General features: G+C 70.7%; 32 protein-coding genes and 2 pseudogenes. 18 read left to right on the top strand and 16 right to left on the bottom strand.

Going from position 1 to position 44,784, the window contains the following annotated elements:
- Window positions 1-258: 258 nt before the first annotated feature.
- The 3 genes and pseudogenes from AB0D14_RS39585 to AB0D14_RS39575 form a co-directional block, all read right to left on the bottom strand.
- Window positions 259-480 (bottom strand): annotated as a pseudogene (locus tag AB0D14_RS39585) (transcriptional regulator); the annotation flags it as partial.
- Between the two features lie 587 nt (window positions 481-1,067).
- Entirely contained in the window at window positions 1,068-1,688 is a 621-nt protein-coding gene (locus AB0D14_RS39580) for an alpha/beta hydrolase (RefSeq protein ID WP_362788713.1), read from the bottom strand.
- A gap of 328 nt (window positions 1,689-2,016) precedes the next feature.
- On the bottom strand, window positions 2,017-2,418 hold the full coding sequence (locus AB0D14_RS39575; RefSeq protein WP_362788710.1) for a helix-turn-helix domain-containing protein: 402 nt from the start codon (window positions 2,416-2,418) through the stop codon (window positions 2,017-2,019).
- Window positions 2,419-2,545: 127 nt separating this feature from the next.
- Between AB0D14_RS39575 and AB0D14_RS39570 the strand changes: the two genes are divergently transcribed.
- Together AB0D14_RS39570 and AB0D14_RS39565 are read left to right on the top strand one after the other, a co-directional pair.
- A complete protein-coding gene (locus AB0D14_RS39570; RefSeq protein ID WP_362788707.1) occupies window positions 2,546-3,403 on the top strand; it encodes an SDR family oxidoreductase in 858 nt (285 codons plus the stop codon).
- A gap of 75 nt (window positions 3,404-3,478) precedes the next feature.
- On the top strand, window positions 3,479-3,916 hold the full coding sequence (locus tag AB0D14_RS39565; protein WP_362788705.1) for a hypothetical protein: 438 nt from the start codon (window positions 3,479-3,481) through the stop codon (window positions 3,914-3,916).
- Window positions 3,917-4,329: 413 nt separating this feature from the next.
- Here AB0D14_RS39565 and AB0D14_RS39560 read toward each other — a convergent pair whose 3' ends face one another.
- Window positions 4,330-7,029 carry an alpha-L-rhamnosidase C-terminal domain-containing protein gene (locus AB0D14_RS39560; RefSeq protein WP_362788702.1) on the bottom strand — a complete coding sequence of 900 codons (2,700 nt, stop codon included), beginning with the start codon at window positions 7,027-7,029 and terminating at the stop codon, window positions 4,330-4,332.
- 625 nt (window positions 7,030-7,654) lie between these two features.
- On the opposite strand from AB0D14_RS39560, the gene AB0D14_RS39555 reads away from it, so the two are divergent.
- Window positions 7,655-7,927 carry a hypothetical protein gene (locus AB0D14_RS39555; RefSeq protein ID WP_362788699.1) on the top strand — a complete coding sequence of 91 codons (273 nt, stop codon included), beginning with the start codon at window positions 7,655-7,657 and terminating at the stop codon, window positions 7,925-7,927.
- A 166-nt stretch (window positions 7,928-8,093) separates the two neighbouring features.
- The gene (locus tag AB0D14_RS39550; RefSeq protein ID WP_362788696.1) at window positions 8,094-8,657 is read left to right on the top strand and encodes a patatin-like phospholipase family protein; all 564 of its coding nucleotides are present in this window, start codon (window positions 8,094-8,096) and stop codon (window positions 8,655-8,657) included.
- 183 nt (window positions 8,658-8,840) lie between these two features.
- Here AB0D14_RS39550 and AB0D14_RS39545 read toward each other — a convergent pair whose 3' ends face one another.
- The 4 genes from AB0D14_RS39545 to AB0D14_RS39530 are packed head-to-tail and all read right to left on the bottom strand — an operon-like array spanning window position 8,841 to window position 13,631.
- On the bottom strand, window positions 8,841-9,872 hold the full coding sequence (locus AB0D14_RS39545; protein ID WP_362788693.1) for an XdhC family protein: 1,032 nt from the start codon (window positions 9,870-9,872) through the stop codon (window positions 8,841-8,843).
- Complete coding sequence (locus AB0D14_RS39540; protein ID WP_362788690.1) at window positions 9,869-12,250, bottom strand: aerobic carbon-monoxide dehydrogenase large subunit; 2,382 nt, start codon at window positions 12,248-12,250, stop codon at window positions 9,869-9,871. The genes AB0D14_RS39545 and AB0D14_RS39540 overlap by 4 nt, the downstream gene beginning before the upstream one ends.
- Window positions 12,247-12,741 carry a (2Fe-2S)-binding protein gene (locus AB0D14_RS39535; protein ID WP_362788687.1) on the bottom strand — a complete coding sequence of 165 codons (495 nt, stop codon included), beginning with the start codon at window positions 12,739-12,741 and terminating at the stop codon, window positions 12,247-12,249. The genes AB0D14_RS39540 and AB0D14_RS39535 overlap by 4 nt, the downstream gene beginning before the upstream one ends.
- Window positions 12,742-12,746: 5 nt before the next feature.
- Entirely contained in the window at window positions 12,747-13,631 is an 885-nt protein-coding gene (locus AB0D14_RS39530) for a xanthine dehydrogenase family protein subunit M (RefSeq protein WP_362788684.1), read from the bottom strand.
- 248 nt (window positions 13,632-13,879) lie between these two features.
- On the opposite strand from AB0D14_RS39530, the gene AB0D14_RS39525 reads away from it, so the two are divergent.
- The 4 genes from AB0D14_RS39525 to AB0D14_RS39510 all read left to right on the top strand — a co-directional run bounded on the left by AB0D14_RS39525 (window position 13,880) and on the right by AB0D14_RS39510 (window position 17,481).
- The gene (locus AB0D14_RS39525; protein ID WP_362788681.1) at window positions 13,880-14,845 is read left to right on the top strand and encodes a LysR family transcriptional regulator; all 966 of its coding nucleotides are present in this window, start codon (window positions 13,880-13,882) and stop codon (window positions 14,843-14,845) included.
- A gap of 101 nt (window positions 14,846-14,946) precedes the next feature.
- Window positions 14,947-15,861, top strand: coding sequence for an SRPBCC family protein (locus AB0D14_RS39520; RefSeq protein WP_362788678.1), 915 nt, complete (start codon window positions 14,947-14,949; stop codon window positions 15,859-15,861).
- A 110-nt stretch (window positions 15,862-15,971) separates the two neighbouring features.
- The gene (locus AB0D14_RS39515) at window positions 15,972-16,505 is read left to right on the top strand and encodes a GNAT family N-acetyltransferase (RefSeq protein ID WP_362788676.1); all 534 of its coding nucleotides are present in this window, start codon (window positions 15,972-15,974) and stop codon (window positions 16,503-16,505) included.
- Window positions 16,506-16,830: 325 nt separating this feature from the next.
- Entirely contained in the window at window positions 16,831-17,481 is a 651-nt protein-coding gene (locus AB0D14_RS39510; protein ID WP_362788669.1) for a DUF4360 domain-containing protein, read from the top strand.
- 113 nt (window positions 17,482-17,594) lie between these two features.
- Here AB0D14_RS39510 and AB0D14_RS39505 read toward each other — a convergent pair whose 3' ends face one another.
- The 6 genes from AB0D14_RS39505 to AB0D14_RS39480 all read right to left on the bottom strand — a co-directional run bounded on the left by AB0D14_RS39505 (window position 17,595) and on the right by AB0D14_RS39480 (window position 25,148).
- Window positions 17,595-18,881: an alpha-glucoside ABC transporter substrate-binding protein gene (locus tag AB0D14_RS39505; RefSeq protein WP_362788666.1), complete on the bottom strand. Its 1,287-nt coding sequence runs from the start codon at window positions 18,879-18,881 to the stop codon at window positions 17,595-17,597.
- A complete protein-coding gene (locus AB0D14_RS39500; protein WP_362788663.1) occupies window positions 18,878-20,104 on the bottom strand; it encodes a hypothetical protein in 1,227 nt (408 codons plus the stop codon). The genes AB0D14_RS39505 and AB0D14_RS39500 overlap by 4 nt, the downstream gene beginning before the upstream one ends.
- Window positions 20,101-22,479, bottom strand: a complete 2,379-nt coding sequence (locus tag AB0D14_RS39495) for a tetratricopeptide repeat protein (RefSeq protein ID WP_362788660.1) — start codon at window positions 22,477-22,479, stop codon at window positions 20,101-20,103. Before AB0D14_RS39495 ends, AB0D14_RS39500 begins: the two co-directional genes overlap by 4 nt.
- 111 nt (window positions 22,480-22,590) lie before the next feature.
- A complete protein-coding gene (locus tag AB0D14_RS39490) occupies window positions 22,591-22,953 on the bottom strand; it encodes a cupin domain-containing protein (RefSeq protein WP_362788657.1) in 363 nt (120 codons plus the stop codon).
- 158 nt (window positions 22,954-23,111) lie between these two features.
- Entirely contained in the window at window positions 23,112-24,611 is a 1,500-nt protein-coding gene (locus tag AB0D14_RS39485; RefSeq protein WP_362788655.1) for a metallophosphoesterase, read from the bottom strand.
- Window positions 24,612-24,728: 117 nt separating this feature from the next.
- Entirely contained in the window at window positions 24,729-25,148 is a 420-nt protein-coding gene (locus tag AB0D14_RS39480) for a RidA family protein (protein WP_362788652.1), read from the bottom strand.
- A 307-nt stretch (window positions 25,149-25,455) separates the two neighbouring features.
- Here AB0D14_RS39480 and AB0D14_RS39475 point away from each other — a divergent pair, with 307 nt between their 5' ends.
- The 4 genes from AB0D14_RS39475 (at window position 25,456) to AB0D14_RS39460 (ending at window position 31,049) form a co-directional block, all read left to right on the top strand.
- Window positions 25,456-25,938, top strand: a complete 483-nt coding sequence (locus AB0D14_RS39475) for a cupin domain-containing protein (RefSeq protein WP_362788649.1) — start codon at window positions 25,456-25,458, stop codon at window positions 25,936-25,938.
- Window positions 25,935-26,861: an acyl-CoA thioesterase domain-containing protein gene (locus AB0D14_RS39470; protein WP_362788647.1), complete on the top strand. Its 927-nt coding sequence runs from the start codon at window positions 25,935-25,937 to the stop codon at window positions 26,859-26,861. The genes AB0D14_RS39475 and AB0D14_RS39470 overlap by 4 nt, the downstream gene beginning before the upstream one ends.
- A gap of 128 nt (window positions 26,862-26,989) precedes the next feature.
- The gene (locus AB0D14_RS39465) at window positions 26,990-28,597 is read left to right on the top strand and encodes an AMP-binding protein (protein WP_362788644.1); all 1,608 of its coding nucleotides are present in this window, start codon (window positions 26,990-26,992) and stop codon (window positions 28,595-28,597) included.
- A 70-nt stretch (window positions 28,598-28,667) separates the two neighbouring features.
- The gene (locus AB0D14_RS39460) at window positions 28,668-31,049 is read left to right on the top strand and encodes a bifunctional salicylyl-CoA 5-hydroxylase/oxidoreductase (RefSeq protein ID WP_362788641.1); all 2,382 of its coding nucleotides are present in this window, start codon (window positions 28,668-28,670) and stop codon (window positions 31,047-31,049) included.
- An 81-nt stretch (window positions 31,050-31,130) separates the two neighbouring features.
- Here AB0D14_RS39460 and AB0D14_RS39455 read toward each other — a convergent pair whose 3' ends face one another.
- A complete protein-coding gene (locus AB0D14_RS39455) occupies window positions 31,131-31,550 on the bottom strand; it encodes a PPOX class F420-dependent oxidoreductase (RefSeq protein WP_362788638.1) in 420 nt (139 codons plus the stop codon).
- 451 nt (window positions 31,551-32,001) lie between these two features.
- Here AB0D14_RS39455 and AB0D14_RS39450 point away from each other — a divergent pair, with 451 nt between their 5' ends.
- From AB0D14_RS39450 to AB0D14_RS39440, 3 genes are all read left to right on the top strand, one after another.
- The gene (locus tag AB0D14_RS39450) at window positions 32,002-34,611 is read left to right on the top strand and encodes a beta-L-arabinofuranosidase domain-containing protein (protein WP_362788635.1); all 2,610 of its coding nucleotides are present in this window, start codon (window positions 32,002-32,004) and stop codon (window positions 34,609-34,611) included.
- Between the two features lie 117 nt (window positions 34,612-34,728).
- Window positions 34,729-38,136 (top strand): glycosylhydrolase-like jelly roll fold domain-containing protein, encoded by a 3,408-nt coding sequence (locus AB0D14_RS39445; RefSeq protein WP_362788632.1) that lies wholly within the window; start codon window positions 34,729-34,731, stop codon window positions 38,134-38,136.
- A gap of 99 nt (window positions 38,137-38,235) precedes the next feature.
- Complete coding sequence (locus AB0D14_RS39440) at window positions 38,236-41,517, top strand: family 78 glycoside hydrolase catalytic domain (RefSeq protein WP_362788629.1); 3,282 nt, start codon at window positions 38,236-38,238, stop codon at window positions 41,515-41,517.
- A 5-nt stretch (window positions 41,518-41,522) separates the two neighbouring features.
- On the opposite strand, the pseudogene AB0D14_RS39435 reads toward AB0D14_RS39440, so the two are convergent.
- A pseudogene (locus AB0D14_RS39435) lies at window positions 41,523-41,768 on the bottom strand (zinc-binding dehydrogenase); the annotation flags it as partial.
- Between the two features lie 208 nt (window positions 41,769-41,976).
- Here AB0D14_RS39435 and AB0D14_RS39430 point away from each other — a divergent pair.
- The 3 genes from AB0D14_RS39430 (at window position 41,977) to AB0D14_RS39420 (ending at window position 44,518) form a co-directional block, all read left to right on the top strand.
- On the top strand, window positions 41,977-42,882 hold the full coding sequence (locus AB0D14_RS39430) for an NADP-dependent oxidoreductase (RefSeq protein ID WP_362788626.1): 906 nt from the start codon (window positions 41,977-41,979) through the stop codon (window positions 42,880-42,882).
- 83 nt (window positions 42,883-42,965) lie between these two features.
- Window positions 42,966-44,027: an alkene reductase gene (locus AB0D14_RS39425; RefSeq protein WP_362788623.1), complete on the top strand. Its 1,062-nt coding sequence runs from the start codon at window positions 42,966-42,968 to the stop codon at window positions 44,025-44,027.
- 11 nt (window positions 44,028-44,038) lie between these two features.
- Window positions 44,039-44,518, top strand: coding sequence for a MarR family winged helix-turn-helix transcriptional regulator (locus AB0D14_RS39420; RefSeq protein ID WP_362788620.1), 480 nt, complete (start codon window positions 44,039-44,041; stop codon window positions 44,516-44,518).
- The last annotated feature ends 266 nt before the right edge of the window (window positions 44,519-44,784 follow it).

The raw sequence follows: 44,784 nt of genomic DNA, 5'->3' as shown, positions 1-44,784 counted from the left end.
CAACACCGAACTCTCCGCCTGGCAGAACGCCACCAACACCGACCAACGTCAGGTGAACTGGCAGTTCACCACCCACGACGCACGCATCAAACTGCGCCACCTATATCCCAAAACTTAGCCACGACAGTCTACTAGTGTCTCGTGAGGGAGTGTCATGCATCAGGTGTGTGCTTCCCCGAAGCACACACCTGATGCATGACACTCCCGGCCCGTGTGGATCGTGGCGCCCGTCGCGTTATTGTCTCGCGCCCGAACCGCTCAGGAATCTCCGGCGCGGGGGACCAGCGGGGCACGTGTAGCGGTGACTCTGAGAAAGTCGAGTTGTTCCGCGGAGGGTGTTCCGGCGGCCGCGGTGTAGGCGACGATCCTGAGGTCTGATCCGGGCACGGTGAGGATGTCGCAGTCCAGGGTGATGTCCCCGACGGAGGGATGGGTGACGGTCTTGCGGTCATGGCCGAGTGCGCCCGCGACGCCCTGCGACATGACCCCGATCATCCATGACGACCTCGCCAAGCGGGAGTTACTGCCGGGCGAGCATGTCGTGGACAGCGGCGACGTCACCGCGGCGCACATCGAGCGGGCCGCCCGGGTGCACAGGATCACCCTGCTCGGCCCGGTAGCCCTGGACAACAGCCGCCAGGCCAAAGCCGGTTCGGGTTTCGCCAAGTCGGCCTTTCCCGTCGGCTGGGACCGCCGACAGGCCACCTGCCCCCAGGGCGCGGTCAGCCGGGAGTGGAGACCGCTGCGGATCAGCGGACACGAAACTTGCAGGGCCGGGAGGGGCACCCCCGGTGCTACGAGCGGACGACGTGTCGCCGGTCAGGACGTTCGGCCGGCCGCGCGAGGGCGAAAAGCGATACCACAGCGATTGCCCATCGAAGCGCCACAAGGCCGAGCGGTGGGATCGCGGACACGGCGGCACCGCCGACGACATAGTTCCCGGACCAGAACAGCGTCGCGGTCAGCAATGCGCCGATCGCGGCCGCAGTGCCGTGCGCGCCGCGGTCACGGCTTGCCCCGGTCGTGCACGCTGGACGTCGCCGGGTCCTTGTTCGAGCCGTCCGCGCTCACGGTCCGGTGACGGCTGACACGGGTGCCTGTTCCCGTAGGCACCAGGCGAGTGCGGCCGGCCATGGGCCGTAGCCGTCTGCGGGGGTGATGTGGCCGGCGGCGGGGAGGACGTCGCAGTCCATGCCGAGCGCGGCGCTCCACGCGCGGGGGTCAGCAGGTGCGTATGGATCGGTCGCCGAGACGACCGCATGCGGCGGTTTGGCCGACGCAGCGGCGAGGAGTTCACGGTCGATGTGCTCAAGCTTGAATTCTTCATTGCGGTTGGCCACTGTGAACGCCTGGTCACCGAGTGGGGACACCAGCAGCACCCGGGTGACGCGCAGGTCCTCAGGCAGGGTCTGGGCGGCGCGCAGCCACAGTGCGCAGCCGAGGGAGTGGCACACCACGACGCGTTCCTGGTCGCCGAGTTGGGCCAGCTCGGCGTGCAGGAGATCGGTCCATGCGCTCACCGATGGCTGCTCGGGCGCGGGGAACTGCGGATAGAGCACCTGCTCACCTCGCTGGCGCAGGGCTTCGGCCAACCACCACAGCCAGTGCTGCCGCGGGCGACGGTGCTGTACGCCGTGCACCATGAGGAAGCGCCGGGTCTGCGTAGGCGAGCTGGGCATCTCAGTCATCTGTCACTTTCCTCCCGGCCCTGATCTTCAGGCTGCCGGTGCACTGGTACGGGGACCGTACGGACCCCTCGATCGTCCTCAACCCCCGTCATGGCTGCTGACCAGCCCAAAAGAGGCAGAACTGTCTGCTGTAACCCGCCGAGCTGCTCGCTCTTCCCCGTTCAGGCACCGGTGCCGTCCACGAGCCTCGCACCACAGTCGCCGAAGGGGACGTTCACGAACGGGTCCGATCAGCGACGTCCAGCACTTTTGAAGATCGCTTCCCGTCCGAGCAGTGACGGTTCCTCGGCGGGAGGGCGACAGCCACCGAATCCATGGACGGGGTGTACTAGCGTTTTCCGGCGCGGTCGTCGTACTTCTCGCGAGCGGTGAGGACTTCCTCGACGTAGCGCACCGACCACTCCGTGAGCGCCCTCAGGGGACCTCGCAGCGTCTGGCCGAGCGCGGTCAACTCGTACTCCACGCGGGGCGGCACCTCCGGGTAGACCGTCCGCAGAACCAGTCCGTCGCGTTCGAGGGTGCGCAGCGTCTGGGTGAGCATCTTCTCGCTCACTCCCGCCAGCCGCTGCCGCAGTCGGGTGAACCGGCACGTTCCGTGCTTGCCGAGTTCGCCCAGTACGAGAACGGCCCACTTGCTGCCGATCTGGTCGAGTACGTCACGCGAGGGACAGCCACGCGTGTACGGGTCCCATGACGGTATGGGCTCGGTCACATCCTTGGCGGTCGCCACCCTGCTCACCTCGATACTTTCCTGCGGGTTGCCACCTTACCCAGAAGTGGTTCCTTACCAAAGGAGAGCGACCAGGCAACCCTGGGGTTCGAGCCGCGGGAGGTCCGCGGCAGGAAGGGGAGACCCCATGTCAATCGTTGTCACCGGAGCCTCCGGTCAGCTGGGCAGGCTCACCGTCGAAGCATTGCTGGCGCGCGGGGTGCCGGCTGCGGACGTCGTCGCGACCAGTAGGGACATCGCCAGGATCAAGGACTTCGCCGACCGCGGCATCGTGGTGCGCCGGGCCGACTTCGCGGAGCCGGACAGTCTCGCGGCGGCCTTCGAGGGCGCGGACAAGTTGCTGCTGATATCGACCACGACCGTGGACGAGCGGGTCGCCAACCACCGCCGCGCCATCGACGCCGCGGTGACGGCAGGCGTGTCGCTGGTGGCATACACGAGCATGTCGCACGCGGACACGGCCACCACGGTCCTCGCTTCCACTCATCGCGCCACGGAGGAGTACCTGCGGGAGCGCGCAGTCCCCAGCGTGATGCTGCGCAACAGCTGGTACCTGGAGAACTACACGGCCCAACTCCCGCTGGTACTGCGCAACGGAGCCGTTGTCGGGTCGGCCGGCCAGGGCAGGATCAGCGCCGCGGCCCGCGCCGACTACGCCGACGCCGCCGCGGTCGTGCTGACCACCGAGGGCCATGCCGGCGAGGTGTACGAGCTGGGCGGCGACGAGGCGTTCACCCTGGCCGAGCTCGCCGCGGCGATCTCGGCCGCCACCGGGAAGCAGATCACGTACACCGACCTCCCGGCCGACGGGCTCGCCCAGGTGCTGACCGGTGCCGGCCTGCCCGCCGAGCTGGCACACGTCCTCGTCGATGCCGACCTCGGCATGAGCCGCGGCGAGCTGTTCACCGCCTCCGGTGACCTGCGGCGCCTGATCGGACGGCCGACCACGCCGCCAGCCGACGCGATCGCCGACGCGCTGCGCTGACAGGCCGACGACCACTGACTCGCTCTTCCCACTTGCCCATGCCCCTCCCGGTCACCCGGGGAAAGGTCGTTCACGATGTCCACCCGCACCACCGTGCATGCCACGTGGCGGCGCGCGCTCGTCACCCTCACCGCCGCGTCCGCCGCCCTGGCGGCCCTCGTGCTTCCCGCCGCCGCGTCCGCCCATGACCGCGAGGGCAACGGCCACGCGATCACGGTCAACGGCAGCCGGGCTTTCCCCGAGAGCGTCGCGGCCGACCGCCACTACGTCTACACCGCCAGCATCGCCGACGGCACCGTCTACTGCGGGCACCCCGGAGCGAAGACGCTCGACCCCTTCCTGCCGGGCGGCCAGGACGGCCGTACCCAGGCCACCGGGTTGAAGACCACCGGCAACCGCCTGCTGGTCGCCGGCGCCTTCACCGGGCGCTTCTTCGTGTACACGAACACCGGAAAGCTCGTTTATCCGCAGACCAGTTCGGTCTTCACCCTCGAAAGCCTGCCGGTGCGCTGACCGAGGACGCGGGCGAGCACCTGGCCGGGCTCATGCGACGGCCGGACGCGGCGTGGGGCAGACAGCCGACCGACTGAGCGAGGCCGGTGACGGGGCTGTCGAACGAGCGGTGCAACTCGGGTTTGTTGAGGGTTACTGGCGGGCTGCGGAGGGCCGGCCGTCGAAGGCGTTCAAGGCTGTCTTCCAGCGCCACGACAGCATTTGGGCACAAGTCCTGCTGGAAAAAGTCCGCGTTCCTCGCACCGGGTCGGCCCGGTGCGAGGAACGCGGACAAGGCGTACAGCTCTCGCGGCTTCCCCAGCTGCCTGCGGGGACGGGGCATCGCGCGCACGATCCCGGAAGGACCGGCCAGCAGCGGCACCGACAGCATCGCGGGACTCCTGCTCCGGGCAAGATCCGTTTGAAGACGGACCCTAGTGTGACGTGACCCTGTAAGTGCCGCCCTGCTTCACCTTGAGGTGGACGTAGCCGGAATCGAGCCGGCCACCGGCGACCCCGGCCGCGGCGGTGAAGGTCCCGTCACGCCACACCACCTTGCCGTTGACCTCGACGGTGCGAGCGCGGCCGGAGACCGGGACCGCGATGGTGCCGCTGGTGCCTCTGGGTGCCTTGACGGTCAGGCCGAACCGACCCGCGCCGGTCCCCGCGGTCCAGTCGGCGTCGATGCCGCCGTGCGGGGTGGCGACCCTCCCTCGCGCCCAGGTGAGGTCCCCGGGGTGGGGCTGAACCGTCCAGGTCGCGTAGCCCGGTGTATCCGGACGTATGCCCAGGACATAGCTCGACAGCGCCGAGGTCGGGGCGGTGGACCATCCGTGGGACAGGCTCGTCCCCGCCTCCAGGCCGGGCGTGCCGTCGCTTGCGGAGATGTTCTCCCACATGGTCCCGGTCTGGTCCGGGCCCGGGGCGATCATGTGGCCCCAGACATCGTGCAGGAGTTTCTGTGCGTTCGCGGTGTCGCCGACCGCCAGCCGGGCCTGGAGTTCGAACCCGCTGATGAAGGGACTGACCAGCTCCCGGTATTCGGTGCCGGGAGAGAAGGGGAGCGGTCCGTATGGGGTGCTCCACAACTTCGATTTCAGCGCGGCCAGGATCTGCGCGTGCTTCGAGGGCGGCGCGACTCCATACAGGACGGCCATGGCGTTGGCGTCCTGCGCGAACCCGGACTTGGTGTCACTGATCTTGTACAGCCCGCTCGCCGAGTCGTAGAGACGTTCGTTGATGCGCGTCTTCAGCCTCTCGGCGTCCGCCCTGTAGGCGGCGGCCTGTGCTGTCTCTCCCGCGGCGGTGGCGAGTGCCGCGCCATCGATCAGCGTTTTGTAGTACAGGATGTTGTAGGCGGAGACCTCGCCGCCTTTGTCCTTGTCGTAGAAGTTCCAGTCTGCCCCGTCGACTCCCGCCCTGGTCGCGAACAGGCCGTCCGCGTCGACCCGGGTCGCGTTCCAGGCGAGTTCACGCTTGACGACAGGCCACTGCCGGGCGACGAACGCCTTGTCACCGGTGTGGAGGTAGTAGCTCGCGAGGCCGGTGACGAAGTACATGGAGTACGTGGCCGAGTACGTGGTCGTGTCGCCCGGGACGAGCGGCCCGAGGTGCGGCACGGCCGCCGGGTGCATGGCGCCCGGAACGAACCCGCTGGCGAGCTGCCGACTGCCCAGCAGGTCCAGGGACTGCTTGATGTACTCGGGCTTGTTCACCGAGTAGTAGTCGGTGAGGCCCTCAAGCAGGATGTCCCCGCTCCAGATCGCACGGTCGCGCCTGGCTCCGTCGAGGACCGAGGCCAGTGCGTTGGACCCGGGCGGGGTGAAGTCCGCGAGTACGGCCGGTGTGTTCAGCGGGTCGCTGTAGAGCGTCTTGCCCGTGCCACTGACGACGGTGAGGTTCTTGAAGGCCGCCTTTTCGTCGCCGAACTCGCGAAAGCCCACGGTCCCCGTCGGGAAGGCGACGGCCCCTGCGGGCAGGGACGAGGTGTCGACGTGGTCGATCTCCCTGCCGTCCAGCGAGATCGTGATGCCGGCCCCGGCCGCCGTGGTCGTCACGGTGTGCCAGGTGCCCTCGTCGACGGCGGAAGGCAGCGCCACGGAGCCGAGGCTGGTATAGGTGCCGTCGCGTACGGTGAACTTCTGCAGGGTGTTCGGGGGACCGCCGGTGTCCGTGCTCCCGTCCAGGATGAACAGATAGCCGTTCTGTGAGTTCCGCGCACGCACCATCCATCCGGCCTGGTTGTGCAGGATCTTCGTCCGGAAGGTGGCTGTGTAGTCGCTCCAGGAGGTTCCGCGGTCCAGGATCCCGGCACCGTCATTGATCTTCGACCCGTCGGCGTTCAGCGCGCCGTCCTGGACGGACCAGCTTCCGGGAAGGGAGCCGGCCGGAACGAGATTGGTCTGCAGGGTGTAGGCACCGGCGTACCAGATCTTGTTCAGTTCGTCCGAGCTCGAAAGGAAGTGGCCGCCGTACCCGTCGGCCTGGGTGCGGTCGGCGATGTAGTTGATGCCGACCTTGCTCAGCGTGAGGCGGCCGGGGGCGGAGAGGGTGATCTGTTCGTACCGCTCGCCTCCCTGGGTGAAGCGGTTGGTGATGGTGCCCGGCCCGGAGACCTGGTAGCTGTTCGTGCGGGAACTGTCACCGTCGGCCCATGGCGGAGAGCCGTCGCCCGACGGGCTCATGTACCGCAGGCCCTCGCTGTACGCGGCTTTCAGAGTCGGGGATCCCGACGCGGCGGAGACGGTGAAGTAGGGAAGGCCACCCACCTCCTGGCCGTAGTCGAGCAGGACGGTGGGTGCTTCCCCGCCCTCGGCGTAGGTCAGCGTCGCTCCGCCCGAACCGCCGCACAGCAGGTTCCGGGCGCCTTCGACCGCGCCCGAGGTGCTGACCACGGAGACCGGGCAGACGTCGGAACTCTTGGGTGTGCGGACGTACTCCCGCCAGTCGCCGGGCACCCGGGGCGTCCTGGACCCTCCCGCCTGCTCCGCGGGGACGAGAGCCGGCGCCGATGCCGTGGCGGACGGCGCCATCGGCTGGACGAGGACCGCGAGTACGAGGACAAGCCCCAGCGAGAGAGCCGTGCCGGTCGAACTGCGTCTGCCGGGTGGGCGCCTTCTGCCATGAGTTCGCATGCACACTCCGAGGTTGCGGGTGGTCTACGTTCCGGCCCTGCGCGCGGCGCGTGGGCGCTCCGCCGAAGGTGCGGGCAGAGGGGTGAGTGCAGGGGCGAAGGAGGGATTGAATCGATTCAATACATGACTGCAAGACGTAAGCTATGCAGGGGCTGTACGTGCGTCAACCCATGGCGCAGAGTCCGTTCCCGGCCTGGGCAGGGCCGGTGGATCAGTCGGGAGCGTTGTAGCAGGCCAGGGCGGCGACGGGGGAGCGGCGGCGTGAGCGGTCAAGTATGCACACGACGGGAGGTGGTCGCAGCGGGCCCAGGTGTGGGTGGTCGGCGGCGTCGTCTTCCAGGCGGGGGACCTCGATGGGCTGCCGCTCGACAGTCCGCTTCAGTGACTCGCCCAGCGTAGCGAAGACGAGGAAGGCTCCCAGGCGCCGCCGCGGTCATTCCGCCTGCGGCCACACGTCCTTCTTTCCACAGTTCCACCGCGTGCTTGTCCCGCTCCGGCCTGCGGGGACCCGGACGCCACCGGACTCGACGAGGACGACGAGCAGTAGGCCCGCCGTGGGCCGGGGCAACGGGCGCGGCGTCGTACGGGCAATGGTCCAGGCCAGGAGCTTCAGGGTGCCGTTCGGATGAGGGCCAGGGCTTGGTCGTACGGGGCTGCCGGATCCTGGGTCCCGTTGCCGGTGATCCAGGTGCCGGTGGCGGTGTCCGCGCAGGCGAAGGAGACGGCGATGACCGTCCTGGCCTCGTGGTCGGCTGCGGGGCCTTGGCGTCTGCGTGAGGTCTGGAGCCGCCTTCTCGGGGAGGCCGTGACCGATTCCGACGACATTGACGCCGTGATCTCGACTCTGCGCGATGTCGAGATCCGGCTGGTCGCCCGGACCCGCCCCGGGTCCCGGTAGATCCGGCGATCGTGGCGCATCCGATCTGCCCGTGCGCTGCTGCGTCGGACCTGAGGATCCGCTGCGGAGAACTTGTGACACCGGGCTGAAGAGACCCGGCCTGCAAACACGCGCAACGAGACGACCGATGTCACCGTGAAGGGAACAACAATGACTTCTCCGCACGATGGCACACCGGCACACCGGCACACCGGCACGCGCTCTCGTTCTCGGAGGCGGCGGTGCCGTCGGTGTCGGTTGGCAGACCGGTCTACTCGCAGGGCTGCGCGAGGCCGGTGTCGACATGACGGGAACTGAGGCCGTCGTGGGAACGTCCGCAGGCGCCCTCGCCGGCGCGTTGCTGTCCAGCGGCCGTGACGTCACCGACGCACTCACCGCCCTGGCAGCGCTCGGGCAGAGCATCGACCGCCACGCCCTGGCCGCAGGATCTGAAACCTTTCAAGGCGCAAGGCGTCAGGCGAGCCTCGACACCGACCCGCAGCAAGCGCTGAAAGCGATCGGCCGCGCAGCGCGCGAGGCGAAGACACTCGACGAAGACGTCTACCTCCGCCTGTTCGGCACACTCGACGACGCGGTCTGGCCTACTGGCTTCCGATGCACCGCAGTCGACATCGCCACAGGCGATCTGGTCGTGTGGGACCAGAATTCCGACGTGCCGCTGCTGCACGCTGTCGCCTCCAGCTGCGTCGTACCGGGACTTTTCCCCACCGTCACTATCAACAGGGCTTGACCAGCCACGACACGGGCCGCCCGCGGCCGTACGCCTGAGCACGGTACGCCGTCGGTGCCGCCCGACCAGTCGGACGCGGCGGCGCCCCTCCGTCGCAACGCGGCGTCCACGCCGGACGGCCCAGTGCGTCCAGCGCGGCGCGCAGACTCGCGACCTCCGGGACACGCCGCTCGACGTACTCGTTCACTGGGCTCCGGCCTCCACATGACGGGCGGGGTCCTTCTCGTACGCCTCGCGGCAGGCAGCGCAACAGAACCACTGCCGGTCGCCGTCGCCCGCGTCGGAGTACGGGGTACGTGCCTCCGCAGCCTCCGCAGCCTCCGCAGCCTCCGCGACCTGTGGGGCCACCCCCGTGATGGAGACCTCCATCCCGCACACCGGGTCGATGGCCGTCACCGGGACGGCCGAGGCACCCCCTCGCGCCCCTTCTGCGCTCTCCGCTTCCGGGGAGCGCACCACCTGCACGACCTCCGCCAGGATCGACAGCGCGATCTCGCCCGGAGTGCGGGCTCCGATCCACAAACCCGCCGGGGTGTGGACGCGGGCGCGCTGCTCCTCGTCGAGATCCAGCCCGGCCAGCACCGCCGCCCCGCGCCGGGGACTGGCGACGAGCCCGATGTACGGCACTCCGGCCCGCAGCGCCGACAGCAGGGCCGGCTCCTCGTCGCGGCCGTGCGAGGCGATCAATACCGCCCGGGTTCCGGCCGGCGCCTCCGTGCTGAGCCCGTCGGCACCGGACACCGACGTGATCCCGTAACCGAGGACCGGCCCGAAGGCGAGTACGGCGCGTGCGATGGGGGACTCACCGAACACCACCACGTGGGGCGCGGGCCGCAGGGGCTCAAGGAAGATCTCCAACTCGCCGCCGGACAGGCAGGGGTTGGAGACGCTCACCGCCCCCTCCTCGACGACCGCCTCCCCGGTGCCGTCCGCCCTGTGCCGCGGTGAGATGCGCAGCAGCAGGGGCTCGCCGCTGCGCAGGGTCCGCAGGGCCTGGACCCGTACCGTGGCCTCCGCGCAGACGCCACCGACGAAACCCTCGATCCTGCCGTCCGCGAGAACCAGCGCGGTGTCGCCCGGCCGCGCGCTCGCCGGACGACGGGCGCGCACCACCGTGGCCTTCACGAACGGCACGTGGCGCCCTGTCAGTTCGGCCATGCGTGCCTCGATCGTCCCGAGTGGCATCCCGAGTGGCGTGGGTACGACGGGGCTCATTGCGGTGCCTCCACCTCGCCCCCCTGGAGCGCCTGCCACACCCGGCTCGGGGTCAGCGGCATGTCGGCGTGGCGTACGCCGATGGCGTCGAGGACGGCGTTGACGACGGCCGGCGGTGAACCGACGGTCGCGGACTCGCCGACGCCCTTCGCCCCGAACGGATGGTGCGGGGACGGGGTGACGGTGTGGCCCAGCTCCCAGGCGGGGACCTCCAGCGCGGTCGGCAGCAGATAGTCCATGAAGGACCCGGAGAGACAGTTGCCGTCCTCGTCGAAGCCGATGATCTCCATGAGTGCCATCCCGACGCCGTCGGCGAGCCCGCCGTGCACCTGCCCCTCGATGATCATCGGGTTGATACGGGTCCCGCAGTCGTCCACCGCCACGAAGCGCCGCACCTTCACCGAGCCCGTGCCGGGATCCACATCGACCACGCAGATGTACGCGCCGAACGGGTACGTCATGTTGGGCGGGTTGTAGACCGTCGTCGCCTCCAGATGGCCCTCCACCCCGTCCGGCAGTTCCAGCGAGCCGTGCGCGGCGAGCGCGATCTCCTGGATCGTCCTCGTCATCGCCGGGTCGCCCTTGACCGACCAACGGCCCTTCGTCCATTCGAGATCGTCCGGGGCGACCTCCAGCATCGCGCCCGCGATGATCCGCGCCTTGTCCCGCACCTTGCGCGACACCACGGCCGCCGCGGCCCCCGACACCGGAGTGGAACGGCTGCCGTACGTACCCAGTCCGAACGGGGTCTGGTCGGTGTCGCCGTGCACGACGTCGATGTCCTCGGGCGGGATGCCCAGTTCCTCCGCGACGATCTGCGCGAACGTCGTCTCGTGGCCCTGCCCTTGACTCTGCACGCTCAGCCGGACGACCGCCTTGCCGGTCGGATGGACGCGCAGTTCGCAGCCGTCCGCCATACCGAGGCCCAGGATGTCCATGTGCTTGCGCGGCCCGGCGCCGACCGTCTCGGTGAAGAACGAGAGACCGATGCCCATGAGTTCGCCGCGGGCACGCTTCTCGCTCTGCTCCTTGCGCAGCTCCTCGTACCCCGCGAGGTCCAGGGCCTTGCGCAGACAGGCGGGGTAGTCGCCGGAGTCGTACGTCCAGCCGGTCTTGTTCTCGTAGGGGAACTGCTCCGGGCGCAGCAGGTTGCGCATCCTCAACTCGGCCGGATCCGCGCCGAGTTCGTCGGCCAGGCAGTCCAGCATGCGCTCGATGAGATAGACCGCCTCGGTGACCCGGAAGGAACAGGCGTACGCGACGCCGCCGGAAGCCTTGTTGGTGTAGACGCCCGTGACCTGGCAGTACGCGGCCTCGATGTCGTACGAGCCGGTGAAGATGTGGAAGAAGCCGGCCGGGTACTTGGTGGGCTGTGCGGTGGCGTTGAAGGCGCCGTGGTCGGCGAGGACCTTCACCCGGACGCCCAGGATCCTGCCGTCCCGTGTCGCCGCGATCTCGCCCTTCATGTGGTAGTCGCGGGCGAAGGAGGTGCTCATCAAGTTCTCGGAGCGGTCCTCCATCCACTTCACGGGCCGCCCTGTGACGATCGATCCGACGACCGCGCAGACGTAACCCGGATAGATGCCGACCTTGTTGCCGAAACCGCCGCCGATGTCGGGGGCGACGACCCGGATCTTGTGCTCGGGGATGCCGGCCACCATCGCGTAGAGGGTGCGGTGGGCGTGCGGCGCCTGGGTGGTGCAGTAGAGGGTGAGCTTGCCGTCGACCGGATCCATGGACGCGACCGCCCCGCAGGTCTCCAACGGGGCGGGGTGGACCCGCGGATAGAGCATGGTCTGCTCGACGACGACGTCGGCCCGCGCGAACACCTCGTCGGTGGCCGCGCTGTCGCCCGCCTCCCAGTCGAAGACATGGTTGTCCGTACGCCCCTCCAGGTCGTTCCGGATGACGGGCGCCTCGGGAGCGAGGGCGTGCCGGGCGTTGACGACCGGGTCCAGCGGCTCGTACTCGACGTCGATCAGCTCGATCGCGTCGCGCGCGGCGTAGTGGTCCTCGGCGACGACGAACGCGACCTCCTGGCCCTGGAAGCGGACCTTGTCGGTGGCGAGCACGGCCTGCGTGTCCATCGACAGCGTCGGCATCCAGGCGAGCCCCAGACCCGCGAGCGTCTCACCGGTGATCACCGCTTTGACCTTGGGGTGCGCCTCGGCGGCGGAGGTGTCGACGGACAGGATGCGGGCGTGCGCGAACGGGCTGCGCAGGACCGCGCCGTGCAGCATCCCGGGCAGCTGGATGTCGTCCACGTAACGGCCCTTGCCGCGTACGAAGCGGGGGTCCTCCTTACGTTTCATCCGGCCGAAGCCGATGGGCCGTTGGTGATCCTGCGGTGTCAACGGAGGTTCGTCGACGGCGGTCATGCCTGGCTCCCCGTGGCCTCGGAGGCGGCAGCGGCCTGTTCCCCGGCCGCCCACTGGATGGACCTGACGACGTTCAGGTAGCCGGTGCAGCGGCACAGCTGGCCCGAGATGGCCTCGCGGATCTCCTGCTCGGACGGATCCGGGTTGCGGTCCAGGAGCGCCCGGCCGGTCAGCATCATGCCCGGGGTGCAGAACCCGCACTGAAGGCCGTGCTGCTCGATGAAACCCTGCTGTACGGGGTCGAGACGGTCGCCGTCCGCCAGATCCTCGACCGTACGGATCTCATGACCGGCCGCCATCACCGCCAGGACCGTGCAGCTCTTCACGGGCTCGCCGTCCATCAGCACCACACAGGTGCCGCAGTTGCTGGTGTCGCACCCCCAGTGGGTGCCCGTCAGCCCCAGGTCGTCACGCAGGAAACGCACGAGCAGATGGCGGGGCTCGACCTCCCGGGTCTGCTCCTTGCCGTTGACACCGACGGTGATCCGCATACGCCTCACGCCTCCTCTGCCGTGGTCCGGGCCGCCCGTGCGACGGATCGCCGCAGTGCCCGCCTGGTGAGTTCGCCGGCCAGGTGCCGCTTGTACTCGGCGTTGCCCCGGCCGTCGGTGACCGGCGAACAGTTCGCGGAGGCCAGCCGGCCCGCCTCCTCGTACAGTGCCTCGGACGGTTCGCTGCCGTTCAGCACCGTCTGGACCGCGTGGAGGTTCAGAGCGGTGGCACCCACCGCGGCCAGACCCACGCCCGTGTCGGCGATCCGCCCCTCGCGCAGGGTCAGGGCGACCCCCGCGGCGGCGACGGCCCAGTCCCCGGCCTTGCGCTCGACCTTCTCGTAGGCGCTGCCCGCCCCCGGCAGGACCGGGATCCGCACCTGGACCAGCATCTCGCCGACGCCCACCGCGGTCTCGTACGGCCCCTGGTGGAAGTCGGCCATGGGAACGACCCGTTCACCGGTCTCCCCGCGGATCACGGCGCGGGCGTGCAGCGCGCCGCACACCGCGGACAGGCCCTCCGACGGGTCCGCCTGGCAGAGGGAGCCGCCGATGGTGCCCCGGTTGCGGACCGGCGGGTCGGCGATCACGCGCTCCGCGTCGTGGACGATCGGGAAGTACCGGCCGACCAGCGGCGACTCCAGCAGGGTGCGGTGCCGGGTGAGCGCGCCGACCCGCAGTTCGCCGTCGACCAGCTCGATGTGGTCGAGTTCGTGCAGGTCGTTGATGTCGATGAGCACCTCGGGTCCGGCGAGGCGCAGCTTCATCATCGGCAGCAGACTGTGCCCGCCGGCCACGACCCGCGCCTCCTCGCCGTAGCGCCGCAGCAGCTCCAGCGCGTCGTCCACACTCTCCGCACGCCGGTAGTCGAACGAAGCGGGTACCTGCACGGCACGCTCCCTCCCGTTGAGGACCGGACCCCTTGAGGACCGGACCCCTTGAGGACGGGGCCCTTGAGGACGGGGCCCTTGAGGACAGGGACGGTGTCCGGCGGTCCGGCGGCCCCGGACCCGGGTCCGGGGCCGAGGGGAACAATTGCGCGGGCGTATGCGCCGGTCAACGGCGACTCAAGCGATTGCTTAAGAGAGCCGGTAACGGAGGGGGTCCTACCGGTCGAACAGCCGTTGTAATGACGGACATGACGCTGACTCAGCTGCGTTCTTTCGTCACAGTGGCCCGTATCGGCTCGGTGAAGGGCGCCGCACAGTCGCTCGGTGTCACCGAGGCGGCGGTCTCCGGCGCGGTCGCCGCCCTCCGTCGCGAACTGGGTGACGTGTTGTTCATCCGGGCCGCCGGCGGGATCAGCCTCACCCCGGGCGGCAGCCGGCTGGCCGCGGGGGCCGCGGAGATCGTCGGTCTCGCCGAGGAGACCCGGCACCGGGTCCGCCAGGCGAGTTCCGGCACCGCCCACCTGCGGGTGGCGTCCAGCGAGGCCGGTGCCGAACAGGTGCTCCCCGCGCTGCTCACGGCCTTCGGTCGCCGTCGGCAGCCCGACCTGGACGTCGAGACGCTCGCCGTGCCGGTGGCGGTCTTCGGCGACCTGCTCCGCGACCGCCGTGCCGACGTCACGATCGGTCCGGCGCCGCGTCGTCCGGTACCGGCTGTCGAGTCGATACCGTTCCTGCGCTTCCAACTGGTCGTCGTCGCCGCGCCGGACCACCCGCTGCGACACCGGCAACGGCTGGCCCCCGCCCAACTGGCGCACGAGCCATGGCTGCTCGGCCCGGCCGGCCTGGATCCGGACACCCTGTCGGGCGCCTTCCTCGCCCACATCGGAGTCGAGGCCACCGGGGCCAAGGCCTTCCCCAGTGTCACGGCCTCGCTCAACGCGGTGGCCGCCGGGGCCGGCCTCTCGGTGGCCTTCCTGCACGTCGTGCGCGACGATCTGCGGCGCGGGTCGCTGGCCGTGCTCGACGTCGTGGGCGCCCGGCTGGGCGGCATGCTGTACGCGAGCGCGCTCACCGGCGAACGACGGTCGACGACAGCCGCCGCGCTGTGCCGGTTCGTGACGACACCGGCCGCGACGCAGGCGGTGCTGACGCGGTCCAACGGGGTTCCCATGAGCGAGTTCCGCCCGCCGGTCCACGTCACCATCTGGAGCTGACGGCGACCCGCCGGGGCGCCGGCGCAGCTCCCTGAGCGTCTTAAGCAAAGCCTGAAGAGCTCATTGACGCCCCGGCGGACCGCGCCCATCGTGTGTCCGTAATGGACTTCACCAACGAGTTCCGAGTGAACCTGCCGCCCGACGGGGCCTGGGACCTGCTGACAGACATCGAGCGGGTCGCTCCCTGTATGCCGGGTGCCCAGCTCACCGGCGTGACAGGGGACGCCTACAACGGCGTCGTGAAGGTCAAGGTGGGCCCGATGACCGTCCAGTACAAGGGCGTCGTCTCCTTCGAGGAGAAGGACGAAGCCGGGCGTACGGCGGTACTTCACGCGCGAGGCCGCGACACCCGCGGGCAGGGCAACGCCGATGCCCGGGTCACCGCCCGACTCGTCCCGGACGGGGACGGGGACGGGGACGGAGCCGGAACACGGGTGACGGTGGACACCCGGCTCACCATCACGGGCAGGATCGCGCAGTTCGGCAGGGGGATGATCGAGGAGGTCAGCGGGAGGCTGCTGGCCCAGTTCGTCGACAACCTGGAGGGCCAGCTCGCGGCGGAGAGGCGCCGGGGGCGGGACCCGGAACATGCCGGCGAACCACCGGCGCGGGTGCCGACGCCTCCGCCGACGCCGACACCTGGGCCTGCCGTGCCTGCGTCTGGGGCGCCTACGCCTACGCCTCCTGTGCAGGCCGCGGCGGACTCGGCGGCCGTCCCCGACACCGGTTCGGGAGCTGCGCCTGATACGGGGCCTGATACCGGTGCGGACACCGGTTCAGAGGCCTCAGCGCCGGCCGCTGCCGCTGCCGCTGCCGCTTCGAGCGGCCCGAGGGAGGACACCTCAGCGGCCGGAGCCACCCAGGAGACCACCCCGGCGAGTCCGGGCGCCCCGGCGGCGGCGCAGCCCCTGGACCTGATGAGCGTCGCCCGCGGCGCCCTCCTGAAGCGCGCCCTTCCGGCGGCGCTGGTTCTGGCCGTGATCGTCATCGGCCTGGTCGTCTGGCTGACGCGATAGCGGCGCGCACACCCGACAGCCGCGGCGCCACGGCGGTGTCCCGCGCGGCCACGGAGCCCGCGGATGCCGAGGATTTCGCACTCACGCCCGCGTATCGACAGGATGGGGGCATGAACGACATCCGTACCCCCCGCCTGCTGCTGCGCCGCTGGCAGGACGACGACCTCGTGCCCCTGTCCGAGATCCATGCCGACCCGACCGTGATGCAGTGGATCGGCGACGGCCGCCCCCGCTCCCTGGAGGAGACCGCGGTGGACATCGAGGCGTGGGAGGAGGAGTGGGACGAGGAGGGCTTCGGGCTCTTCGCCGTCGAACTCCTCGGCTCCGGAGAGCTGGCGGGAGCGGTCGGCCTGTACGTCGCCGACTCCCCGCCCGAGCTCGCGGACCGGATCGCGATCAGCTGGCGGCTCGGACGGGTCTACTGGGGGCAGGGATACGGGTCCGAGGCCGCCCACGCCGCGCTCGAATTCGCCCTCCAGGACCGGGGCATCGACCGGGTCGTCGCCGCCGCCCGGCCGGGCGATACCGCCTCCGTGAACGTGCTGGACAAGCTCGGCATGCAGGCGGAGGGCACCACGCAGGATCCGGTGCACGGGCACGACCTGCGGCTGTACGCGATCGACCTGACGGAGTTCCAGGGCTGACCGCGGTGAGGTTTCGGGGCCGGGCCCGGACCGTGAGCCGCCCCGGCCTGTAAGTGGCGCGCGAATTGGCTGGAGTTCGACCTGGTAGGTCCCGGTCGGCGTACGTACGATGCGATCGCTCCTGGCCTTCACAGCCCCTTCACAGGGGTCGGGTCCGCGTGCGCATGTAGTTGATTGGTTGACATGTGCATGACGCACGGTTCCATGTCCGATCCCATGCACCAGGTCCGCGACAGCTCTCCGCGTACGCGGAGGCCGCACCCCCCACTGAGCGGCGGGAGAAGTTCCCCGCCGCCGGAACACCGACGCAACGGATTGGAACGCCATGACCGGTGGGCTGCTTCTGAGTGGCGCGATCGCCGCTCTGTTCGCCACCGCACTTCCCGCGAACGACCCGTCCACGGGCATCGTCGACCCGCCCCCGGACAAGATCGTCATCAAGGTCGCCACGGTGAACGGCTCCGGCTGTCCCCAGGGCACCGCCGCCGTCGCCGTGTCCCCGGACAACACCGCCTTCACAGTGACCTACAGCGACTACCTCGCCCAGGTCGGAGGCAGCTCCGATCCCACCGCGTTCCGCAAGAACTGCCAGATCAACCTGATCGTCGCCGTGCCAGGGGGCTTCACGTACGCCATCGCCAGCGCGGACTACCGCGGCTTCGCCTCGCTCAAGGCGGGGGCGACCAGCAGCGAGAAGGCCTCGTACTACTTCCAGGGGTCGTCGAACACGGCCTCCATCACGCATCCCTTCAAGGGCCCCCTCGGCGACAACTGGCAGGCCACGGACACCACGGAATGGGCCCAACTGGTCTGGGCACCCTGTGGTGTCCAGCGGAACTTCAACATCAACACCGAACTCCGCGTCAACGCCGGCACGTCGACTCCCAGCAGCACCAGCTTCATGACCATGGACTCGACGGACGGCGACCTCAGCACCATCTACCACCTGGCCTGGAAGGAGTGCCCCAGCTCCTGAGAGCCTGTGTATGGCCTGGGTCCTACCTGAATCCGGCCGCCCTCGGCTGCCCTCGGCCGGCTCCTCCGCACCGGGAGCCGGCCGGGGGCGGTCCGGGCCGCGTCAGTCGCCGGTCAGCCGCCGGGGCGGGCGCAGATGTCCTCCGGCGGCCGGAACGAGCGGGTGTCGTCCGACTCCTCGTCCACCTGGGCCCGCACGGTCTCCAACTGCTGGAGCAGCGAGGCGAGATGCTTCTTCGCGGGATCACGGAAGAACTCGAGCACCGCCCGGTGGAAGGCGTCCCGGAGTTCGGGCGGCATCACGTCCGAGGCGTCGAAGCACAGGGTGCGGGCCGTCGAGTTGAGCAGGGCGTCGATCTCCTGCTCGGTGGCGTTCGCGGGCTCCGTGGGCGGCAACCCCGTCGTGTTCGGGAACAGCGGACGCACCGCCGGGTCCGCCTCGGCCCGCCACCGCTCCCGTCCCGCCGGGCTCGACAGCCGCTCCACCAGCTCCTGCGCCGCCGGGTCGTCACTGAACACGGCGGCCATGTCACCGGCGACCTCGAACGCGTCGCGGTACTCGGCCCGCCCCTCCAGGAACCGGGCCGACGGCTCCACGCGGATGTCGTCACCCGCGTACACGTACCGGATGAAGGCGCTCTGGTGCTCGTGCGTGCACTCGAAGCCGGGGGAGTCCAGCAGCCCGCGGGGCCCGGCCGGCCCGGACGTGCCCTCGTACGACGTGGTCAGGGACCGCTCGACGGGCGCCCCGGAACGGCCGGCGAGCAGCTCCGCCCAGGTCGTCCAGGCCCGCACGACGTCCGGATCGCGCCAGCTGAGTCTGCTCGTGGCCCACTCCGTGTAGCGTGCCGGGCCTGCCTGGTGGAGCAGGATGTCCTCGATCCAGTCCGTACCGGGCCAGCCCGAGGTGGCCTGCGAGGCGAGCCCCACGCACCAGGTCGGATCGTCGCTCGACGCGCCCTCCTCGCTCCACACCAGACTCTTCAGGTCGACCTTCAGCGGAACCCAGTAGGTGCGGCGCCTGCCGTCCACCAGCAGGGACGGTGCCCACGGCGGATACGCGCGTTCGGCGGTCCGCTCGGCGAGCGGCTTCAGTTTGTCGCGGCGGGCGTACTCGGTGAGTTCGCCGATGCTGTTGAGGACCGCCACGTCCGGCGGGGTACCCGCCTCCAGCTGTGAGACGAGGGTCTCGCGCAGTGAGCGGGTGCCCTCGTAGGTGTACGTCCTGCCGGTCCCGTCGTCCAGCCGCTGGAGCGCGGCTTCGAAGGCCTCGCCCTCCGCGCCGGTCCATGGGCCCAGGACGACGAGGGGGTCGGGTTCGGCCGACGTGCAGCCCGGGACCAGGGCGAGCAGGCACGCGGCGAGCAGGACGCGCAGAGGACGGATGACCGGACGGATCATGTGACGGCTCCCGGGCGGGCGACCACGAGGTACTCGCGGCGGTACACGTGCAGGGCGCCGCCGACGAGACCGGCGCCGACCAGACCCACGGGGAGGACGAACCGGGCGATCCCGTCCAGGAAGGGGAGCCGCCCGTCGGACAGCGTCTCGTCGATCCGGGACTCCAGCACCTGGATGGCTTGTGGGTCGGGGCCGTCGAAGGGGCGCTCCTCGGCGATCGTCTCCGTCTCCGGCGAGGTCCGCTCGGCGAGCGAGTCGGTCAGCGGAGCGGTCTGTGTCTGGGCGTGCTGCGCGAGCAGTGCGTCGGCCGTCAGGAGCGGCACGGCGAGCAGCGGCAGAGCGGCGGCCGCCAGCGGAATGCTGAGCCGGATCCGGAAGCGGCGGCGCAGGAACAGCACCGTGCGCCAGAGGCCGGCGGCGAGCAGTACGAGGGCGAGCCCGGCGACCACCGTGGCGGTGAGCACCCCCGCGCCCCAGGCGGCCCGGTCCGCGAGCCGTTCGCGCAACTGTCCCTCAAGACCCGCGACGCGGTCCACGATCGAGGTCGCGCCGGAACCGGTCGTCGGCGGGCACGGCGGGTAGCGGTCCTGGCGGTCCGCGGGGGAGACCGGCGCGGAACAGAGCATGCTGCGGGCGTAGGTCAGCTCGGCGTCGCGCAGGACGGCGTCGTTTGCGTGGCCCTGGGCCCGGCCGATCCACCCCGTGTAATCCACGACCAGCGCGGACACCACGCGCAGCTCCTGTTCCTCCGCCACGGTCAGTGCCCCGCTGCGGGTGACCTGGTTCAGGCTCTGCGTGGCCCGCGCCACCCGCGTGCGGTACCGCTCGCTGAGGCCGCCGAGTTCGGCCGCCCCCGCCCCGTCGAGGTTCTTCTCGGCCTCGCCCTGTGCGATGAACAGCGACGCCTTGGCGTTCGCGAGTCCGACGAGGGCGGGAGCCAGCCGATCCCGTAGGTACTCCGAGTCGTCCCGCACATCCGCGTACGCCCATCCGAGCGTGCCGAACGCCACCACGGCGAGCAGCGGCAGTGCGACGAGCCGGTCCCGCAGGTACATGCGGTTGCGGCGGCCCGTGGTCGAGGGCCACGCGTAGCGCCAGAGCCGGCGGGCGAGTTCGGCGACAACGACCCCCGCTCCCCGCGCCGCACGGCGCAGGCGTGCGGGCGGCGGGTTCCCGGCACCCGCGCCCCGGGCCGTGCGCCGGTGCCATGCCGCGCCGGTCATTCGCGGGCCTCCCGGTCGCTCTTCCCCTGCGACGGCTTATGCGCCGTGGTCCGCAGCCAGGTCGCAACCCTCTTCCCCAGCCCTGGGCTGTCCCGGTGGTGCCGGAAAGCGAGCGGCCGGACCGCGTAGGCACGGTCCAGCAGGGTCTCGGCGACGGCTCCGTCCTCGGCGGCTGCGGAACGTGCGGCCTGATGCGCGAGGGTGAGATAGAGGCGGGACAGTTCTCTGCGCAGACCGGGCTCGTCGGACGGCAGCCCCAGCCGTGTGTCGGCTCCGGCGGCCAGGCCGGCCAGGCCCGCCGCGTCGACGGCCCCTCGCGAGAGGGCGCCCCGCACCGCTTCCCACACCTCCGCCGTCATACGGACCCGGGCCTGCTCGTCCGTCAGTCCGTGCGCGTGGAACAGCCGTGCCAGTCGCGTCAGCACCTCGCGGAGCCGATCCGCCACCTCGTCCGGGCGCTCGGCGGTGCGCACCTGCTCGACACCGACGCGTACGGCGGCCGTCCGTGCGGCGGTGCGGTGCCGCGAGTGCTGCGGTACCGCGTCGAGCGCCCGCACGGCGTCGTCCCACGCCCGCTCCCCGCCCAGCGCGAGACACGCCCGCGCCGCGCCGAACGCCGCGCTGCCGAGCGACGGGTTGCGCAGCCGCACCGCCTCGTAGAACGTCAGCGCCTCCTGCCAGCGGCCGAGACGCTCGGCGCAGTAGCCGAGCGCCAGCTTCGGCGCGTACTCGCCGGGGATCGCCGCGAACACCCGGTCGAAGTGGAGCCGCGCCGCCTCGGTCCGGTCCCGTCCGAGTGCGAGCAGCCCGCGGTGCCAGTCGAGCCGCCAGTCGTAGGAGGCCTGCTCGGACCCGATCAGGGCCGTGGCGGACCGCAGTTCACGTTCGGCGGCCCCGGTTCCGCTCCCGGCGCTGCGCAACCGCAACCGGCAGCGCAGCAGATGGACCTCGGGCGAGTCGTGCCAGTCCCCGGTGTGCTGCAGCAGCGCCTCGGGAGCGGCGTCGGCCAGCCGGCTCAGTTCGGCGTGATGGAGGTCGTACGGATCGGGGCGGGGAACGGGCAGCCGCTGGGCGACCTCGGCGGGTGACGGCGGTGCGTACGGGGCGGGGGCGTCCGGCGCGGCCCACCGGGACAGGGGCGGCGCGGAACCGAGAGCCGCGTCCAGTGCGTACGGCGACTGGAAGAAGAGCGGTGACGGCTCGAAGGTCTCGATGCCGGTCCGCAGTGACCGCAACTCCCGGAAAACACCACGCAGTTGCTCCTCCATCTCCCGTGCGGTGGCGAACCGCTCGGCGCGCTCGCTCCGGGTGGCACGGTGCAGCACCCGGGCGAGCGACACCAGGCCGAGTCCGCGGGGAGGAGGCGCCGTCATGGAGGGAATCTCGGAAACCCGAGGAGCCTCGGAAACCCGCGAGGCCCCGGTAACCCGAGAAGCCTCGGAAACCCGAGAAGCCTCGGAAACCCGGGGTGCTTCGGGCCTGTCCGGTGACTCCGGCGGGCTGATCATGTCCAGGCGGCCCAGCTCCGCCAGGTCGTCGGGCGAGCGTCCCAGCCCGCTCAGCCGCCGCAGGGTCTCACCGAGACTGAACAGATCGTCCTGGCCGGTGGATTCGCCGTTCGGGCCGACGGTCGGAGCCCGGAACGTCTCCGTGGTGTGACCGGGCAGCCCGGCCGAGCGGACACTGCCCACATCGATGATCTTCGTGGAGGTGCCGTCGTGCATCACGTTGTCCGGCTTGAGGTCGCCGTAGACCTTGCCGGGCCGGTCGGCGTGCAGATGTCCGAGCGCGGCCAGGATCCGCACCCCGTAGGCGAGTACGAACTCGTGGAAGCGGCCGCCGCCGAACTCGTCCGGGTTCACCTGGACCCGTGCCCGTACCTCTTCGAGGGTGAGGCCGTCCACGTACTGCAGGACGAGGAAGTCGCCGACCTCCGGATGATGCCCGTAGTTGAAGACGCGGATGATGTCGCCGTGACTGAGGTCCACCAGAGCCCGCCGCTCCTGGGCCAGAGCCCCCGACGAGGCCGCCGCCTGCTGCGGGTGGAGGATCTTGATGGCGACTTCGCGGTTGTCGACCTTGGTGTCGAGCGCGAGGTAGACCTCGCCCATGCCGCCGTAGCCCAGCGGCCGGATCAGCCGGTACTGCCCCGCGAGCAGCCGTCCCGAGGGCAGGGGCAGGCCTTCGGGATCGCTGCCGTGGGATGCCGCACGGTCCAGCGGGGTGATCGACGGCAGCAGGGCCGGGTCGGGGCTCTCCTCGGGCAGTTGGACGTGAGCGGCCCGCAGGATCGGCGACGCGACGACGAGAGGGCCGAACGACGCACTGGACTCCCGCGGTTCACCGGTCGCCCTGCTGCCCTCTACCCCCTCCATGCGACCCCAGAATAGACGCGGGGGCCCGGAATGACCCCGTGCCGAGGGCGCCGAACTCGCCGGTCGGCCGATCAGGGGAGCCGTCGGCTGATTCCGTAGTCGGCGGGGGCGTCAGTCTGTGGCCTTCGCGTACTCCTGTGCCATGCCTCCGGCGAAGTCGTGCACCACGGCGGGTTCGTCTCCCAGGACCCAGGCGTCGTGACCGGGCGGGCAGACGAAGACGTCTCCGGGGCCGACCTCGCTCTCGGCGCCGTCGTCCATCCGTAGTCGCATGCGGCCCTGGACGACGTAACCGTTGTGATGGACCTGGCAGCTCTCGGTTCCCGCGATCGGAGCCACGGACTCGGACCAGCGCCAGCCCGGTTCGAACGTGGCCACGGCGAAGTCGAGTCCGGTGAGATGGACCGCTTCGAGGTGACCACGAGGGAAATCGCGCCGCTCGTCCGGCTTCTCGACCGCCTTGATCTCGATCATGACGGGCCCTCCGATCTTGTCCAACAGCCTCGGGGCCCGGTCACCGCTCCCATGACGTCCACGGACGAGCAGGCCGGAGCCCCCTCACCTACATCGTCCGCCCGCAAGCCGGGCTCCGCCATTCGGGGGACCCCTCTCGCCCCTCGCCCCACCCCGCATCAGACAAGGGGGATGGTCACCTCGTCCTCGACGGGCGGATCGAGTTCCTGCCGCAGGTTTCCCGTCGCCGAGAAACAGCGCAGCCGGACCGACTCCGGGGAGACGTCCAGGCGCAGGAAGGACTTGAAGAACGGCGGACTGTACGTCGCCGAGCCCGGCGAGAAGAGCTGGCCGTACGCCTTGCGCACGGGCAGGCGCAGGCGTGACGTGCGGTCGGGGCGACCGCCGGCACCCAGCAGGCTCGCGACCAGACGGGTGCGCAGGGTGACGCGGGTGGACCGCACCCGGGCGCGGGTCGGAGGGATACCCAGACGCTCGGAGACGACAGCGGTCGCCTGCTCCTCGGTGAGAGTGAAGAAGCGCCGCATGCGCAGCCGGCGCCCGTAGAGCCTGCTGTAGAAGGCCAGCGAGTCGCCGCGCAGCGGATAGCAGCGGAAGTCCCCTTCGGTGACACCAGCGACGGAGACCCGGGGCATGGTGTGGGTGGCGTGCATGAAGGCTCCGCCGCCACCGGCGACCACGTACTGGATCGTGCGGCCGTCCACCGTCACCGGGTAGCGCTGGTAGTTGTGGATGTCACCGCCTATCGCGGCCACGTAGTGGTGGTCCGGATCGCGCACGATGTCGTCGACCGTTCCGCCGCCCTCGATGGGGCAGGGGTGGTGCTCGGCGTCCACGTACAAGGGGGAGCCGGTGACGAGGATCTTGGGGACGTCACCCTGGGAGACCTCGCGAAGCCATCGGCCCTGCTCGGCGTCCACGGTCCCCAGCAGACCGGTGTCGATGCCTATGATCCGCACCGGACCCGCGTCGACGGCCCAGTACGGCCCCGGCTGGACGGCCTGTTGGGCGGGCGCCGAGCGCAACTTCCGTGCCTCGGCCAGGCGTTGTTCGTCGGGCGTGCCCGGCTTGTGCCACAGCAGCGACCGCCACCAGGCGCGTGACAAGCGGCGGGGCGCGGCCGGTGGCGCGAGGGGCGGGGCGTCACAGAAGACGCGCATGAACCCGTCGAGGTCCTCGTACCAGTCGTGGTTGCCGGGTATGGCGTATATCGGCGCCTGATAGTCCTGGTACGGGCGGAAGAACTTTCTGCCGTAGTCGTCGGTGCCGCCGACCGGATAGATCACGTCGCTGGCGAGCACGGCGAACTCGGTGCCCTGACCGGCCTTCAAAAACCCCGGCACGACGGCGTACTGGGGATCGTCCCCTTCGCCGGTGTCCCCGATGACCATGAAGGAGAAGCGGTCCGGAGCCTCGTGCCTGATCACCTTGTCGGCCGGCGCCCCGGCCGCGGCCCGTTGCTCCACCCAGCGACCGCGGGTCCGGCCCGTCGGGTCCCCGAACAGCGAGGCCAGCGTGCCGTTCCGGGCCGGCCACAAGGTCTTGGGGTTGACCCACGAGAGCTTCTCGACCCGTTGAGGCATCAGCTGCTGGTAGGCGCCGCGCTCCGTGCTGCCCCAGCCGGCGCCCGCTGCGGTATCGCGTGAAGAGTCAGACATCGGTGAACGGTAACAACGATCTCCGCGGGGGCGGCAACAGGACAAGGCAGGGAGGTAACAGGTCAGGTCAGGGCGGGGAGGTAACAGGTCAGGAGGGGCAGTCGGGGCTGGAAGCCCTCACTGTTCCGGCCGGACCAGCCGTTCCTCGGGGATCACGGCCACGCCGAGGATCTCGATCATCGCCTCGGGCTGCCACAGTGCGGTGCAGCCGATGCCTGCCATCGCCGGGTAGACGGGACCGGCGAGTTCGCGCCACACCGTGCCGATCTCCTTGCCGTGAGCCTGGTAGTCGGGGATGTCGGTGAGGTACAGCGTCACGCTGACCAGGTCCTGCGGCGCGCCGCCCACCTCGCGCAACGTCGTCAGGACGTTGCCGAACGCCTGGCGGAACTGCTCGACGATTCCTCCCGGCGCGATCTTCATGTCGGCGTCGAGCGCGGTCTGTCCGCCGAGGTGGAGCGTGTTTCCCGCGAGGGTTCCGTGCGAGTAGCCGCGGGGCGTCGGCAGGGCGCGCGGATTGACGGCGAGGGGAGTCACTTGGCCTCCGGTTCGGGTGGTCGCGGTCCGGCCGGACGAGTCGCCTCCGGCATGTCGTCTCCGGAATGGTGTCGGCGTGTGTCGGTATGTCGTCCCGGGGACGGTGTCGGCATGTCGTATTGACAATAAATGACGGCCGTGAAAAAAACGAGATACGACGCGCATTGCAGACAGTGCCGACATCCGCTCCCTGACGCCGTCGACGTCGCCGTCGTCGTCGGGAGAGCGGCCGCCGGACCGGGCGCCCCGCGCGACCGGGCGCACCATGCTTCCTCCTGAGCCGTACGACCGGAACGGAGCCAGCCCCATGGAGCCCGATCTCAGCAAGTACCGCCTGGAGGGTGACGCCTCGATGTACCGGCTGCCCAGCGGGATCGTCGCTCCCGTGGTGACGCGCGCCGGATCGGAGAACGCGAACACCGCCGACTCCGGCGGCGCCGTCCGGGTCTCCGGCGTCAGCATCCAGCACACACCCGCCACGAAGCTGTGGTTCGGCAAGGTCAGCAACGACCCCGGCTACCGCTCGGTCACCCACCACCACGGCGAGGCCGAGACCGGCGGCTATGTCCTGTCGGGGCGGGCGCGCATCTACTTCGGCGAGAAGTTCGAGGACTACATCGACATGTCGGAGGGCGACTGGGTCTTCGTCCCGCCGTTCATGCCGCACATCGAGTGCAACCTGTCCCGCACCGAGCCGCTGACGTGGATGACCACCCGGACACCGGAGAACATCGTCGTCAACATGGCCGACGTCCCCGACGCCGACCTGCGTGACTGGCTCGACCGATGAGGCCCGGGCCCGGCCCGGCGTCGGGTGGGACACCGCCGACCTCCGCGTTCTTCACGGAGGCCGTCACGCTGACCCCCGCTCCGCCGGTCCACTTCGACCTCGCCTTCACCGCCGTCACCCAGCCCTGCCCCTGGCCCAAGGCGTACGGCGGCGACCTGGTCGCCCAGGCCGCGGCCGCGGCGATGCGGTCGGTGACCGACGCCAAGACGCTGCACTCGATGCACAGTTACTTCCTGCGCCCCGCCGACATCGGCGCACAGGTGCGCTACGAGGTGGAGGTGCTGCGCGACGGCCGCGGCTACAGCACCCGGCAGGTACGCGGCTACCAGAACGGCAAGCCGCTCTACGTCTGCCTGGCCAACTTCGCCGCGGGAGAGCCCGGCGGGACCTTTCACGCCGAGTTCGCCGACGTCGTCCCGGACCCCGAAGACCTCCCCAGCTCGCAGGCATACCTCGAAGAGCGCAGCGGCGGTTCGATGACCGAGGAGTCGAAGGCCTACTGGTCCGCCGGCCGGAGCTTCGACATGCGGCACCTGCCCGGTCCTGTCTACCTCACTGTCGAGGGCAAACGGCTGCCTCAACAGGCGGTCTGGGTGCGGCCGTTCGACGCGCTGCGAACCGTCGAGGGGCTGACCGACCCCCAGCGGGACCTGGCCGCGCTGGCGTACGTCTGCGACTACACCATCCTCGAACCCGTCCTGCGCGTACTCGATCTGGCCTGGGCCGACCCCGGGCTCATCACCGCCAGCCTCGACCACGCCATGTGGTTCCACCGCCCGGGACCGGTCGGCGACTGGCTGCTCTACGTCCAGGAAGCGGTCGCCGCCGACGCGGGCCGCGGGCTGGGCACCGGCCGCTTCTTCACCCGCGACCACCGTCACCTGGCCACCGTCGTCCAGGAGGGAATGATCCGCGCCGCCTGATCCGCAGCCCGGCACCGCCCGGCATCGCACGCCATCGGCGGGCTCCCGGAAGGACACCTCCGTTGACTCTTCCGCCATCTCCCGAGCCCTCTCCCTCTTCCTCTCGCTCTCCGTCATCCTCGGCGCACGTGGACACCTTCGCCCGCGACCGCCTCCCTCCCTCGCACCTGTGGCCGACGATCGAGTTCACCACCGCGGACCTGCGCCACCCGGAGCGGCTCAACGCCGCCACCGAACTCATCGACCTCCCCGCGTCGGCGCTCGGGGCCGGCCGTCCGGCGCTGCGTACGCCTGCCGGGGAGACCTGGACCTACGGGGAACTGAGGAAGCGGGCCAACCAGGTCGCCCAGGTGCTGACTGAGGACCTCGGCCTGGTCCCGGGGCAGCGGGTCATGCTGCGCTCGCCCAACAACACCTGGACGGTCGCGTGTTGGCTCGGTGTGCTCAAGGCCGGGGGAGTCGTCGTCACCGTCATGTCCGCGCTGCGCGCCCGTGAGATCGCTCAGGTCGCCGAGCGGACCCTGCCCGCCCTCGCACTGGTCGACCACCGGTATGCCGAGGACGTCCACGCCGTACGTGACACCGTGCTGCCCTCGCTGAAGGTCGTCGAGTTCGGCGGCACCGGGCCGGGCGACCTCGTGGCACGCGCCTCGGCGAAGTCCGGCGAGTTCACCACCGTGGACACCGCCGCCGACGATGTGGCGCTCCTCGCGCCGACGTCGGGCAGCACCGGTGCACCCAAGATCACCATGCACTTCCACCGGGACATCCTGTCCATCGACGACACCTTCGGCCGCCAGGTGCTGCGCCTGCTCCCGGACGACCTGGTCGCCTGCAGTGCCCCCTTCGCCTTCACCTTCGGCCTCGGCATGCTCGTCGTCTTCCCGCTCCGGGCCGGCGCCTGCGCGCTGCTGACCGAGGCGGCGACCCCGCTGATGATGGCGGACCTCGTCGCGCGGCATGGGGTCACCGTGCTCGCGACGGCGCCCACCGCGTACAAGGCGATCCTGCGAGAGGAACGGGAGCAGCGGCTCGCCGGGCTGCGCGTCGGCGTCTCGGCCGGTGAACACATCCCCGTCGGCACCTGGGAGCAGTTGCGGGACCGCGTCGGACTGCGCGTCATAGACGGGATCGGCGCCACCGAACTGCTGCACATCTTCATCTCCGCGGCCGGTGACGACATCCGCCCCGGAGCCACCGGAAAGCCGGTGCCGGGCTTCCGGGCCACGATCCTCGGCCCCGACGGCACGGAACTGGGCCCCGGCGAGCCCGGCAGGCTGGGCGTGATCGGCCCGGTCGGCTGCCGCTACCTCGACGACGAGCGCCAGAAGGACTACGTCGTGGACGGCTGGAACGTCACCGGGGATGTGTTCCACCGCGACGAGGACGGCTACTTCCACTACCACGCCCGCGCCGACAACATGATCGTCTCCTCGGGCTACAACATCGGCGGGCCCGAGGTCGAGGCCGCCATAGACACCCACCCCGACGTCCTGGAGTGCGCCGTCGTCGGACGGAGCGACGAGGAACGCGGCGAAGTCGTCTGCGCCTTCGTCGTGCTGCGGGACGGCGTCACCGGTGACGCGGCCAAGGCCAAGGAGATCCAGGGCCACGTCAAACAGGTCATCGCGCCGTACAAGTACCCGCGTGACGTGCGGTTCCGCGACTCCCTGCCGCGCAACGCCAGCGGCAAACTGCAGCGTTTCGCGCTCCGCGCGGCCGCCGACGAGCCCTGAGGCGTGGAGCACCGAACTGTGGAGCACCGAACCGTCGAGCACTGAGTCGTCGAGTACCGAGAGGAACCCCTTGAAGATCGCGATCGTTGGCGGCGGCCCCGGCGGCCTCTACTTCGCCGCGCTCATGAAACAGCTCGACCCGGCCCATGAGATCGCCGTGTGGGAGCGCGAAGCCCCCGACGAGACCTTCGGTTTCGGCGTGGTCTTCTCCGACGAGACGCTCGGCGGCATCGAGAACGCGGACCGTGACTTCGCCGGGGCCATGGCGCGCCGCTTCGCCCGCTGGACCGACATCGACATTCACCACCGCGGCCGGACCCACACCGTGGGCGGCCAGGGCTTCGCCGCGATGAGCCGCAGGGAACTGCTCCGACTGCTGCAGCGCCGCTGCCACGACCTCGGGGTACTCGTCCGCTTCTCCACGCCCGCCCCCGGCACCGAGGCCCTGCGTGCCTCGTACGACCTGGTGGTGGGGGCGGACGGCGTCAACTCGCAGGTCCGGGCCGCCTACGCGGACGTCTTCCGCCCCGCCCTGGACCAACGGCACAACAAGTACATGTGGCTGGGCACGGACCGGGTCTTCGAGGCGTTCCAGTTCTTCGTGAAGCAGACGGAATGGGGGACCATGCAGGTGCACGGCTACCCCTACTCCGAGACCGGCTCCACCTTCATCGTCGAGATGCACGAGGACGTCTGGCGCCGGGCCGGCTTCGACATCACCGAGCGGACCGTGTTCCCGCCGGGTGCCTCCGACGAGCAGGCCGTGGAGCGTGTCCACGCACTCTTCGCCGAGGAACTCGCGGGCCACGAGTTGTTCGCCAACAACTCCAAATGGCTCGGCTTCACCACCGTACGCAACGAGCGATGGCACCACGGCAACCTCGTCCTCGTCGGCGATGCCGCGCACACCGCGCACTTCTCGATCGGATCGGGCACCAAACTGGCGATGGAGGACTCCCTCGCCCTGGCCGCCTGCCTGCACGAACACCCGGACACCGACACCGCGTTGAGCGCCTACGAGGTGGAGAGACGCCCGGTCGTCGAGTCCACGCAGCGGGCCGCCCAGGCCTCGCTGGAGTGGTTCGAGAACATCGCCATGTACGCCCGCCAGGAGCCGACCCAGTTCTGCTTCAACCTGCTCACCCGGTCCCGCCGCATCACGTACGACAACCTTCGCACCCGCGACCGGGAGTTCGCCGACCGGGTCGACGCGGCGTTCGCGGCCTCCCAGGGGCTGCCCGAGGCCGCACCGGCGATGTTCCAGCCGTTCCGGCTGGGGGAGCTGGAGTTGAAGAACCGGGTGATCGTGTCCCCGATGGACATGTACTCGGCCGTCGACGGCGTACCCGGCGACTTCCACCTCGTCCACCTCGGGTCGAAGGCGATGGGCGGCGCCGGACTGGTGATGACGGAGATGGTCTGCGTCTCGCCCGAGGGCCGCATCACGCCCGGCTGCACGGGTCTGTGGACCGACGGGCAACGCGACTCGTGGGCGCGGATCGTGTCCTTCGTCCACGACCGCAGCACCGCCAGGATCGGACTCCAGCTCGGCCACTCCGGCCGCAAGGGCTCCACCCGGCTGATGTGGGAGGGCATGGACGTTCCGCTGCCGGACGGCAACTGGGGAACCGTCGGTCCCTCGCCACTGCCGTACGGTCCAGGATCGGCCGTCCCCCGCGAGATCGACCGCGCCGGTATGGACGCGGTGGTCGCCGACTTCGTCGCCGCCGCCCGCCGCGGTGCCGAGGCGGGCTTCGACCTGCTCGAACTCCACTGCGCGCACGGCTACTTGCTGTCCTCGTTCCTCTCACCGGCGGCGAATCACCGCACCGACGAGTACGGCGGCTCGCCGCGGGGCCGGCTCCGGTTCCCCCTGGAGGTCTTCGACGCGGTCCGCGCCGCCTGGCCGGCCGAGCGGCCGATGATCGTGCGTGTCTCCGCGACCGACTGGGTACCGGACGGCACCACCGAGCGCGACGCCGTGGAGATCGCCCGCGCCTTCATCGCCCACGGGGCGGACGCGATCGACGTCTCCTCCGGACAGGTCACCAAGGACGAGCGTCCCGCGTACGGCCGTTCCTACCAGACGCCGTTTGCGGACCGGATCCGCCACGAGGTCGCCGCCGCCACCGGCACGGCCGTCATCGCGGTCGGAGCCATCGCGTCGTACGACGACGTGAACTCGATCCTGCTGGCAGGCCGCGCCGATCTGTGCGCCCTCGGCCGTACCCACCTCTACGATCCGCACTGGACCCTGCACGCGGCGGCCGAACAGGAGTACGGGGAGGTCGCCGACCAGTGGCCGCTCCCGTACCGGGCCGGTGCGCGCAAGCCGCCGAGTGCGCGGACCGACGCCGTCCGCCCCCGGCTCTCCCTGCTGCGGGCCGAGGACTCCGGGCAGACCGTCCACCTGCGCTGGATCCCGCCCCGGGAACCGGCGACCGTGCCCTGAGCGCGGTACGTCGAACGCGGACCGGGCGCCCGGCCGTACGTGGATCTGGGCCCATGTAAGTGTGTACGTGAATGCCTGCGCCTAGCCCGACTGGTCGCTGTCCTTCAGCGCGCCCCAGCCGTGCCACCGGTCGACCTCGATCCAGGCGCTGACCCGGGGACGGACCCGGTCCGGATAGGGCTCGCCGGTGTAGTGCCGGGAGATGCGGTCGATGTCGACCAGGCCCTCGTCGTCCTTCATCTCGGCGACCTCGCCCAGAATGGTGACATGGGTGTACCAGTCGTCCCCGTCCAGGACGGTCAGCGTCACCCGCGGGTCGCGGCGCAGGTGCTTCAGCCGTACCCGCCCCAGGTCCATGCTGATCAGCACCCGGCCGTCCTCCCACACGTACCAGGTGGGCGTGGACACGGGCGCACCGTCGGAACGCACAGTGGCGACGACGGCCGCGTTGGGGCGGCTCAGCAGTTCGACGGCCTCGGGCGGAAGAGGCGGCTTGGACATGGGAGCTCCTCGATGTCGGCGGACCAGGGGGGGGCAGTGCCGTCGGCGGGTGCCCGGGACACGACGACGTACGCCTCCTGGGACGGGACGTGATCGTCGGATCCCCGCCAGTGCATCTTTGCGCCCCGTGCCGGCCGCCGCCACTCGGCGGTGTCCTCGGTGGCGTGCTCGACGGCAGGCACAGAGCACATCGGTCCGCACATCGGTCCGCCCATGGGTTCGCCGATGAACCGGTCAGGGACACAGTGGCACTCTTGATCACTTTGAACGATTCAAATCCCCTCTGTGTGCGGCCTCTTGACGCCTTCAATGTGCACGCTTACCGTCTCCCGCGGACGATATAAAACGATTCAAGTTTGTCGGAACTCCGGTCCGTCGCCGCCGCGCGCCACCCCCGCGTGCATGGCCGCGTCCGGGGGTACTCCACCCTGCCCGGAAGGAGCACGGCGCCTTGCCCGCACCGCGTGACACGCCTGTCCCGTCCCGCCGTCAGATCCTGGCCGTAGCGTCCACGGCGGCCGCCGCCTCACTGGCCCCGCAGGAGGCCGTCGCAAGGGAGGCCGGGCCGCCGTCGGCCGCCGCCGCGACGGCCGGACCGCGGTCAGCCCTCACCGCCTTCCGGATGGCCGATGTCCGGCTGCTGGAGAGCCCCTTCCTCGCCAACATGCGGCGCACCTGTGCGTATCTGCTCTTCGTCGACACCGACAGGCTGCTGCACACCTTCCGCCTGAACGTGGGACTGCCCTCCTCCGCCGAACCCTGCGGCGGCTGGGAGGCGCCGGGCATCCAACTGCGCGGCCACACCACCGGACATCTGCTCAGCGCACTGGCCCAGGCGTACGCCAACACCGGCGACGACGCCTACGCGGCCAAGGCCCGTTCACTCGTGTCGGCACTGGCCGAGTGCCAGCGCGCGGCCCCGGCGGCCGGCTACCACCACGGTTATCTGTCCGCGTTCCCCGAGTCCGTCTTCGACCAGCTGGAGGCCGGCGGCAAGCCGTGGGCCCCGTACTACACCCTCCACAAGATCATGGCGGGGCTGCTCGACCAGTACGAACTCGGCGGCGACAAGCAGGCGTTGGACGTGCTGCTGGACATGGCGGCCTGGGTGGACGCCCGCACCGCACCGCTCTCCCGCGAGCGGATGCAGACGCTGCTGAAGGTGGAATTCGGCGGTATGAACGACGTGCTCGCCCGCCTCCGTCTGGTGACGGGCGACGAGGTGCATCTGCGGACCGCCCGGCGCTTCGACCACGAGGAGTTGTACGCCCCGCTGGCCGCCGGCCGGGACGAACTCGCGGGCCGCCACGCCAACACCGAGATCGCCAAGGTGGTGGGAGCGGTACCGAGTTACGAGGCCACGGGGGAGAGGCGCTACCTCGACATCGCCGACCACTTCTGGACGACGGTCGTACGGGACCACTCGTACGCCATCGGCGGCAACTCCAACCAGGAACTGTTCGGCCCGCCGGGCGAGATCGTGAGCCGGCTCTCCGAAGTGACCTGCGAGAACTGCAACAGCTACAACATGCTCAAGCTCGGCCGTCAGCTGTTCCTGCACCGCCCTTCCCACGCCGCGTATATGGATCACTACGAGTGGACGCTCTACAATCAGCTGCTCGGCGAGCAGGATCCCGACTCCGAGCACGGATTCGTCACGTACTACACCGGACTGTGGGCGGGTTCGGAGCGGCAGCCCAAGGGTGGCCTCGGTGCGGCTCCCGGAAGTTACAGCGGGGACTACGGCAACTTCTCCTGCGATCACGGCTCCGGCCTGGAGACGCACACCAAGTTCGCCGACAGCATCTACTTCCGCGCGCGCGGCACCCGCAGTACACGCGGTCCTTCGTTGTACGTCAATTTGTTCATCCCCTCCGAACTGCGCTGGCGGGAAACAGGTGTGACCATCCGTCAGGAGACCCGGTATCCGACGACCGACCGTACCCGCCTCACTGTCACCGGGGGAGACGCCCGCTTCACTCTGAGGATGCGGGTCCCCGCCTGGGTGGCGGACACCGGGGGCGCGGCCCGGCTCGAGCTCAACGGCCGGCACCTCCCGGCCCGGCTGAAGCCGGGCACGTACGCCGCGCTGGAACGGCACTGGCGCTCGGGCGAGACCGTGGAACTCGTGCTGCCCCGACGGCCCGTCTGGCAGGCAGCACCTGACAACCCGCAGGTGAAGTCACTCTCGTACGGGCCTCTGGTCCTCGCCGGAGAGTACGGAGACACTCCGCTCGCCACCTTGCCCACGATCCGGCCGGAGAGCCTGCGTCAGGGGTCCGGTGATACCACGGCGTTCAGCGTGCTCGCCGACGACCGCCGCGTGCCACTGCGGCCGTTCCACGAAGTGCACCACCAGCGCTACAACGTCTACTGGGCAGTGGAGCCACGTCCCGCACGCGAACGGGACATCGCCCGCTACCCCTTCGACGAGGGGAACGGCACCTCGGCGGCGGACCGCACCGGCACCTTCGCCGATGCCACTCTCGCGGGAGGCGCCACCTGGGCCGAAGCCGAAGCCGAAGCCGAAGCCGAAGCCGAAGCCGACGGTGTGCGGTGCGTGTCCCTGGACGGACAGGGCGGCCATATCGCCCTCCCCGCCGGACTGCCGAGCGGACTCGACGAACTGACCGTCAGTGTCCGGGTCCGCGTGGACACCCTGGTCGCGTCCGCCCGCGTCTTCGACCTGGGATTTCACAAGGAGACCTATCTGTTCCTGGCGGCGACGACCGGTGCCCGGCGGGCCCGCGTCGCCCTGAAGATCGCCGGCATGGAGGCCGAGGACGTCATCGACGCCACCGGCCCGCTCCCCGTGGGCCTGTGGGTCCATGTGGCACTGACCCTCGGCGGCGGCACCGGTGTCCTCTACCTCGACGGCGTCGAGGCCGGCCGCAACGACACCATGGTGGCGAGCCCGCTGCTCCTCGGCGCGAGCACCCGCAACTACCTGGGCCGCTCGCAGAACACCACCCACCCGTACCTGCACGGCGCGGTCCGTGACTTCCGCCTGCACAACCGGGCCCTGAGCGCGTCCGAGGCGGCGCGCCTGACGGCCGGCTGACCCGCTGCTTCCGGTGCTCTGTCCAGCACCGGCTCCCTCTGTCCGTACACCGCTCCGTTGTACACCGTTCCGTCCAGCGGGCGCCCCGGCGCCCGTCGTTCACGCAGGAGTTCATCCATGTCTCACGACGACCTGTCCCGACGCCGCTTCGTGGCCGCTGCCGGTGCCGCGGGCACAGTGCTCGCGGTCGGCCTGCCCGACGCCGCCCACGCGGCGGGAGAAGCGGCCACGCATACGAGCGGCACGGCCACGAGCGGCGAACGCGCCTTCTCGGCACGGCACTTCGCCGACCCCCGAAGGGACAGCAGACCGACCGTCTACTGGTACTGGAACGGGCCCGTCACCCCCGAACTCGTCGACCGGCAGATGGCGGATCTGCGGGACAAAGGCATGTACGAGGTGGTGCTCTTCCCGTTCGACAACGCCGAGATGCAGCCGGTGTTCTTCACCGAGGAGTGGTTCGACATCGTCGGACACGTGCTGCGCACCGCGGAACGCACCGGTATGCGGGTGTGGCTGTTCAACGACGACCACTTCCCCAGCGGGCGCGCGGGGGAGTACGTCATCAAGGGCGGCACGGTCGGCTCCCGCACCTACGAGCCACGGCCCGACCTGCGCCTGAAGGCACTGTGGCGCTCGACCACCATGGTGGAGGGCCCCGCCACCGTCGACCTGCGCCGCAGCAGCGGGGTGGGCGTGGACGCCGGACACCTGGTCGCCGACGCGGCCGTGCTCGGCGGCGCCGCCGTGCTCCGAGGCGGCGACGGGTGGACGAACTACACCGTCACCGGCAGTGCCAAGGCCGAACACACGGCGGCCGGCCTCGTCGTCCGGGCCTCCGCCGACGGACTCGACGGGTACGCCGTCACCTTCGACCAGACCGGAGTCGTCACCGTCCTGCGACTGGCGCGTGGCGCCGACCCCGTCGAACTGCTGCGCAGCGCCCGCACCGACGGCTTCAACAAGACCAAGTTCCACACGGTGGCCGTCACCGTCCGCGCGGCCACGCTGTCCGTCACCCTCGACGGCAAGGACAAGGGCACCCTCGACGACGACCGGTACGCGACCGGCGGGGCGGGCGTACGGGCCGTGGCCGACCAGCGTTCCCTGTGGGACAGCCTCACCGTCCAGGGAGCCGACGGCACCTCGCTCCACACCACCTCCTTCGACGACCCGGCCGACGCGGGGAACTTCCCCGAGCGCGCCCGCCTCGGCGCCGAAGCCACGGCCGTCGCCGCCGCGGCCCGCCCGGTGGGTACCACGGACGCCACCGAAGTCGTCGACCTGACCGCCCGGCTGGGCGGCGGACACACCTGGCAGGTCCCGGCGGGCCGTTGGCAGCTCGACCTGTTCGGCGGAGCCCCGCTGATCGACGACACCCAGGGCTACAGCCGCAGTTACGTCGACCTGCTCGACGACGAGCCCGTGGAACTGTTCCTCGACATCGTCCCGGGCGAGTACCACCGCCGCTTCCGCCGCTACTTCGGCACGGTGATGCCCGGCTTCTGGGACGACGAGCCGTTCTTCGCCTCCGCCGAGGCGCACTTCAAGCGCCTGCCCTGGTCACCCACGCTCGACAAGGCGCTGCGCGCGGTGGACGTCGAGCCCGGCGTCGCCTACGCCTGCGCCTTCGACGACCTCGGCCGCGACGGCAGGATCGCCCGCGGCCGCTACTGGCAGGCCGTGTCCAACCGCTTCGCCCGTTACTTCCAGAAGCAGGCCCGCTGGTACGAGCAGCGCGACGTCGCCCTGATCACCAACCCGCTCTACGATGAGACGTCCCCGGCCAAGCGCATCCCCTCCACCGGAGACCTGCACAAGGTCAACCAGTGGGCGCACGTGCCCGGCGGCGACATCATCACCGCCGAGTACGTGGCCGGCCAGCAGACCATGATCCCCCGTAACCCCGTGTCCGTCGCGCACCAGATGGGCCGGGAGCGGGCCCTGTTGGAGATGTTCGGCAACATGGGCTGGCAGGTCACGCCCGGGTTCGTCCACACGACGGTCGGCGCGCAGGCAGCCCGGGGCGTCAACCTGACGGTGCTGCACGCCCTGTGGACCGACGAGGTCCGCGTCTACTTCCCGCCGCCGTTCGGCCCGCGCGCCCCCTGGTGGTGGGCCATGCGGCCGCTCGCCGAGTGGATCGGCCGGGTGATGGAGGCCGGGCGCGGCACGTCCGGCGCCCGTACCGCCGTGCTGCAGCCGCAGCGCGCCGCCGAGCAGTGGACCGGCACCGACCGGCAGGGCGAGGTCGACGGCGCCCTCGCCGACGCCGCCTACGCGCTGGAGCGGGCCCAGGTCGACTTCGACCTCGTCCACGAGGGAGCCCTCAGCGGCGACCCCGACCTGCTGGCCCGCGCCGAGGTCCGCGGCGGCCGGCTGGCCGTGGGCGCGGCCCGCTACGACCTGGTGGTGGTGCCCGCGACGCCCACCCTGGACGTGACCTCCGTGCGCGTCCTCGCGGAGTTCGCCCGCGCCGGCGGCACCGTCGTGGCCGTCGGCACCCTCGCCGCCGAGGAGGCGGACCACAAGGACCGGACCCTCACGCGGGCCCTGACCGACCTGTTCGGCGAGCGGGTACCCGGCCGCCGAACCGTCGGCCGGGGGCATGCCGTGCGCGTCGCCGACCCGACGGGCCTGCGGGCCGCGACCCACGAGGCCGGGGTGGCCGCCGCCGTGCTGGAGACCCCCCAGGACACCGTACGGGCCCTGCGGGTCCACCGCGGCGAGGACACCGCCTTCCTCATCAACAACGAGGGCGGCGAGCGCCTCGAAACCTCCGTCACCCTCCCGGCCACCGGCGTTCCCGAGCTCTGGGACCCCGCGACGGGCAGCACCGGCACCGCTCCCGTGCACCGGAGCGCCAAGAACGGCGTCCAGCTGCCCCTGGTCCTGGAGCCGTACCAGACCCGCATCGTCGTCGTGCGCCACGACGGGCGAGCCGTCCCGCACCTGACGGCCTCACCGCTGCCCGTCCTCGCGATCGAGCGGCACGGCCGGAGCCTGCGTGCGACGGTGGAGGCCTCGGCCGCCGGCAGCCACCGGTTCACCGGCACCGACGGCACCCACACGTACCGCGGTACGGCCCGCACCGACGACCCGCTCGAACCGGTCACCGTGGACGGCGACTGGACCCTCACCCTGGACCGCGACGGGTCCACACCGATCACCGGGCCCCTGGGCAGCTGGACCGAGCACGACCGCCTCTTCTCCGGCAGCGGCACCTACACCAGGGACCTCGACATCGAGCGCGCGCTGCTCGACGGGCGCCGAGTGCTGCTCGACCTCGGCGACGTCCGTGACGTGGCGGCCGTCACCGTCAACGGCACCGAACTCCCGCCGCTGCTCTGGGCGCCGTGGGTCGTCGACATCACCCGCCTGGTCGGGGCGGGGCGCAACTCCCTCGCCGTCCGCGTCGCCAACACGCTCTCCAACGAGCGGAACAAGCCGCTGCCGTCCGGCCTGCTCGGACCGGTGACCCTGCGCTTCCGACAGCACCTCACCGTCGACCTCACCCGCGCCTGACCACCCTGCCGTCCTTTCCCCGCCCCGCCCCGTCCCTCCCGCAGGCGCTTCCTGCTCCGAACACCCTTCCCGTCCCGTACAGCACTTCATGGAGCCCTCATGCTCAGACCCCGCCCGCGACCGCGTCCTCGCAGCAGACACCGGCGGCCCGTGTCCGTACTCCTCGCCGGGCTGACCGCGTTCGTGACGGTGCTGGCCGGCGCCGTCACCGCCGACGCCACCACCGCTGCCGCCACCGGCACCATCACCCCGGAACGGCTGCGCACCCAGCACCTGACCCAGGCCCTGGGCATCGACGACACCACGCCCGACCTCAGCTGGGAGACCGACGCCCGCGCCACGAACACCCGCCAGAGCGCCTACCGCGTCCAGGCGGCCGGCTCCCCGGAGCTGCTGCGCCGCGGCCGGCCCGACCTGTGGGACTCGGGCAAGGTCCGCTCGACGGTGCCGCAGACCACGTACGCGGGCAAGAAGCTCGGCTCCCGCAGCCGCGTGTACTGGCGGGTCATGCTCTGGTCGTCACACGGTCCGCGTGACTCGGGCTGGAGCGACACCGCCGTCTTCGAGACCGGCCTGACCCGGCAGTCGGACTGGAACGCCGACTGGATCACGCACCCGGACTGGCGGCTGAGCGAGCGCACCGCCGAACCCGTCGTCGTCAAGGTCCCCCGCACCACGGCCCGTTACGTCCGGCTGGACGTCACCGAGCTGGGCCTGCCCCTGGAGGAGGCCTTCCCCGGCCGCACCTGGCGCGTCCAGCTCGGTGAGATCGACGTCCGTGACTCCGCGACCTCCACCGACGGTCTCGCCCGCGGCGCCGCGGTGACGGCCTCGGAGACCAACACGCTGCGCAAGACCTGGGAACCGGCCCTGGCCGTCGACGGTCTGCCCAACAGCGCCCTGCAGACCGCCGCCGGATACGCGAGCGCCGCGCACACCGGTGCCGACGTTTCCGGGACACCCGTGGTCCTGACCCTCGACCTCAAGACGGCGAAGACCTTCGACCAGGTGGCGCTGTATCCGCGCGCCGACGTCCTCACCGCGGACGGCCGCGTCCCCAACTTCCCGGTGGACTACGCCCTGTCAAGCGGCGACAGCGCGACCGGCCCGTTCAGCACGCTCGCCCGTGTCGACGGGCAGCAGCCCCCCGAGCCCTACCTGCCGGCCGGACTGCCCCTGCTCACCGACGACTTCAAGCTCCCCGCGAAGGTGCGCGGCGCCCGCCTGTACATCGGGGGACTCGGCATCTACGACGCCACCCTCAACGGCGAACCGGTGGGCGACGCCGTGCTGGAGCCCGCCAACACCGACTACGCGGAACGCGTCCAGTACGCCACCTACGACGTCACCGACCGCCTGCGGACCGGTGCCAACACCATCGGCGTCGCCCTCGGCAACGGCATGTCGAACGTCGTCAGCACCGCCGACCGTTACCGCAAGCTGTACGGCAACCTGAGCGACCCCAAGCTGATCGCCCGCCTTGAAGTGACCCTGGCCGACGGCAGCGTCCGTACCATCACCAGCGGCGACGACTGGCGCACCACGCTGGGACCCACCACCTCCTCCAACTGGTACGGCGGCGAGGACTACGACGCCCGCCGCGAGATCGCCCACTGGGACGACCCGAGCGGCGACCGCAGCCGATGGGACAAGGCCGTCGCGGTGGCCGGCACCGCACAGGACCCGGCCGAACTCAGCGCCCGCGAGACCGAACCCATCAGGGCCGTCGAGACCCTCAAGGGCAAGGAGGTCGAAGGCGCGGCGAACAGCCGGGTCTTCGACCTGGGCCGCAACATCGCCGGCTGGCCGGAGATCACCGTCAGCGCGCCCGCGGGTACGGCCATCCGCGGCTACCCGGCCGAAAGCCTCAAGGACGGCCACGCGTTCCAGTCCATCAGCAACGTGGGCGGACCCCTCTGGGACAGCTACACCACCCGCGGCGCCCGCACCGAGACCTGGCACCCGCGCTTCAGCTACCACGGCTTCCGCTACCTGGAACTCAGGGGCGTACCCGACGGGGCGACGGTGACCGTACGCGGCAAGGTGCTGCGCACCGACAACACCTCGGCGGGCGACTTCAGCAGCTCCGACCCGCTTGTCAACGACATCCACTCGCTGATCCGGCGGTCCATCGAGGGCAACATGATGAGCGTCCTCACCGACTGCCCCAGCCGGGAGAAACTGGGCTGGCTGGAGCAGAACCAGCTGGTCTTCCCGGCGCTCGCAGGCAACTACGACATGCGCTCCTACCTGCGCAAGATCGTGCGCGACATGGCCGACGCGCAGACCACGGACGGGCTGATCCCCAGCACCGTGCCCGAGTACACCAGCCTGCCCGGCGCCTACCGCAACGACTCCAACTGGGGCGGCGCGTTCGTCCTCGTCCCCTGGCAGCTCTACACCACCTACGGGGACCGGGACACGATGGCCACGTACTACCCGGGCATGCGGCAGTACGCCGACTTCCTCGCCACGCAGGTGTCGGGCGGCATTCTCGACTACGGCCTTGGTGACTGGTTCACTCCGGACCGCACCTTCCCGCGGGCGGTCGCCGGCACCTACGGCTACTGGCGCGTCGTCGACGCCCTCAGCCGGACCGCCGCCGTCCTCGGCGACCAGGACGCGGCCGACACCTACCGGGCCAGGGCCGACGCGAGTGCGAAGGCACTGGCCGCGAAGTACTACGACTCCGCCACCGGGACCTTCGGCGGGGGAGGCCAGGGCGCCGAGGCACTCGCCCTCGACATGGGCGCGTATCCGGCGGGGGAGAAGGACCGTCTGTTCGGTCACTTCACCACCGCGGTCAAGGACGCCGGACACCACCTGACGCTCGGCGAGATCTCCCTGCCGGCCGCCTTCCGTGTCCTGTCCGTCAACGGTCGCGACGACATCGTCCACGAGATCGCCACGCAGACGACCAGCCCGAGCTACGGGTACCAGGTGCGCGCCGGCAACACCACGCTCGGCGAGTCCTGGGACGGCGGACCCGGCCAGTCGCAGAACCACTTCATGCTCGGCGCCATCGACTCCTGGTTCACCACCCGGGTCGCGGGCATCGGACAGACCTCCGACTCGGTCGGCTACGCCGAACTGCTCATCGACCCCGCCGTCGAGGGCGACCTGACCTCGGCGTCCGGCTCGTACCGCACTCCGTTCGGAGTCACACGGACCGAGTGGAAGCGCAACGGCGGGCGGTTCCGCCTCACCGTCGATGTGCCCGCGGGCAGTACGGCCGAGGTACACGTCCCCTTCTTCTCCGGAGACGGCGTCTCCGGACGGGCCGAGGCACCCACCGGAGCACGCCTGGTGCGCGACGGAGAGAACGAGGCAGTCTACGAAGTCGGCTCGGGCCGCTGGAGGTTCCGCTCCGTCACCTCGTAGCGCGTCGTCACCAGGTGACCGCTCGGGCGGCGCACTTCTAGTGACCGCTCGGCGGTGTCGCCGCCGAGCGTGTCGGGCACGAGGCCGATGTCGCGGACGGCCTCGGTGAAGTCGACCGTCGCGTAGTCGATCACCTCGTCTGCGCCGAACCCCTCCACGGTTTTCCGCTTGCTCCCGCCGGCGGTCGCGATCACGTGCGCGCCGAGCGCTTTCGCGATCGGGATCGCGACGTGGCCGACCCCGCCACCACCGGGACCGCACCGGGAGCAGCGGTCCGATCCGCACCCACAAGTTGTCCGTCACCGCCTTTGAAACACCTTCATCGGCCATGCAGTGGTCGGCGCCCAGAAGCGAGCCGAGGTGGACCGCCTTCGCGAATACTTGGCTAGCCACACGATTGCTGGTACCTTCATTACGTGGCCAGCCACACTTCTGGTGGCCGAAGGGAATGGAGTCACCATGAAAGCAATCGTTTTCGACCGGTTCGGCGGCCCGGACGTGCTGCACGAGGCAGACATCGAGGTGCCGCAGCCCGGCCCCGGCCAGGTCCGGGTCCGCGTGAAGGCCGCCGGGCTGAACGCGCTGGACGGCAAGATCCGCTCCGGGATACTGGAGGCCGTCCGCCCGACGACCCTCCCCGCCGTCCCCGGTGGCGAGCTCGCCGGCGTGGTCGACGCCCTGGGTGAGGGCGTGAGCGACGTGCAGGTCGGTGATGAGGTACTGGGCTGGTCGGACACCGGCTCGTACGCCCAGTACGCGCTGGCCACCACCGTGGCCCCCAAGCCCGCCGGCCTCGACTGGCAGCATGCGGTCGCACTGCCGGTGGCCGGCGAGACGGCCGAGCGGGTCCTGAACCAGCTGAGGGTCGCCGCCGGGGACATCGTGCTGATGCACGGCGCGTCCGGAGCCGTCGGCACTGTGGCGGTCCAGCTCGCCACGGCCCGCGGAGCACGCGTGATCGCCACCGCGGGCCCCTCCAACCAGGACTACCTCACCTCGCTCGGCGTCACCGCGACCGTGTACGGCGAGGGCCTGGTCGAGCGCGTGCAGGCGCTGGCCCCCGACGGCGTGGACGCGGTGTTCGACCTGGCCGGGAAGGGCGCCCTGGAGGACTCCATCGCCCTGCGGGGCGGCACCGACCGCATCGTCACCATCGCCGACTTCGGTGCACGGCAGCTGGGCATCACCTTCTCCCAGGGGCCCCAGGAACGCTCGACCGCCCGCCTGGCCGCCCTGGCCCAGGACGCGGCGGCCGGCAAGCTCGTCACCACCGTCACCGCCTACCCGCTCGACCAGGCCGCCACGGCCCAGCAGGTCAGCGACGCCGGGCACGTGCGGGGCAAGCTCGTCCTGACCGTCGGCTGAGCACCCCCGCCCACCGCATCCCCACGACCACCCCCTGCCTTTTCGGTGACCGGCCGGTCACCGCCCTATCGAAGGACCCCCTCATGCTGGATTCCCTGTGGACGCCGACCACTCTTGGCGGCATATCTCTGCCGCACCGCCTGGTCATGGCCCCCATGACCCGTGACCGCTCCACACCTGAAGGCGTACCGACCGAGCTGAACGCCGAGTACTACGCCCAGCGGGCCTCGCACGCGCTCGTCATCACCGAGGGAACCCAGCCCTCCGCCGACGGCCAGGGCTACCTCCTGACGCCAGGCATCCACAACGACGAGCAGATCGCCGGGTGGCGCAAGGTCACCGACGCCGTGCACGCGGCCGACGGCCGGATCGTCATCCAGCTGATGCACACCGGACGCATCGCCCACCCCGACAACACCCCCCACGGGCGCCGGCCGGTCGCCCCGTCGGCGATCCGGCCGCAGGGCGCGATGTTCACCGCGTCCGGGCCCCAGGAGATGCCGACACCCCGTGCTCTGTCGACGCAGGAGGTCGCGGCGACCGTCGACGACTTCCGCCGCGCGGCAGCGGCCGCCGTCGCGGCAGGCGCCGACGGCGTGGAGATCCACGGCGCCAACGGCTACCTGGTGCACCAGTTCCTGTCCGACAACACCAATCAGCGCACCGATGGCTACGGCGGCTCGATCGAGGGCCGCATCCGCTTCGCCGTCGAGGTCGCCGCCGCGGTGGCCGACGAGATCGGCGCCGAGCGCACCGGCATCCGTATCTCCCCCGGCAACCCCTACAACGACATCGCCGAGTCCGACACCGCCGAGCTGTATCCGGCGCTCCTGGACGCCCTGCGCCCCCTGGGCCTGGCCTACCTCCACGTGATGCACGTCGGCGACGAGGAGCTGCTGGGCACCCTGCGCGCGATGTGGCCGACCACGCTGATCCTCAACCGGGGCGGCACCGACCTGCCCGCCCGCGCCAAGGACATCGACAACGGCACGGCCGACCTCGTCTCCGTCGGCGCCCTCGCGCTCGCCAACCCGGACCTGGTCGAGCGGCTGCGCACCGGCGCGCCGCTGAACACCCCCGACCCGGCGACCTTCTACGGCGGCGGAGAGGCCGGCTACACCGACTACCCCACCCACACCGTCTGAGGAGCCGGATCATGCCCACCCCCGAACCCCGCATCCCCACAGCGGCCGGCGCAGGACCGATGAGCTACGCGATCTTCCAACTCGCCCGCGCCCACCGCGCCTACGCCGCCGCCCTGCTCCGCGAGATGGACCTGCATCCCGGACAGGAACTGCTGCTGATGCACCTTCTCGACCGGGACGGCCAGACCCAGTCCGAGCTGCTCGACAGCGTCGGCCTGGACCACTCCACCGTCTCCAAGGCGCTACGCCGCATGCAGGACGCCGGCCTGGTCATCCGCGAGCCGGCCGCACATGACCGGCGTGTCATGGTGGTCCATCTCACCGACAAGGGCCGGGCCATGCGCGAACCCATTGCGGCCCTGTGGCAGGCCCTGGAGGAGACCTCCGCCCGGAATCTGTCGGAGCAGCAGGCGCAGTCCTTCGTCGAGACCGCGTACGCCGTCACCGAGGCGATCAACAGCCGCCCGCTGCCGCAGGAAGAGTCCTCGTGACTCCCTGGTGGGCACCCCACGCGGACCGGGGTGCCCACCGTCCCGCATGCGGGCGCGACCACCGCCAGGTCGCCCGCGCACACCGAGCCCCTCGCTGATGACCTGACGGAAAGTGAGACCCTCATGCCTGCCACCGACTCAACAGCCCTCCCGGTCCTCGTCGTCGGGGGGGCCGGGGGCCCGGGGGGGCGGGGGGCCCCGCGCCACAAGAAAAACCCGGGCCCAACCCCCCCCCAAACACCCCCACCCCCCCCCCCCCCCACCCC

Origin of the sequence: Streptomyces sp. NPDC048484 (assembly GCF_040651415.1) — a bacterium.
GTDB lineage: Bacteria > Actinomycetota > Actinomycetes > Streptomycetales > Streptomycetaceae > Streptomyces.
Note: the sequence above shows the minus strand (reverse complement) of the source record. Positions and strands in the feature narration are given on the sequence as shown.

What these genes read in the sequence shown, in the direction of transcription:
- AB0D14_RS39580 (WP_362788713.1), bottom strand. Translation starts at nt 1,688, where the DNA reads ATGACTGAGATGCCCAGCTCGCCTACGCAGACCCGGCGCTTCCTCATG.
- AB0D14_RS39570 (WP_362788707.1), top strand. Translation starts at nt 2,546, where the DNA reads ATGTCAATCGTTGTCACCGGAGCCTCCGGTCAGCTGGGCAGGCTCACC.
- AB0D14_RS39565 (WP_362788705.1), top strand. Translation starts at nt 3,479, where the DNA reads ATGTCCACCCGCACCACCGTGCATGCCACGTGGCGGCGCGCGCTCGTC.
- AB0D14_RS39560 (WP_362788702.1), bottom strand. Translation starts at nt 7,029, where the DNA reads ATGCGAACTCATGGCAGAAGGCGCCCACCCGGCAGACGCAGTTCGACC.
- AB0D14_RS39555 (WP_362788699.1), top strand. Translation starts at nt 7,655, where the DNA reads ATGAGGGCCAGGGCTTGGTCGTACGGGGCTGCCGGATCCTGGGTCCCG.
- AB0D14_RS39550 (WP_362788696.1), top strand. Translation starts at nt 8,094, where the DNA reads ATGGCACACCGGCACACCGGCACACCGGCACGCGCTCTCGTTCTCGGA.
- AB0D14_RS39545 (WP_362788693.1), bottom strand. Translation starts at nt 9,872, where the DNA reads ATGAGCCCCGTCGTACCCACGCCACTCGGGATGCCACTCGGGACGATC.
- AB0D14_RS39540 (WP_362788690.1), bottom strand. Translation starts at nt 12,250, where the DNA reads ATGACCGCCGTCGACGAACCTCCGTTGACACCGCAGGATCACCAACGG.
- AB0D14_RS39535 (WP_362788687.1), bottom strand. Translation starts at nt 12,741, where the DNA reads ATGCGGATCACCGTCGGTGTCAACGGCAAGGAGCAGACCCGGGAGGTC.
- AB0D14_RS39525 (WP_362788681.1), top strand. Translation starts at nt 13,880, where the DNA reads ATGACGCTGACTCAGCTGCGTTCTTTCGTCACAGTGGCCCGTATCGGC.
- AB0D14_RS39520 (WP_362788678.1), top strand. Translation starts at nt 14,947, where the DNA reads ATGGACTTCACCAACGAGTTCCGAGTGAACCTGCCGCCCGACGGGGCC.
- AB0D14_RS39515 (WP_362788676.1), top strand. Translation starts at nt 15,972, where the DNA reads ATGAACGACATCCGTACCCCCCGCCTGCTGCTGCGCCGCTGGCAGGAC.
- AB0D14_RS39510 (WP_362788669.1), top strand. Translation starts at nt 16,831, where the DNA reads ATGACCGGTGGGCTGCTTCTGAGTGGCGCGATCGCCGCTCTGTTCGCC.
- AB0D14_RS39505 (WP_362788666.1), bottom strand. Translation starts at nt 18,881, where the DNA reads ATGATCCGTCCGGTCATCCGTCCTCTGCGCGTCCTGCTCGCCGCGTGC.
- AB0D14_RS39500 (WP_362788663.1), bottom strand. Translation starts at nt 20,104, where the DNA reads ATGACCGGCGCGGCATGGCACCGGCGCACGGCCCGGGGCGCGGGTGCC.
- AB0D14_RS39495 (WP_362788660.1), bottom strand. Translation starts at nt 22,479, where the DNA reads ATGGAGGGGGTAGAGGGCAGCAGGGCGACCGGTGAACCGCGGGAGTCC.
- AB0D14_RS39490 (WP_362788657.1), bottom strand. Translation starts at nt 22,953, where the DNA reads ATGATCGAGATCAAGGCGGTCGAGAAGCCGGACGAGCGGCGCGATTTC.
- AB0D14_RS39485 (WP_362788655.1), bottom strand. Translation starts at nt 24,611, where the DNA reads ATGTCTGACTCTTCACGCGATACCGCAGCGGGCGCCGGCTGGGGCAGC.
- AB0D14_RS39475 (WP_362788649.1), top strand. Translation starts at nt 25,456, where the DNA reads ATGGAGCCCGATCTCAGCAAGTACCGCCTGGAGGGTGACGCCTCGATG.
- AB0D14_RS39470 (WP_362788647.1), top strand. Translation starts at nt 25,935, where the DNA reads ATGAGGCCCGGGCCCGGCCCGGCGTCGGGTGGGACACCGCCGACCTCC.
- AB0D14_RS39455 (WP_362788638.1), bottom strand. Translation starts at nt 31,550, where the DNA reads ATGTCCAAGCCGCCTCTTCCGCCCGAGGCCGTCGAACTGCTGAGCCGC.
- AB0D14_RS39445 (WP_362788632.1), top strand. Translation starts at nt 34,729, where the DNA reads ATGTCTCACGACGACCTGTCCCGACGCCGCTTCGTGGCCGCTGCCGGT.
- AB0D14_RS39440 (WP_362788629.1), top strand. Translation starts at nt 38,236, where the DNA reads ATGCTCAGACCCCGCCCGCGACCGCGTCCTCGCAGCAGACACCGGCGG.
- AB0D14_RS39430 (WP_362788626.1), top strand. Translation starts at nt 41,977, where the DNA reads ATGAAAGCAATCGTTTTCGACCGGTTCGGCGGCCCGGACGTGCTGCAC.
- AB0D14_RS39425 (WP_362788623.1), top strand. Translation starts at nt 42,966, where the DNA reads ATGCTGGATTCCCTGTGGACGCCGACCACTCTTGGCGGCATATCTCTG.
- AB0D14_RS39420 (WP_362788620.1), top strand. Translation starts at nt 44,039, where the DNA reads ATGCCCACCCCCGAACCCCGCATCCCCACAGCGGCCGGCGCAGGACCG.